The 57,671-nt window shown below is 34.6% G+C and carries 49 protein-coding genes (2 of these 49 cut by a window edge); 16 read left to right on the top strand and 33 right to left on the bottom strand.

Annotated elements, in window-relative coordinates; translation table 11 throughout:
* Positions 1–599: the end of a BCCT family transporter gene (locus NWE55_RS11915; protein WP_059051424.1), read on the top strand. Its footprint begins 1,417 nt before the window's first position; the window shows 599 of its 2,016 coding nt (coding positions 1,418–2,016); the start codon falls outside the window, past its left edge; it ends in the stop codon at positions 597–599.
* A gap of 373 nt (positions 600–972) precedes the next feature.
* Here the strand turns inward: NWE55_RS11915 and NWE55_RS11910 are convergent, their stop codons facing one another.
* From NWE55_RS11910 to NWE55_RS11875, 8 genes are all read right to left on the bottom strand, one after another.
* Complete coding sequence (locus NWE55_RS11910) at positions 973–2,295, bottom strand: DUF389 domain-containing protein (RefSeq protein WP_258204079.1); 1,323 nt, start codon at positions 2,293–2,295, stop codon at positions 973–975.
* Between the two features lie 8 nt (positions 2,296–2,303).
* The gene (gene nhaA / locus NWE55_RS11905) at positions 2,304–3,626 is read right to left on the bottom strand and encodes a Na+/H+ antiporter NhaA (protein ID WP_160339804.1); all 1,323 of its coding nucleotides are present in this window, start codon (positions 3,624–3,626) and stop codon (positions 2,304–2,306) included.
* A gap of 1,101 nt (positions 3,627–4,727) precedes the next feature.
* On the bottom strand, positions 4,728–6,044 hold the full coding sequence (locus NWE55_RS11900) for a DUF4374 domain-containing protein (RefSeq protein ID WP_155092706.1): 1,317 nt from the start codon (positions 6,042–6,044) through the stop codon (positions 4,728–4,730).
* 33 nt (positions 6,045–6,077) lie between these two features.
* Positions 6,078–8,423, bottom strand: coding sequence for a TonB-dependent receptor (locus tag NWE55_RS11895; protein ID WP_155092707.1), 2,346 nt, complete (start codon positions 8,421–8,423; stop codon positions 6,078–6,080).
* A gap of 237 nt (positions 8,424–8,660) precedes the next feature.
* Positions 8,661–9,569 carry a 23S rRNA pseudouridine(2604) synthase RluF gene (gene rluF, locus NWE55_RS11890; RefSeq protein WP_155092708.1) on the bottom strand — a complete coding sequence of 303 codons (909 nt, stop codon included), beginning with the start codon at positions 9,567–9,569 and terminating at the stop codon, positions 8,661–8,663.
* Positions 9,570–9,609: 40 nt separating this feature from the next.
* On the bottom strand, positions 9,610–10,440 hold the full coding sequence (locus NWE55_RS11885; protein ID WP_155092709.1) for an alpha/beta hydrolase: 831 nt from the start codon (positions 10,438–10,440) through the stop codon (positions 9,610–9,612).
* Positions 10,441–10,485: 45 nt separating this feature from the next.
* Positions 10,486–11,265, bottom strand: coding sequence for a zinc ribbon domain-containing protein (locus NWE55_RS11880; RefSeq protein WP_155092710.1), 780 nt, complete (start codon positions 11,263–11,265; stop codon positions 10,486–10,488).
* 2 nt (positions 11,266–11,267) lie between these two features.
* Positions 11,268–12,362, bottom strand: coding sequence for a Nif3-like dinuclear metal center hexameric protein (locus NWE55_RS11875; protein WP_155092711.1), 1,095 nt, complete (start codon positions 12,360–12,362; stop codon positions 11,268–11,270).
* Positions 12,363–12,434: 72 nt separating this feature from the next.
* On the opposite strand from NWE55_RS11875, the gene lpxK reads away from it, so the two are divergent.
* Complete coding sequence (gene lpxK, locus NWE55_RS11870; RefSeq protein ID WP_155092712.1) at positions 12,435–13,460, top strand: tetraacyldisaccharide 4'-kinase; 1,026 nt, start codon at positions 12,435–12,437, stop codon at positions 13,458–13,460.
* On the top strand, positions 13,432–14,244 hold the full coding sequence (locus tag NWE55_RS11865) for a purine-nucleoside phosphorylase (protein WP_155092713.1): 813 nt from the start codon (positions 13,432–13,434) through the stop codon (positions 14,242–14,244). Before lpxK ends, NWE55_RS11865 begins: the two co-directional genes overlap by 29 nt.
* Before the next feature lie 92 nt (positions 14,245–14,336).
* Here NWE55_RS11865 and NWE55_RS11860 read toward each other — a convergent pair whose 3' ends face one another.
* The 3 genes from NWE55_RS11860 to NWE55_RS11850 form a co-directional block, all read right to left on the bottom strand.
* On the bottom strand, positions 14,337–15,953 hold the full coding sequence (locus tag NWE55_RS11860) for an IS1182 family transposase (protein WP_258204053.1): 1,617 nt from the start codon (positions 15,951–15,953) through the stop codon (positions 14,337–14,339).
* Positions 15,954–16,034: 81 nt separating this feature from the next.
* On the bottom strand, positions 16,035–16,199 hold the full coding sequence (locus NWE55_RS11855) for a hypothetical protein (protein ID WP_160339246.1): 165 nt from the start codon (positions 16,197–16,199) through the stop codon (positions 16,035–16,037).
* A 199-nt stretch (positions 16,200–16,398) separates the two neighbouring features.
* The gene (locus NWE55_RS11850; RefSeq protein ID WP_258204078.1) at positions 16,399–18,174 is read right to left on the bottom strand and encodes a MutS-related protein; all 1,776 of its coding nucleotides are present in this window, start codon (positions 18,172–18,174) and stop codon (positions 16,399–16,401) included.
* Between the two features lie 208 nt (positions 18,175–18,382).
* On the opposite strand from NWE55_RS11850, the gene NWE55_RS11845 reads away from it, so the two are divergent.
* Positions 18,383–19,114 carry a phytanoyl-CoA dioxygenase family protein gene (locus tag NWE55_RS11845; protein WP_155092716.1) on the top strand — a complete coding sequence of 244 codons (732 nt, stop codon included), beginning with the start codon at positions 18,383–18,385 and terminating at the stop codon, positions 19,112–19,114.
* A gap of 172 nt (positions 19,115–19,286) precedes the next feature.
* Here the strand turns inward: NWE55_RS11845 and NWE55_RS11840 are convergent, their stop codons facing one another.
* The 5 genes from NWE55_RS11840 to ffh all read right to left on the bottom strand — a co-directional run bounded on the left by NWE55_RS11840 (position 19,287) and on the right by ffh (position 24,870).
* Positions 19,287–20,528, bottom strand: coding sequence for a YncE family protein (locus NWE55_RS11840; RefSeq protein WP_155092717.1), 1,242 nt, complete (start codon positions 20,526–20,528; stop codon positions 19,287–19,289).
* Between the two features lie 58 nt (positions 20,529–20,586).
* Entirely contained in the window at positions 20,587–21,027 is a 441-nt protein-coding gene (locus tag NWE55_RS11835; RefSeq protein WP_155092718.1) for a bleomycin resistance protein, read from the bottom strand.
* Positions 21,028–21,138: 111 nt separating this feature from the next.
* Positions 21,139–22,398, bottom strand: coding sequence for an NAD(P)/FAD-dependent oxidoreductase (locus NWE55_RS11830; RefSeq protein WP_155092719.1), 1,260 nt, complete (start codon positions 22,396–22,398; stop codon positions 21,139–21,141).
* 162 nt (positions 22,399–22,560) lie between these two features.
* Positions 22,561–23,448 (bottom strand): bifunctional 5,10-methylenetetrahydrofolate dehydrogenase/5,10-methenyltetrahydrofolate cyclohydrolase, encoded by an 888-nt coding sequence (locus NWE55_RS11825; RefSeq protein WP_155092720.1) that lies wholly within the window; start codon positions 23,446–23,448, stop codon positions 22,561–22,563.
* An 81-nt stretch (positions 23,449–23,529) separates the two neighbouring features.
* Positions 23,530–24,870: a signal recognition particle protein gene (ffh, locus tag NWE55_RS11820; RefSeq protein WP_155092721.1), complete on the bottom strand. Its 1,341-nt coding sequence runs from the start codon at positions 24,868–24,870 to the stop codon at positions 23,530–23,532.
* A 203-nt stretch (positions 24,871–25,073) separates the two neighbouring features.
* On the opposite strand from ffh, the gene NWE55_RS11815 reads away from it, so the two are divergent.
* From NWE55_RS11815 to NWE55_RS11805, 3 genes are all read left to right on the top strand, one after another.
* Entirely contained in the window at positions 25,074–26,165 is a 1,092-nt protein-coding gene (locus tag NWE55_RS11815) for a serine hydrolase domain-containing protein (RefSeq protein WP_155092722.1), read from the top strand.
* Positions 26,166–26,562: 397 nt separating this feature from the next.
* Complete coding sequence (locus NWE55_RS11810; RefSeq protein ID WP_155092723.1) at positions 26,563–28,245, top strand: RluA family pseudouridine synthase; 1,683 nt, start codon at positions 26,563–26,565, stop codon at positions 28,243–28,245.
* 44 nt (positions 28,246–28,289) lie between these two features.
* The gene (locus tag NWE55_RS11805) at positions 28,290–29,525 is read left to right on the top strand and encodes a DUF445 domain-containing protein (protein WP_155092734.1); all 1,236 of its coding nucleotides are present in this window, start codon (positions 28,290–28,292) and stop codon (positions 29,523–29,525) included.
* A gap of 300 nt (positions 29,526–29,825) precedes the next feature.
* Here NWE55_RS11805 and NWE55_RS11800 read toward each other — a convergent pair whose 3' ends face one another.
* The 4 genes from NWE55_RS11800 to hisS all read right to left on the bottom strand — a co-directional run bounded on the left by NWE55_RS11800 (position 29,826) and on the right by hisS (position 33,714).
* Positions 29,826–30,587 carry a hypothetical protein gene (locus NWE55_RS11800; RefSeq protein WP_155092724.1) on the bottom strand — a complete coding sequence of 254 codons (762 nt, stop codon included), beginning with the start codon at positions 30,585–30,587 and terminating at the stop codon, positions 29,826–29,828.
* A gap of 11 nt (positions 30,588–30,598) precedes the next feature.
* Entirely contained in the window at positions 30,599–31,084 is a 486-nt protein-coding gene (locus tag NWE55_RS11795; protein WP_160339396.1) for a hypothetical protein, read from the bottom strand.
* Positions 31,085–31,363: 279 nt separating this feature from the next.
* Positions 31,364–32,170: a DUF4261 domain-containing protein gene (locus NWE55_RS11790; protein WP_155092726.1), complete on the bottom strand. Its 807-nt coding sequence runs from the start codon at positions 32,168–32,170 to the stop codon at positions 31,364–31,366.
* Between the two features lie 173 nt (positions 32,171–32,343).
* A complete protein-coding gene (hisS, locus tag NWE55_RS11785; protein ID WP_155092727.1) occupies positions 32,344–33,714 on the bottom strand; it encodes a histidine--tRNA ligase in 1,371 nt (456 codons plus the stop codon).
* A gap of 177 nt (positions 33,715–33,891) precedes the next feature.
* Between hisS and NWE55_RS11780 the strand changes: the two genes are divergently transcribed.
* Both NWE55_RS11780 and NWE55_RS11775 read left to right on the top strand, forming a co-directional pair.
* Positions 33,892–35,133: an ABC transporter permease gene (locus NWE55_RS11780; RefSeq protein ID WP_155092728.1), complete on the top strand. Its 1,242-nt coding sequence runs from the start codon at positions 33,892–33,894 to the stop codon at positions 35,131–35,133.
* Between the two features lie 69 nt (positions 35,134–35,202).
* Positions 35,203–35,847 (top strand): hypothetical protein, encoded by a 645-nt coding sequence (locus tag NWE55_RS11775; RefSeq protein WP_155092729.1) that lies wholly within the window; start codon positions 35,203–35,205, stop codon positions 35,845–35,847.
* 56 nt (positions 35,848–35,903) lie between these two features.
* Here the strand turns inward: NWE55_RS11775 and NWE55_RS11770 are convergent, their stop codons facing one another.
* The 3 genes from NWE55_RS11770 to NWE55_RS11760 form a co-directional block, all read right to left on the bottom strand.
* Positions 35,904–36,599, bottom strand: coding sequence for a pseudouridine synthase (locus NWE55_RS11770; protein WP_155092730.1), 696 nt, complete (start codon positions 36,597–36,599; stop codon positions 35,904–35,906).
* A 145-nt stretch (positions 36,600–36,744) separates the two neighbouring features.
* Positions 36,745–37,683: a PorP/SprF family type IX secretion system membrane protein gene (locus NWE55_RS11765; RefSeq protein ID WP_373425583.1), complete on the bottom strand. Its 939-nt coding sequence runs from the start codon at positions 37,681–37,683 to the stop codon at positions 36,745–36,747.
* An 11-nt stretch (positions 37,684–37,694) separates the two neighbouring features.
* Positions 37,695–38,969: a T9SS type B sorting domain-containing protein gene (locus NWE55_RS11760; RefSeq protein WP_155092732.1), complete on the bottom strand. Its 1,275-nt coding sequence runs from the start codon at positions 38,967–38,969 to the stop codon at positions 37,695–37,697.
* A 459-nt stretch (positions 38,970–39,428) separates the two neighbouring features.
* Here NWE55_RS11760 and NWE55_RS11755 point away from each other — a divergent pair, with 459 nt between their 5' ends.
* Positions 39,429–40,853, top strand: a complete 1,425-nt coding sequence (locus tag NWE55_RS11755) for an MATE family efflux transporter (protein WP_155092733.1) — start codon at positions 39,429–39,431, stop codon at positions 40,851–40,853.
* Between the two features lie 59 nt (positions 40,854–40,912).
* Here NWE55_RS11755 and NWE55_RS11750 read toward each other — a convergent pair whose 3' ends face one another.
* The 8 genes from NWE55_RS11750 to NWE55_RS11715 form a co-directional block, all read right to left on the bottom strand.
* A complete protein-coding gene (locus NWE55_RS11750; RefSeq protein ID WP_155091709.1) occupies positions 40,913–41,380 on the bottom strand; it encodes a GNAT family N-acetyltransferase in 468 nt (155 codons plus the stop codon).
* Positions 41,381–41,488: 108 nt separating this feature from the next.
* Positions 41,489–42,211, bottom strand: coding sequence for a CPBP family glutamic-type intramembrane protease (locus NWE55_RS11745; RefSeq protein WP_155091710.1), 723 nt, complete (start codon positions 42,209–42,211; stop codon positions 41,489–41,491).
* Between the two features lie 81 nt (positions 42,212–42,292).
* Positions 42,293–44,683, bottom strand: coding sequence for a TonB-dependent receptor (locus tag NWE55_RS11740; protein ID WP_243731257.1), 2,391 nt, complete (start codon positions 44,681–44,683; stop codon positions 42,293–42,295).
* A gap of 75 nt (positions 44,684–44,758) precedes the next feature.
* A complete protein-coding gene (locus tag NWE55_RS11735; protein WP_155091711.1) occupies positions 44,759–46,015 on the bottom strand; it encodes a DUF4374 domain-containing protein in 1,257 nt (418 codons plus the stop codon).
* Positions 46,016–46,178: 163 nt separating this feature from the next.
* The gene (locus NWE55_RS11730) at positions 46,179–46,655 is read right to left on the bottom strand and encodes a hypothetical protein (protein WP_155091712.1); all 477 of its coding nucleotides are present in this window, start codon (positions 46,653–46,655) and stop codon (positions 46,179–46,181) included.
* A 33-nt stretch (positions 46,656–46,688) separates the two neighbouring features.
* On the bottom strand, positions 46,689–47,639 hold the full coding sequence (locus NWE55_RS11725; RefSeq protein WP_155091713.1) for an NAD(P)-dependent oxidoreductase: 951 nt from the start codon (positions 47,637–47,639) through the stop codon (positions 46,689–46,691).
* Positions 47,640–47,658: 19 nt separating this feature from the next.
* Positions 47,659–48,726 carry a 3-phosphoserine/phosphohydroxythreonine transaminase gene (serC, locus tag NWE55_RS11720; RefSeq protein WP_155091714.1) on the bottom strand — a complete coding sequence of 356 codons (1,068 nt, stop codon included), beginning with the start codon at positions 48,724–48,726 and terminating at the stop codon, positions 47,659–47,661.
* 1 nt (position 48,727) lies between these two features.
* A complete protein-coding gene (locus NWE55_RS11715) occupies positions 48,728–49,786 on the bottom strand; it encodes an acyl-CoA reductase (protein WP_155091715.1) in 1,059 nt (352 codons plus the stop codon).
* 74 nt (positions 49,787–49,860) lie between these two features.
* On the opposite strand from NWE55_RS11715, the gene NWE55_RS11710 reads away from it, so the two are divergent.
* Positions 49,861–50,211, top strand: coding sequence for a 4Fe-4S dicluster domain-containing protein (locus tag NWE55_RS11710; protein WP_155091716.1), 351 nt, complete (start codon positions 49,861–49,863; stop codon positions 50,209–50,211).
* Between the two features lie 79 nt (positions 50,212–50,290).
* On the opposite strand, the gene NWE55_RS11705 is transcribed toward NWE55_RS11710, so the two are convergent.
* The gene (locus tag NWE55_RS11705) at positions 50,291–51,088 is read right to left on the bottom strand and encodes a hypothetical protein (RefSeq protein ID WP_160339397.1); all 798 of its coding nucleotides are present in this window, start codon (positions 51,086–51,088) and stop codon (positions 50,291–50,293) included.
* Between the two features lie 655 nt (positions 51,089–51,743).
* Between NWE55_RS11705 and NWE55_RS11700 the strand changes: the two genes are divergently transcribed.
* Positions 51,744–51,974 carry a hypothetical protein gene (locus NWE55_RS11700; RefSeq protein ID WP_155091718.1) on the top strand — a complete coding sequence of 77 codons (231 nt, stop codon included), beginning with the start codon at positions 51,744–51,746 and terminating at the stop codon, positions 51,972–51,974.
* A gap of 30 nt (positions 51,975–52,004) precedes the next feature.
* Here the strand turns inward: NWE55_RS11700 and NWE55_RS11695 are convergent, their stop codons facing one another.
* Positions 52,005–53,498 (bottom strand): hypothetical protein, encoded by a 1,494-nt coding sequence (locus NWE55_RS11695; RefSeq protein WP_155091719.1) that lies wholly within the window; start codon positions 53,496–53,498, stop codon positions 52,005–52,007.
* A 148-nt stretch (positions 53,499–53,646) separates the two neighbouring features.
* On the opposite strand from NWE55_RS11695, the gene NWE55_RS11690 reads away from it, so the two are divergent.
* The 4 genes in view from NWE55_RS11690 to leuB are tightly spaced (at most 10 nt apart) and all read left to right on the top strand, a layout consistent with a single transcriptional unit that may run on beyond the window.
* The gene (locus NWE55_RS11690; protein WP_155091720.1) at positions 53,647–54,825 is read left to right on the top strand and encodes a 2-isopropylmalate synthase; all 1,179 of its coding nucleotides are present in this window, start codon (positions 53,647–53,649) and stop codon (positions 54,823–54,825) included.
* A gap of 10 nt (positions 54,826–54,835) precedes the next feature.
* Positions 54,836–56,239 carry a 3-isopropylmalate dehydratase large subunit gene (gene leuC, locus NWE55_RS11685; protein WP_155091721.1) on the top strand — a complete coding sequence of 468 codons (1,404 nt, stop codon included), beginning with the start codon at positions 54,836–54,838 and terminating at the stop codon, positions 56,237–56,239.
* Entirely contained in the window at positions 56,223–56,810 is a 588-nt protein-coding gene (gene leuD, locus NWE55_RS11680; RefSeq protein WP_155091722.1) for a 3-isopropylmalate dehydratase small subunit, read from the top strand. Before leuC ends, leuD begins: the two co-directional genes overlap by 17 nt.
* Positions 56,811–56,812: 2 nt before the next feature.
* Positions 56,813–57,671 carry the 5' portion of a 3-isopropylmalate dehydrogenase gene (gene leuB, locus NWE55_RS11675; RefSeq protein WP_155091723.1) on the top strand. 260 nt of this gene lie beyond the right edge of the window, so only the first 859 of its 1,119 coding nucleotides appear in the window; its start codon is at positions 56,813–56,815; its stop codon lies beyond the right edge, outside the window.

Genomic DNA, 57,671 nt, shown 5'->3' with positions numbered 1-57,671 from the left:
GCATGACCTTAATTACAGCTCTTCCATTCTCTATTATAATGCTATTATTTATCGTAAGCTTGATCAAAGCACTAGTTATCGATAAAAAATATTATGAAACTGACTTTTCTACTACAACGGTTACATGGTCAGGAGATTCATGGAAAGAGCGATTAAAACAAATTGTATCCTTTGACGATAAAGAATCTGTACACAAATTTATTGATACGACAGTCAAAGAAGCCTTTAAAGAGCTAGAAACCGAATTTGCTAAAAATAATATTGATGCTGTTATCAATACTTATGAAGGTCCTTATCGACTAGAAATTGAGATTAAACACGACTTGGTAAATAACTTTATTTACGGTGTCAAAACAGAGTCTAAAATGGTTTCTGATTACTTATTATCAGAAGAAAACTTACCTGATATTAACGATAATAAAACCTTTTATCCAAAAGCTTATTTTGGTGATTATAGACAAGGTTATGATGTTCACATCTTTACTAAAAATGAGCTAATTTCTGACGTATTAAAACACTATGAACGATTCCTTGAAATTATATCTGAAGAGAAAAATGAAATGTTTATCAGTAGTGATTCCAATCATCGTTTAAGATAATATATTACTAGTCAACTTATTCTAGTATCAAAAAAGAACCATATTAGCTTAAAGTTAATATGGTTCTTTTTATATATTACAAATCAATGAACTGAGTATTTGGATGAAAGCGTTTGCAAGAAAACCAATACTCATCAGACAGCCGGATGAGAACTAAATTCTGCTTTTTGTCTCCCGAGAGATACTTTCCATTCAAATCCCAACGTTGAAAACCATTAGCTGCTGTAATACATCTAGCTGATAAATCTAACGCTAAATCCTGCTTGTGATCCCTTCTAAAAACAATTACATTGTTTTGGTGAGCCACTAAAAAAAAAGCCCCCTACTCAAAAAAATAAGTAAGGAGCTCTTTGCGATGTTTTTAATTACTAAGCTACTCTTTAGTATATACAGCCGGCTGGTATGTATTCACTACTAAAACAGTATCTACTTGTAATCGAGCTTTTAACCAATTCGTGATACGTATCTTCTCCGAATTTATAGGTACAACACTATCTTTATACATTAACACCCAATCAACTTGACTAGTTGTATCGGTTAGATTTCGCTCTACTTTACCTAAAGATACTTGTTCGAGTGATGGGAACAATACTCCGATCTCTTTCACCAAACCAGGCTCGCTCACTTTGTACTTAGCTAACTCGCGCTTTAAATCATTAATAATAACGTCTTTCTCGGATAGGTTACTATTTTGTTTATTGATTTCCTTCATGATTTCAGACTTGATATCTTGCTCATCTTGCTTGAAGGTCAAAGCTACATTATCTATCCCTTTTTCCTGTAGAAGTCGGTTATACATCTCTATATTCTCTTTAGACAATTTCTTATCCAAAAAGGCTAACTCTACCTTACGTGGCGAGGTATTATAATTAATTTTTTTATAGATAACTGTTACCCCTCTAGCAGTAAACTCTGTATTGATAAACTCCTCAACAGTCTTGGTAAATTTCTTCTCATTGAATAAATTATAGGCCAAGTAAAAACTTGGTATAATCAACACTAAAATCAATAAACTAATACCGTATCGCATACGTTTCTCCTTTTTTGTATCTAGTGCAGTCGCTGTAGGATATTTCAAGTATTTAATTACTAAGAACGTCGCTATACAAATAAAGAAACAGTTAATCATATACAGATAAAATGCTCCTAAAAAATAACTAAAATTAAAAGTTGCTAAACCATATCCTGCAGTACATAAAGGAGGCATTAAGGCTGTAGCAATCGCTACTCCTGGAATAGGATTTCCTTTCTCTACTCGAGTAATTGAAATCACTCCCACTAATCCACCAAAAAAAGCAATCAACACATCATAAATCGTCGGTGCAGTACGAGCAAGTAATTCTGATTGTACATCTTTAAATGGGCTTAAATAAAAATAAACTGAAGATACAACCAAACTTACAATTGTAGCTATAACCAAGCTTTTAATAGAAATCTTCAGTAATAAAAAGTTATAGGTACCAAGTGCAAAACCAGCTCCTACAATTGGTCCCATCAATGGTGAGATCAACATAGCTCCAATTACCACCGCTGTAGAATTTACATTTAACCCTATCGACGCAATGATAATTGCACATGCCAAAATCCAAAGATTTGATCCTTTAAAAGCAATATTTGCTACTATATTTTCAAGGACTTTTTCGCCCTTCTCCTCACCTTTGTGAAGATTGATGTAATCAAAAAACTTACTAGTCATTTAAAACATTATTTCGTTGACTTACTCAATACCATATAGCCTAGCACACCACCAATGATGGATGCTACAAAAATACCTATCTTCGCTTGAGTCATGTACTCCTCATTAGTAAATGCTAACGAAGTTACAAACAAAGACATTGTGAATCCAATAGAAGCTAGCAAACCTAATCCTAATAGATTTTTCACATTCATTCCTTCAGGGAAAGGAGCTACTTTTAATTTCACTAAAAGCACTGTAAATCCAACTACTCCAACTACTTTCCCTACTAATAAGCCAAGAGCTACACCAAGAGCTACATTAGTACTAAACAAGTGATCCATATCAATATCTAAAGATACCCCAGCATTAGCTAAAGCGAATATAGGGATAATTAGATAGGTTACCATCGGATGCATCATATGTTCTAAACGTTGTAATGGAGGAGTAGCAGCACTACTTGTATGCTCAATCTCTTCTAAGATATGCAATTGTTCGTTTGTTAATGTCGGAATTTTATCATTGGGATCAATGCCTCTAAACCTATCTAACAAACCTTGCATCTTATCGCCATATACTTTCTCGCTAATTCTCACATTTGCAGGAATTGTAAAAGCAGCTAATACTGCTGCAATTGTCGCATGTACTCCTGAAAGCAAAAATGCTGTCCAAACTCCACCAATACCCAAGATTGCATAAAATATAATATTTCTAACTCCCATTTTATTTCCCAAATACATCACTAATAAAATAGCAGCACCAATGATTAAATGTAACATAGAAATCTCAGAGGTATAAAAGAATGCAATCACAAGTACCGCTCCTAAGTCATCTACAATTGCCAATGCAGTTAAGAAAACCTTTAATGTCAAGGGTATACGACTACCCAATAGATACAAGACTCCTAAGGCAAAAGCAATATCTGTTGCCATCGGAATTCCCCATCCATTAGACATCTCTCCACTTGGGTTTAGAAAAAAATAAATACCCGCAGGAACAATCATTCCTCCTAATGCAGCTCCAATAGGAAGCATTGCTTTACGTGGGTTTGATAGTTCTCCAGCTACAATCTCTCTTTTTAACTCTAGCCCTACAACAAAGAAAAAGATAGCCATTAACCCATCATTAATCCAGTGGTGAATACTATATTCAAAGAAGCTATTGCCTGCCCATTGAAAACCAAATTTATACTCTAATATGTGATGGTACTGTTCTTTAAATGATGTATTTGCTAATATTAACGCTATAATCACACTTATACCTAGAACGATCCCTCCAGATTTTTCTTGTTGCATAAATCGCTGTATCGGTGATACCATCCTCTCAATAGGTGTTTTGTCCAATTGCCTCATAAAAATAACTCTTCTTTTTTAATGTTATACATAGTTTACAAACTCAAAAATAGAAAATTAATTTTGTTAGCTACTATACGACAGTTATTTCTATGAATTCTTATCCTTATTTAACTTTTATAAGATTTTTACTACTTAGATTCAACTAATAAATGCAACAGCATTTATTAGTTGAATCTAAGATAGAATTAAAAATAGTTCAATCTTTTACTCCATAAAAATAGTTAACTAAAGCCAAATAGACACCCCGACAACCAAAAAACACCTTAACAAGTTTAGTATTCCATAACAAAATACATCAAATTAAATTAGTTAACTAATAATATAAAACAAATACAACAAAACACTGAAAAACAAAATAAAAATAAACAAAAGCTAAAACTAATATTTCTACTAAAATATTCGCTTCCATCAATCAAAAAAACAGATGATTATTTAACTTTTTAGTACTTTTTTAATACATTTAAAATCATTATATTTGATTTTAACCTAATTTGCTAAGGTGAGCTATTAGGTGAGTTGGTTTTTTACAAAAAAGACAATAGATTGATTTAAAGATATTTACGAGGAGTGGTTCGAATCCTGCCACCCCGACTACAAAAAAGAAAGCTCTAACATTTGTTAGAGCTTTTTTTGTATTATATCAAATCAAATACAAAATAATGCATTTTCAATAGTATTTACCTTTCATTTGGTTGAAATACAAAATCATTAATAGAGCTTACTTATTCAAACAAACTAATACTACCAGGTCAATAGCAGTGAAACACAAATACGATTTTTTTCATTAAAACTACAGCTTCTTCTTATTTTACCTATCACTTGAAAACGAAATTCATTTATTATACTATTTTACAATGAGTTACGCCAGCAAAACTCACATGGGAATTATCTATATGTATATATGAACTCATAGATGACAGCCAGATACTTCATACAGGTAAAACAAGAGCAACCGATTACATCTCAAGAAAAAAACTTTGTAAAACAAAACTAAGGACAGCTTAGCTCAACAGTAATTAAAAAGCAAAGAGGTCATATAAAAAATATATGACCTCTCTGACTATAAAACATCTAACTAACTAAAAACTATAATTCCAATTACTTATTGCTAATTTTCCCTATAGTACCAATACTTCCATCTCCAAGATCTTTAATTTCAAGACCTTTTGTAACTGTTGCCGTGTTTGGATCTAACACATACACATTAGACTTAGACTCTGCAGTAACAGGGATAAAAACTTCCTCGTTTTCAACAAAAGGAGTACCTGCTACAGCAATATTCTCTGCTTCTGGCAGACCTTCTACCCATTTAAAATCACCTGTAATTACATTGAAAACAGCCAATTTATTAGCAGGAGCTCTATTACTCGCATTTGATGGCTCTACAAACATATTCAACAAGAAGTTTTCACCACCTATAGCAAAAGCCTTATACACTTTCGTTCCAGAAATTGCCTCTAAATCATAGTAATACCCTGGATCAAAATCACCTTTTTTAGAATCAAATTTTATCACGGCACTTGGCTTAGACGAAAAAGGAACTCCTTTTGAATCAGTAGCATTTGGTGAGAATAAATACACATTTCCATCACCTGCTTTTCCTATAGTTGAAATACGACTTGAACGGTAACGCGCAACAGCAAAACTCATCTTATCACTCTTAACTACCTTTTCTAATACTACTTTATCATTTTCGTTCTCAGCATTCTCATTGAATTTAAAAATAGCTAACCATGCACTATCTCTATGATCAGAAGTAGTACTTTCACTGTTTAACTTCATTGGTTCAATGGCCATAACAAAGCGATTATTACCAATAGTTTCTAATCCTGCAAAGTTTGCATACTCGCCTTTTTCAGCAATCTCTTGTACATTGACATAAGATGTGAAAGCTACCTCTCCAGTAGCACCATCGATAAAGTTAAACGCTTGTGCCTTATTACTATTAGGATCTTCTCCATCAAGTGTCACACCTCCTGTTGTAGCAATCATATATTTACCCATACTTGCGATAAACTCTTCACGCGTTGGTAAATCTAATTTTGTATTCATAGTTAACTGTCCTTTATCGTTTAACAGCCAACTTTGCGAACCTGAAGGATCACCTTTTCTATACTCAAATACATAAGCTCGATTACCTCCGTGGGTATAAACAGTAGTTCCCAAAGCATTCACACCATTTCCGTTCACAGAAATACTTCCTTTTTTCAAATCTTGCACTGTTAATAGCAAACTTGTACTTGAAGCAGAAGCACCTATAACATAACGCTCTACTAATTCTTTATTAGGATCTCCTTCTCCACCACCTTCAGATGGTTCTTGAGTAGTTGAATTATCATCGCTTGAGCACGAAACAAATGTAAATACTGAAAATACAAGAGCAAGCAAAGCTCCTGAGAATAATCTTTTTTTCATTTTTAAAAGTGTTTATTATATTTAGTAATTATTTTAATATGAGTATCTTATCTTAAACATAAAATGGCGACCTGGCTTTTGAAAGCTGTAGTTGTCATAAGCCAATTTGTCAAACAAGTTGTTTGCCTCTACACTTAAGTGAATGCTGTTATTCATCAAACTGTATGAAGCATTTAAATCGTGAATAACTTGAGAAGGAATCCAGATAGGATTCATACCTATGCCTTTAAAATCATAACTATAATGATCGATATAACGCAAATTATATCCGATATTTAGATTGTTATTTTTCTTCCCAAGGTCTTTAAAAATTATCCCGGCATCAACTGAACCAAAGAAGTAAGGCTCATTTGGAATTCGCTCGTTGTAATACGGGTTCTTTACATTAAACCCACCAATTGTATACTTTTGTTTACTGCGAATATTCTGTGTAGTTAAGCTACCTCCCACTTGAATAAAATCGGCATAGATATAACGCGCTTCTAAATTTAGCCCTATACTCTCCACACCACCAATATTCACACTATTGGCTCTTGAACCAGAACCATAAGGATTCTTTCGAATGTAATCCTCCGTTTTTCTATACACAAATCCAACGTCTCCAAAGACAGAATGCACTTTATCGATAACTGATGAATAACTAAGATTCAAGTTAACATTCTTTCCTTGTTCTGGTTTTAAACTTGTATTTCCCCAAACTAAATCACCATCACCGAAAAGCTCAGAGTCAGTTGGCAATCTAAAGGTTCTCTCAAAAGAAGACTTCACCTGAAAATCATTCCACAAGTAAGTTGCAGCTATCCCGTAACCACTTTGATCTACACTGGTTGACTCACTTTGGTAAGTATGTTTGATGTGATAGTGTTTTCCAAAAATAGAAACATTCAAATTATCTAATATGTTATAACGGTAAGACAAGGCTGAAATATTCTTCATACTACGGCGTGTCAATTCGCTATTTTTCTCAGCCTCCGTTTCTTTTACAGCAAGAGGATCTTCTGTTTTTCTATTAAAGTAATACAAGACGCTATTAGCACTGAAAGCGTGTTTATCATTCAACTTATAAGACACATTCAACGAAGTCGAACCATTGTGATCGTAGAACTTAACCATTGAAGCTCCGCCACCAGATTCACCTTTCTTAAAAGTTTTGATTCGATCTCCAGCCCAGTTGTACTTGTAAGCACTTGTATCGATATTCTGATTGTATCCCGCATTGTAATTTGAAGTTAAACTAACATCTAATCCCTCAACAAACAGATTCTTCTTACTGTATTCCAAAGAAGGCATCACTGTAACAGAACGGCGTTTTTTCTGACCAAAAACTTTTTCCATAATTGTCCCAGTCTGCACGCCTTTTTTACCTTCACCATAAGTAAATCCTAAAAGTAATCGATCGGCATAAGGTTTGTCGACAACACCTACTTTAGCCACTACAGTAGCATTTTGAAAGCGATCATTAAATCGCTTTACCCATTGTTTCTCTTTTGAGTAAACTCCTGTTTTCAAATTGACCACAGGAACTAATACTTTATAGTTATTATCAGAATAGTTCTGAAACGCATTTACTTGAAAAGTCAATCCATTGTCAAAAACTTTACTTACGTTAACGTGACTTTTGTAGGTATTAAAAGACCCTGTCGTAAAAGAAGCATCAATCTTAGTTTCCTTTGACTTGTTAGTAATGATATTTACCGCACCACCCAAGGCATCCGAACCAAACTCTACGGGCACTACCCCTTTATATACTTCAATACGATCGACCATCGTGATAGGAATATTATTGATCTTAAAATCACTTCCAAACCCCTCCATAGGTACACCATCAATAAAAAATCGGATGTGACGTCCACTAAACCCATTCATTGAAAACGTATAATCAGAACCTTCCGCACCGTCTCGTCTAACTTTTACACCTGATACTCTATCCAAAGCACCTGACACATCTAAAGATGAATTGTAAAGCGGTTTGGCATCAATTGCAATTACGTTATAAGCAGATTCGCGAACTTTATCGATTGGTTTCTTGACATTTAAAACAACATTATCCAGATAAGAAGTATTCTCAGACAATGTAAAATCTTGTGTATAGGTTATAGCATCTGTAGCCTTTATCTTTACTTCCTGCGTTTGATAACTAACGTGTTGTACTACCAATGTATACTCCCCTGGAGTTCCCATTTTGAGTTTGTACTGTCCTTTGTCATTTGTCAAATCGTGATGTCTTTGACTCCCCTTTAAACTAACAGTAGCGTAGTCAACTACATTTCCCTTAGTGTCTTTAACTGTTCCTGTAATTACAATTGGCCTATCCTGAGAAAGGACATTTTGAGAAATTCCAATTATAAACAAAAACATTAGTAGTAAAGCTTTTTTCATTTGTTTAATGCTCTTTTATGTTTAACTTATTTAGATTAATTAAATTTAAAAGCAAATATAGAGAGTTTATAAACAAATAGCCTAATTATAAAGAATGATTTTAAATAAGACCAAATGAAAGACAAAAAAAGACATAATAATTTATTAAAAAAATAGATATATTTTTAACATATCAGCAGAAACTAATTTCGCATTATGTCAATCTATTTTTTAAAACAAAAAAAGAGAGAATTAAAATTAATTCTCTCTTCTCTTACTTAAACGCTCATTTTTGAGCTTAATACCTTTATTTTTACTATTATTCTTCTCGCGATCAAAGTTCTTTCTGGGTCTATTTTCTTGTGAAGATTCTCTTGAAGTGGTATTTTGCATTCTCTTTCGAATACTTTGTTGACTTTCTTGTTGCTCAACAAGGCTTGCCTCCTCCGTTTTTATAGAAGGTTCTATAAGACGATTGAGTTCATCTAACTCACTTTTGGTGATTTCTCTGTACTTCCCGACAGGTACATCTAAAGAAATATTAATGATTCGAATTCTCTTTAAAGCGACCACATCATAATCGAAATACTCACACATACGTCGAATCTGACGATTTAACCCCTGTGTTAGAAAAATACGGAAAACAAACTTACTCACAGGTTCCACTCTACACGGTTTAGTCACTGTGTCTAAAATAGGTACTCCTGCCCCCATTCGCTGTAAAAAACGATCCGTAATAGGTCTATTAACAGTAACTAAGTACTCCTTCTCATGGTTGTTCTTTTGACGCAATATCTTATTGACAATATCCCCATCATTAGTCATGATAATCAAGCCTTCACTGTCTTTGTCAAGTCTTCCTACAGGGAAAATCCTTTTAGGATAGTTAATATAGTCCACGATATTGCCTCTTACTTTTTGATTAGTAGTACATTCAATGCCAATGGGTTTATTAAATGCTAAGTAAATAGGGGTTTCGTTATTGTTTTGTATCAGACGTCCATTCACGCGTATTTCATCTTGTTCACTCACCTTTAGTCCCATTTCTGGCACTTCTCCATTAACAGTGATACGCCCTTCTTCTATAAGGCGATCTGCCTCACGTCGAGAACAAAAACCAACTTCTGACAAATATTTATTTAATCTTGTCTTACCAGAATTTTCCATATGGTATTATAAATAATTATAATTTTTAAAAATAAAAAAACTATTGAATAAAATCCTCAATAGCCTGATACACTTTAGCATCTTGCAAAGAATGTCCATAACCTTCAGTTAAAACCAAATGGCTATTTGCAACCTTGATTCTCTCGTGAAACAAATGACATTCCTCTAAGACCACCACATCATCAAGGCGATCGTGTATCAATAGGACAGGAAGATTGAACTTCTCAATATAATACTCAGCAGCGTAATCATCTAATGGCACGTCGATTAAAGTTTGAGCATAATCGTATATTCCATTTCTCAACTTACTGTTATAACTCATCATATCGCCGTAATTCACCAAAACATCTTTAAAGCGATTTGGACATCCTAACAAAACTACCTTTTCCAAAAAAGAATAGTAATGTCCCGCTAAGCTACTCAATAAAGCAAAAGATCCCAATGAATGTGACACTACTCTACTTGGTTCAAAGTGTAAGAGCATTTGTCTAATCAAATTAGAATAAGCTGGTACATTAAAGACCTTGCCACTACTCAACCCCATACCAAAAGCGTCAAAAGCAACAAATCGATAATTTTCTCGCCCTAAAAAAGCAACAAGCTGTTCCCATCTATTGCTATTGCTTTCCCAACCGTGTATAAGTAATACAAGAGGCTTAGAAACCAAATGAGCATTCCACTTATAACAATGTATCTGCTGTCCGTCGATAGAAATCGCATATTGCTCTGCTTGACTTAGGAAATCAGACAACTCTCTTGCTTTTAGTCTTCCCTTTCTCGGTGTAGAGAACAACTTAAAAGCTATAGATACAGCCTTAGGCAAACTAAAGTAGGACAAAAGATTCAGACAAGCACCAATACACTTTTTCATTATCAAGATAAAAAAAGCCTCTTTAAAAGAGGCTTTTCATTTTAATTATATTTTTGCGATGATTGCATCGATTTTCTCTCTTTCTTCTTCAGCTAAAGCGCTATCAACTAAAATACGTCCACTGTGCTCATCTGTAATAATCTTCTTACGAGCAGCAATTTCTACTTGAGTTTGTGGAGGAATAGTGAAATATGATCCAGCAGAAGCTCCACGTTCAATAGACACCACAGCTAATCCGTTCTTTACACCATTTCTAATACGAGAATACGCAGTTAAAAGACGCTCTTCAATACTTGCTTTAAACTCCTCAGATTTCTCTAACAATAGTTTCTCTTCTCGCTCAGTCTCAGACATGATGCTCTTTAACTCAGCCTCTTTGTGAGATAAGTGTTCTTTTCTCGAAGCAAGTTTTGTCTCAGTATCATTGATATTGTTTTTCTTGCTTTCGATACTTGCCTTCATCTCTTTGATATGCTTTTCTGCAAGTTCGATTTCAAGATTTTGAAACTCAATCTCTTTTTCAAGTGAATTGAATTCACGGTTGTTCTTTACTTGGTTTTGTTGTTCAGTATACTTTTTGATAGCATCTTTAAACTCTTCGATAGCACCTTTTTTATCTTTGATACCAGTTTCGATATTGCTTAAGTCTAAATGTAACTTTTCCAAGCGTTTGTTCAGTCCAGCAACCTCGTCTTGTAAATCTTCTACTTCAAGAGGTAACTCTCCTCTCATACTTCTAATTTCGTCAATTCTTGAGTCAATCAATTGCAAGTCGTATAAAGCTCTTAATTTCTCTTCAACGGTTAATTCTTTCTTGTTTGTCATCTTTATAAGTAGTTAACTGGATTCGTATTTACATTTGATAAAATAACTGCAAAAGTAGTCATTTTTTTCTTAAGATACTCAACAATATAATTTTTAATATATCTTTCACTTTCGAAATGTCCTATATCGGCCAAAACTATCTGGTTTTCAGCTTGATAAAATTCATGATATTTCAAATCTGCCGTGATATAAGCATCCGCTTTTTGAGCTAAGGCACTTTGAATCGCAAATGCTCCAGATCCTCCTAATACCGCAACTCGCTTAATCGGTTTTCCGAGAAAAGCACTGTGGCGAATACCTCCTGTTTGCGTTTTATCTTTAACCATTTGAAGAAACGCTACTTCATCCATAGCTACATCTAACTCCCCTATCATCCCCATTCCGACATTTTGCAACTTGTTCTCTAACTGATATACCTCATAGGCAACTTCTTCATAAGGATGACTGGCAAACAAACTTTTCAAAATACTTGCCTGTAGATGCTTTTCAAAAGTAACTTCAAGCTTGACTTCCTCTACTCTTTCTTCTACATTCTGCTGACCAATTACGGGATTACTCTTTTCATTTCCCTTAAAAGTACCTTGTCCTTTAGACATAAAACTACAGTTGTCATAGTTGCCTATTGCTCCTGCACCTGCTTTAAATAACGATTCACGCACAGATTCAACATCTTTAACTGGTACATAAGTAACTAATTTCTGAATATAGTTAGCCTTGGGAATTAAGATCTTAGGGTTTGAGATTCCCAAAGTATCACAGAAAATCTTATTGACACCTTCCTGGTGATTGTCTAAAGCAGTGTGAATAGCAAATATGGCAATATCGTTTTTAATGGCCTTAATCACAGCGCGCTCAACATAGTTCTTTCCTGTAATCTTCTTTAAACCAGAAAACAGTATGGGGTGAAAGCAAACAATTAGATTGCAGTGTTTCTCAATAGCTTCGTCAACAACTTCCTCTAAAGCGTCATGACAAACCAAAACACCACTAATTTCCTGTTCATAACTTCCGACAAGTAAACCTACATTGTCAAAATCTTCAGCATAGGATAACGGTGCTAACTCCTCCATTAATGGAATAAATTCTCTTATCTTCATTTTATCAATTTACTATGTAGGGACTAAAGTAATATATTTTCTCAAAAGATAAAAAAATGGTAATTTCGTACTATGCAAACATTACGATTTTTACTCTTTCCCTTTGCCATTTTATATGGGATAATTACAAGTATTCGCAACTGCTTATACACCATTGGCTTATTCAAAAGAACCTCTTTTGACATCCCTACTATAGCTGTCGGAAACCTCAGTGTGGGAGGTACAGGTAAAACTCCTATGGTAGAGTACATTATTCGCCTACTCAAAGATCAATACCAAATTACAACATTAAGCAGAGGATATAAAAGAAAAAGCGAAGGCTTTATCCTCGCGAATGACCACACGACTATGGAAGAAATAGGCGATGAGCCATTTCAATATCACAGCAAATTTGACAATATCAATGTTGCTGTCGATGCAAAAAGAGTGAATGGCATACACAGTATCCTTAAAAACAAACCCGATACGCAAGCTGTCATCCTCGATGATGCCTTTCAACATTTGGCCGCAAAAGCAGGGTTTTATATCCTACTGACGACCTATGACGAACCTTACTACTCAGACTATATGTTGCCGACAGGTAATTTAAGAGAATCAAGATCAGGTGCCAAAAGAGCAAATATTGTCATCGTCACAAAATGCCCAAAGAATTTAACTTTAGAAAATCAAAGAAATATTACTGAAAAATTAAATCTTAAAACAGGACAATTGTCTTTTTTTACGTATATTGAATTCAGTAAACTTGCATATACAAAATCACGTTCTGTAAGTCTTGAGTTATTGAAAAATGAGGACTATATTTTAGTGGCAGGAATCGCTAAACCACAAAGTTTTTTTGATCACCTAAAGAACGAAGAAACAGAATGCTTAACATTTCCCGATCACCATCATTTTTCCCCTTCAGACGTAGAGCTAATTTTGCAGAAAGCAGGAAACAAAAACATTATAACAACAGAAAAGGATTATGTTAGATTACAAAACTTAATCCCTTCTGAAAGATTGTATTATTTACCAATTCAAACGTCCTTCATTAACAATCATGAAGTGTTTGACAAAATTATTTTAGACTATGTGGGAACAAGTACAAGAAACAGTTAAGTATCTAAGTGAGAAAACAAACTTCAAACCTGAAATTGGTATTGTTTTAGGTTCAGGGTTAGGGAATTTAACAGCTGATATTAAAATTGAGCATGAAATTCCTTATTCAGAAATTCCAAACTTTCCAGTATCTACTGTGAAAGGACACAAAGGGGCTTTAATCTTCGGTACCATTGGAGGTAAAAAAGTTGTTGCTATGCAAGGGCGCTTCCATTACTACGAAGGATACGAAATGGCTAAAACAGTATTTCCTATCAGAGTGATGAAATATATGGGAGTTGAAACTCTTATTGTATCAAACGCTTCAGGAGGTGTGAACCCGTCATTTAAAGTTGGTGACATTATGATCATTACAGATCACATCAATGCTTTCCCTGACCATCCATTAAGAGGACACAACGACGAGCGCTTTGGACCTCGCTTTGTGAACATGAACGATGCCTATACAGGTACTTTAATTAAGAAAGCACAAGAAATAGCTAAAGCTAAGAACTTCGACATTAAACAAGGAGTTTACTACGGACTACAAGGCCCAACATTTGAAACGTTAGCTGAGTACAAAATGGTGCGAATTGTAGGAGCTGACTGTGTTGGTATGTCTACTGTACCAGAAGTTATCGTTGCACGTCACATGGATATGAAAGTATTCGGTATTTCTGTTATCTCAGATATGGGTAACGAAGAAGGAATTGTTGAAGCACATCACGAAGACGTACTTAAAGCTGTTGCAGCAGCAGAACCTATTGCACGTCAATTAATCAACGAGCTAATAAAAACTATGTAATTTTAGTTTTTTTATATAATGTAATTTTCAAGGAGGGTGTCCCAAAAGGTCACCCTCTTTTGTATTATATAAAACGTTACTTTTCTCTTAGATTAAAAGTTCTTGCAATTAAAACGAGTTTTAGACTTATAATTTGTCATTTTTCGTTTATCAGTCTCTTTTTTAGGATGAAAATTGTTGTTTAAAGTCGATTTTTCTCTATTCTTAGTAAGTTTTCTTAAATTATGTGCAAGAGCCATCAGTCCAAATTCAATTTCGACCATTTCTAATCCTCTTAGAGTAAACCTAGTAAATTTGTTGTTGCTTTTTAGTTGTCCAAAAACAGCTTCTACTTCTACAGGTCTTTTACTTCTATGATATTTACCGCGTTCAGAGTTGAGTAATTCTCTAATATGTTGTTTTATTTGAACCAATCTATGATTCATAGAGACTGTTCTGTTTTCTGCTGCTTTATTACATAGCTCTTTTAACGAGCATTTCAAGCAGTTAGAAGCTTGATACAGATGTATTTTTGACGCAAAACCAGTGGTGGTGTATTTAGTACTACTTCCAATATTAGGTAGCTTTTCTCCATTTGGACATAAGATGTAATCAAACAATTTATTGTAGTAAAGATTGTGTTGTAGAAAAGGGTTGTTCTTCCAAGCTCTTTTCTGTTCCATATGAAAATAATTAAATTTCACATAGGGCGTTATTTCTCTTTCAAGTAAATACAGATAATTCTCTTCGCTACCATACCCAGCATCTGCTACAACTTCTTTACTTTGTTGTGCATAGGTTTGTTCAAAAGTCTCTAGATGATTGATTAAGGTAGTGGTGTCAGTTGATTTTTGTGCAATAGTATAATGTGTAATAAATTGATTTTCAGTACTTATTTGAGTATTGTAGGCAGGTTTAAGTTGCCCGTTTTTCATGTGATCTTCTTTCATTCGCATAAAAGTAGCATCTGGATCTGTTTTACTATAACTATTTCGAGTACCTAAAGTTTCTAGTTGTTGTTCGTATTTTTGCAAGCGAGGTAAATGCTCGTCTTCTAACTGTTTGAGCTGTTTAGCTGTAGGTTTGGGTAGGTCTGCCCTATGTTTATTTAACTGAGTCACTTTTTCTTTAAGCTCTAAACTATCAATATTTTTGGAACAGTGTTCTTTTGCGAGTTCACTTTGATCCTGTTTGATTTGACCCTCTATTTCTGTGAGAACATCTTGAATTTTTGTTTCTAATTTAGCCTTGTTTTTCTCCACTGAACCACGCCATACAAAGGTGTATCGGTTAGAGCTAGATTCAATTTTTGTTCCATCAATATATTGAACTTGTAAACTAACATATTGTAATTCTTGTAACAGACGAACCACATCTGCAAAAAGCTGATGGATTTGACCTTTCAATCGCTTAGCGCGAAAATAATTAATCGTGCGATGATCAGGCAAGCTATTACCAGATAACCACATAAAATAAATGTTCTCCGTCAAAGCCCGTTCAATCTTACGCGATGAATAAATATTATTGAAATAGGCGTAGAATAAGACTTTTATCATCATACGGGGATGATAACTGGTGGTCCCTCCTCCTTTGTATTGACTTAAAATAGAACTAATATCTAACTCATCAACAACAGCATTGATAAGACGAACAGGATGGTCTAGAGGAATTTTAGAAAAAATATCTTCAGGAAATAGACTCGGCGATTTTAAACTTTCAGATTTGAACATTATATTTGTCTTTCTTATTGTTTGGTTGCACCTTGAAGATAATTATTTTTGAGGACAAACAATGAAAAAACCCCGCCTTTTTTAGACGGGGTTTTGTTTTTTAGGCTTTTTAGACAGCCTCCTTTTTTTTGGTACCTGTTTAGCTTCTTCATGTTGTATATCTTCCAAATACGATAAAGGATCTAAGCAGGTTCTTTTTGCAATATCCTTACTGATGATGCCATTGTGATAATCATTTGATCCCATAGTGGTCGCATTAAAAATAGGCAAAACAATGCGACCACTATGCCATCACTATGCGACCACTACCTGCCAAAGCTGTCTCGTCCTAATATAGTTGTACAGCAAACGCAGGCTAAATGCACTTTTAGCCCTTTGCTAATTTTCCATAATCCCACAAAAAAAGTCACTTCGGTGACTTTTTTGTATTTTCTATTGATAATAGTTAATCGATAATATTCATTTTTTTCATGATGAAAGTTGCATTCTTATTTTGACACACGCCATCTCTTATTTTATAGTCGAAATGCAAGTCATCTTGTTTAATCTCAACTTCAAAGCACTTGTTGATTAAGACTTCAGGATACTCAGCAGTAGTATTACACACTTCTAAATCATGGGTAGCAATAACACCATAAGTTTGCTCTCGAATCAACTTGTGAATTACGCCTATGGTTCCACTTTGTTTATCATCAGAATTTGTTCCTCTTAAAATCTCGTCTAACAAAACAAAACAAGGCTCTTTTTGAACTTGTTCTATAATCATTTTTAAGCGTTTCACCTCAGCGTAGAAATAAGATTCACTATCTTCTAAAGAATCAGTTAGGCGCATGGATACAAATAATGGCAACGGAAACACTGATGCATTTGACGCACAAATAGGGGCACCAATAGCAGCCAAGACAAGGTTAACTCCTACTGTTCGCAAGAAAGTACTCTTACCTGACATATTCGAACCAGTGAGAATGACGAATCGCTGATTGCTAAAGTCAATATCATTACACACCCTTTTGCTTTCATTGATGAGAGGATGTCCTAAATCTTTAAAAGACATCTCTCCATTCTCGCTAATCGTAGGGAAAGTATAAGATCGATTATTATATGAGTAATTTGCCAAAGAATTTAAAGCTTCTACTTGACCAATCACCTCAATTGCCGTAGGTACCAAATGAGCTTTCTCTTTCTTCCACTTTGAAAAGCGATTAAAGATATGCACATGGTATTGAATAAAGCCATTGAATACAATTAATACAAAAATATTCCCCACTGTCTCAAGCTGTTCGAATAAACGCGACAAAACTTTTAACTCTTTACTGGCTTGAAAAGAGTCCGCATTCAATTTGCTGATATAACCTTTCATCTTCTCTGTAGAAAAGGTTTCTCTTTCAATGCGCTTGATTATAGAGCTATAGCTATTAATCGTTTCGTGTACCTTATCCGCACCACCAAGTTCAGCTTGTATATACCTCGCTTTAGACAACGTACAAATAAGATTCAGTGAAAATAATAAAGATACAGCATACCCAAATACATAACTATCGATAAGGTAATATCCAATAATCGACAGCAACAATAAACAGGGCACAACATAACTCAAATACACGCTTACTTTGCTCAAACCAACCACATTGGATTGACTCCACTTTTGCAGTCGCTTATACGCTGTCTCATCTAAATTAGAGATTTGACTATAGGCATTAATTTCCTGTCTCCATTCTACCTTCTGAGAAAGTTCTTTGATCGCTTCTTGATTCATTACTATTTCATCCGAACTTAACCTTGATTTCAACAAATCTGCTAATTTCTGCTTGCCTATAAAAGAGGCCGTTCTATTCAAAAACTGAAACAGGGATTTGCTTCCAAAAATATCTAAATCAAAAGCATAAGGATGATCAGTAGTTTTAAACTCATCACCTGAGTCAAAAGGTCTCTCATCATTCTCTACAAAAGCCATCTCCTTTTTATTGATATCTAAAAGTGCTTGGATATATCGCATTCTCCACGAATAATTAGCATGTAGTTTTAACAAGCTTAAGAAAAGGACAATAACCGCTAATGTAACATAGAGGTAATTAGCATTTGCATTGGAGAGAGCTAAATAAAAGCAATAGATAATAGCGAAAAAAACAACTAAACGAGCTATACCAACCAGTTTATATTTTTTACGAATTGCACTATATTGTATTTGGAATAAGTGATATCTCTTAGTATAGATTTCCATGAGTATAATTGTTTTTTAGAGTTCTTTAAAAAAAGAAGTACCAACAAATATACACCATTAAAAATATCTTACCCGTTTAATTGCCCTATATTATTGAAAACTCAATGTAAAAAATGACGTATATTTCAGTCTAAAATTCCTTTTATACAAAGAGAGTTTTACGGACCGATATTCGAAATCGACTAATCAAATACAAATCAAATCATTAATGTATAATCACTTTCATCAAAATAGTTATCTCTATTTACCACTATTCTTCTCAGAAGGTGAATTAGCTATCATAGAGCCTATTCTTATTAACTTTCACGAAAAGTGGTTAAAGGATTATCAAGACGTCTACAAATCTCATCTAATCAATAGTCATAGCCTAACAGGAAGTTCTTCTATCTCTACGGCTGAACGCATGCAACTATTTAAATTCATAGCCAGTGAAAGATTGCTTGCTATTGTAGAAAACCTCTTTCCTGCTAAAGCTAAATTTTTAAATACTCAACTATTCTTTGATCCTTATAACAAGGAGCAAAAAAACTATTGGCATCGCGATATACAGTATACAGGACTTTCGATAGAAGAACAGCAAGAAAAGATTAAAACAGAAAATGTCATTCACTTCAGAATACCACTAACAGAAGAATCTGGAATAGAATTAATACCAGGGAGTCACCATCAATGGGACCTACCAATAGAAGAAGATACCAGACTATCTCAGCATGGTCGACAACCAAGTGATGCTCTTGAGCGAGGGCAAATAATTAGTCTAAACAGAGGTGATCTACTTATCTTCTCTGCGAATAGTATCCACAGAGGACTGTATGGCAACAATCGCTTCTCACTTGACATTATCTATTGTGATGACATTCCCGCTTTTAAAGTGTTTATAGATGAGCGAAATCAACCTACTGATGAGGAATTGAGTCAGCTCAACAACAATGTGTTTTAATCTCTTTTTAAAAAATAAAAAGTACTACGTAAATCAACTACTGCTTTAACACCCAGTCTACTATTTTTTGTTTAGGTTCTTGATGGATTTCATAACTTTCTCCATCAGCTTAGTATAAAAAAGCTACTTTAACATATCGTAAAGTAGCTTTATTCCTTATTATATCAAGTGATTACCACACTAATACGCTGTTCTCATTCTTCCAAACTAACAAACGGAAATCTTCATAAATATCGGCAGTACCTATAGTATGTGTATCTCTTACGGGTTTATTCAAAGTCAACTTGTGTAATATACCTGCATACGTACCAACATATAGTGTCTTATCATCCTCTGATAATACCATTCCACTAATGGTAGAACCTAAGAAGTGCTGCCATAGCTCTCTTCCGTCTTTATGTATTGCTCTGATATATCCATAAGCATCTCCTAAGATATAGTAGTCATTAAAAGCCACACCAGCATACACACGCATTCCCTCGTCTAAGTATGTGATATCTTCATGCTCTTCCCAGCCTGGGATATCAGCACCTACAAGTTTTACGGCAGCCACACCAATAGATATCCCATTATAAAAATGACAAGAGTTAACTAAAACTTGTGTATCATCTTTTGTAAACAAGCAGTAGTGTGGATAAGAGGACTGTGGTCCTACCACTCCTACTTTCTTCCCTTCATTGTCCAAAACAATGTGATCACTACACTGATCTCCTACTACAATATACTTGTTGTCGTGAGACAAAGTAGCGTGATCCATTGCTAATCCATTATTTTCTTCACCTTCTTCTAATATTGGAAACAACAGTTTCTCTTCTTTAGTATCTAATAAATAAATTCCCTCTGAAGAGATAAACAATACTTTCTGCCCATCATTAAAAGGAATAAGCCTTGTAATGCCTATATTCGCTAAAGTATCTAATGTAAACTCTGTTATAATTTCTCCTTCCCATCCTTGACGAGTCACTATCTTATCTGCGTATGCTATCGCATAAACAAGATTGCGCATAGACTGTCCGATGCTTTTAATCTCTTTGTCTAATGCAACTACTTCAGTTCCTTTTGCTATATATGCTTGTCTTTCTTCATAAGAAGTCCCTTGCATAAAAGCAACGCTAAATTCTGCTATATAACAAATATCTCCTATATAACTCCCTTTATCATCAAGAATAGATACGATGGGAGCGTGTGCAGGAGGAAACTCTTGTCTAAAAGTATCTACTGTACTATTAGTATTTGCCTCTCTTAATAACTCAATAACTGCTTCTGCAAGTTTACCTCTTGTATCCTCTGCTTCTTTACCATCCCAATTATCCCAACCATGTTCTGCACCAAAAGCAACCATCTCATTAATCTCCTTAGCATACTTCTCGCCTATCTTATACCATTTACTCTGTAGCTCTTCTCTTGTTTTCATTTTTTCTATTTTTATCACAGCACTAAAGTATTGACTTATGTCTTCTAATGCAATCACTTTATTCAGCTACTTTTCGTTCTCCTAAGTTCTCGATTAACCTCAATAAATAGCCATCTGGATCTTGTACTAAGAACTGCTTCTGACCGAACTCTACATCTTCTGCTCTATACCAACGATCTTCTACATCTATAAACACATTATAATTTGCCTCCTGAAGTCGTTTTAGAATAGGTGCTATAGCATTTACTTCTATCTGAAAGTTTATTCCTCTACCAAATGGCTTTTCCATAATGCCTGTCTCCCATTCTCTATCAGCAGGATTATATTGTTCTAACATTACTTGTGCTTCTCCCATACCTAAATAGACAAAGTACTCTTCCTTGCGATCATACATTACTTCAAAACCTATGTAATCACACCAAAACTGTAAGCTTTTAGCTAAATCAGATACTACAAATTCCGGCACTAAAGTTGCCCATTTTATATTGTCACTTCTCATAATGTTCTTTTAAATAAAAATATAACATTCCTACTCCACTAATTCTCTTGTTTATTATAATGAGTAGACTATTGTCTCTTTATCAATACAACATGCTCTATTAACCCCATTCTACACTTGCTCGCCTTTCATCATTTTGTTCCAATACAAATAAGGTAAGATGTATTTCTTCAGAGCCCATAAGCGCCAATGTTCCTTAGAGCTATCCTTAATCAACATTTGTTTTAGTTTCGGATCAGGGATAAATTCATTTTTATAATTAAACTCAGCCAATACCATCTTTCCATACCCTGTCACTAATGGGCAAGATGAATAACCTTCATAGTCGAAATTATCTGCTTCTTTACCCTTAATTAATTTGTACAGATTGTCAACTACAACGGGTACTTGCTTGCGCACAGCTGCCCCCGTTTTAGCAGTAGGCAAGCCCGCAACATCACCAAGGCCAAATACATTAGCAAAACTTTTATGTCGCATGCTGTGTAAGTCTACATCTAACCAACCATTATTATTGACTAAATTGGAATTCTTTATAAATAGTGGAGCTGTCTGTGGTGGAGCCAAATGCAGAAAGTCAAACTCCATCTCTACTATACCGTCTTCTAATTGACGAATATGATCTAAATCTGTAGTTACAAAACAGTGGTTATCTTGAGTATTTGTCAATTTAAAGTAAGCCTTTCTTTGATCTGCATCAATGCGAATTGGGTTGTGAAATGGCATAAAATCAATATCATGACGATGGATAACTTCCATTAGAGTTTCGGCAATAATCTTGACTCCAAAAATCACACTTCCCGGCATTGGAAAATAGACTTTAGTCTTTTTATCTATTCCTTTTTGTTTAAAATACTCGCAAGCCAAATACATTATCTTTTGTGGTGCACCACCACATTTAATAGGAGTATTGGGTTGGGTAAATATAGCTGTACCTCCCTTGAACTCTTGCAGAAGTTTCCAAGTATATTCAGGATCGATATAATTACTACATACCACCCCCTTATTCACAGCGTCTTCCAACCCTTCAATCAAAGATAAATCATTCACCAACCCAGGGCAGATCACCAAATAATCATAGGTAAATTCACCATAAGCCGCAGTCAAAAGGCTGTTTTGAGCAGCATTCACTGTGATTACTTCATCTTTAATCCAATCGACTCCACGAGGAATCAAGTCTTTTGTATAACGTATTGTTTTCTGCTTATCATATACACCTGCACCTACTAATGTAAAAGCAGGTTGGTAATAGTGTTTTTCAGAAGGATCTATTATTGCAATTTCTAATGAACTGTCTTTTTTTTTCAACTGAGCAGCAGTCATTATACCTGCTGTCCCCGCTCCAATAATGAGAATTTGATAATGAGTTTCCATATTTGTTGTCGTTTTGCTTTATACACTAAAATATCAATCCTTGACCGTATATATTGTAACAAATGTTACAATACTATGAGTGTCATACAAAATATAAAAAAAGGCATACGAAATCGTATGCCTTATATCTATTCGTATTTATATAACGAATTTATCTTCTTCTTATTCTCCTTTTTTAGCTCTTCTTGATCTCGCTAATAAAGTATTCTTTAATAACATTGCTATTGTCATTGGTCCTACACCACCTGGTACTGGAGTGATAAACGCAGCTTTCTTGCTTACCTCATCGAAGTCCACATCACCTGCGATCACATAACCTCGAGGATTAGTAGCATCTGGTACACGAGTAATACCTACATCTACGACAGTCACACCATCCTTCACCATATCCCCTTTTAAGAAATAAGGCACTCCCAATGCTGAAATGATAATATCTGCTTCTCTTGTAATCTCCTCTATATTCTTTGTACGGCTATGTGTCAGTGTTACTGTAGCATCTCCAGGATAACCTTTGCGACTTAACAAGATACTCATAGGACGACCTACAATGTGAGAACGCCCGATAACTACCACATTTTTACCTGCAGTTTCAACTTTATAACGCTCTAATAATTCCATGATTCCGTAAGGAGTAGCTGGTAAGAATGTCTCCATCTCTAACGCCATACGACCGAAGTTCGTCGGGTGAAACCCATCTACATCTTTATCTGCATCGATAGCTAATAAGATCTTTTGCTCATCAATGTGTTTGGGCAATGGCAATTGAACGATATACCCATCTATAGCAGGATCTGCATTCAATTCTTTGACTTTAGCTAAAAGCTCTTCTTCTGTCGTTTCTTCTGGCAAAGAAACTAATGTAGATTCAAAACCTACTTTCTCACAAGACTTAACTTTACTTCCTACGTAAGTTAAACTTGCTCCATTAGTTCCCACAATAACTGCTGCTAAATGTGGTACTTTTTCACCACGAGATTTCATCTGTTGTACTTCAACAGCAATCTCATTCTTGATATCTTCCGATACCTTTTTTCCGTCTAGTAGTTGCATTAAAAATAGTAATAAGTGTGTTGTTGTGTATAAATAAAGAAGGTTTAAACCTCATAACGAACCTTAAACCTTCTTCTAATGTTATCTTTGCATACCTTTCATCTGTCCCATCATGCGCATCAAATTCTTTCCTTTTGCTCCTTGCATCATCTTCATCATTTTGCTCATTTGGTCAAACTGTTTCAGCAGTTGATTCACTTGTTGTATATCCGTACCGGATCCCTTAGCAATACGCGCTTTTCTCTTTGCATCTAAAATAGAAGGAGTAGAACGCTCTTTTGGTGTCATTGAGTGAATAATCGCTTCGATGTGTTTAAAAGCATCATCTTCAATTTCCACATCTTTCAGTGCTTTCCCCATTCCTGGTAACATCCCTACTAAGTCTTTCATGCTACCCATATTCTTCACTTGTTGAATCTGAGATAAGAAATCATCAAAACCAAACTCGTTTTTCGCAATTTTCTTCTGGATTTTACGCGCTTCTTCTTCATCATACTGAGCTTGTGCACGCTCAACTAAAGAGATAACGTCTCCCATCCCTAAGATACGATCAGCCATACGCTCTGGGTAGAAGATGTCAATTGCATCCATTTTCTCACCAGTACCGATGAACTTAATAGGTTTATTTACAACAGATTTAATTGATATTGCAGCCCCTCCACGAGTATCCCCGTCTAATTTAGTAAGAACTACTCCGTCAAAATTCAATCTATCGTTGAAAGCTTTTGCAGTGTTTACAGCATCCTGTCCTGTCATAGAATCCACAACGAATAAAGTTTCGTGTGGCGTAATAGCCTTGTGAATATTAGCTATTTCATTCATCATCTCCTCGTCTACAGCCAAACGTCCAGCCGTATCGACAATCACAACGTTAAACCCGTTTGACTTAGCATGTTTAATTGCGTTCTCAGCAATCTGAACAGGATTGTTATTTCCTTCTTCTGAATAAACCTCAATACCCAATTGCTCACCAACTACGTGCAACTGATTAATAGCTGCAGGACGGTATACGTCACACGCTACTAATAAAGGTTTTTTATTCTTTTTCGTTTTTAAGAAGTTAGCCAATTTACCAGAAAAAGTCGTTTTACCAGACCCTTGTAAACCAGACATCAAAATAACAGAAGGAGTACCTGATAAGTTGACACCAGCAGCCTCACCACCCATTAATTGAGTTAGTTCGTCTTTAACCACCTTAACCATTAATTGACCTGGTTGTAATGTAGTTAATACATCTTGTCCTAAGGCTTTTTCTTTTACTTTATTGGTAAAATCTTTGGCAATCTTAAAGTTAACGTCGGCATCTAATAGGGCTCTACGAACCTCTTTTAGAGTATCTGCAACGTTCACTTCTGTAATCTTGCCATGTCCTTTAAGGATATGAAAGGCTTTATCTAATTTATCACTTAAATTATCAAACATATCGGTATTATTTTAATACTTTGAGGTGCCAAAGATAGTATTTAACTTGTTAAGTCACAAAAAGCAAAAGCAGTAAAACTTATTTTTTTTAAATATTCTATCTAATTAATGCAATTCTCCTTACTGATGCAGTACTATTTAATGCGGAAACTACTTTGTGTTGTTTATTACTGTACATTAGTTCTGTACATAAAATCAAAAACATGAAACAATTCACAATATACATTGCCACACTAACTTTGGGGTTGATTAATACAGTATACAGTCAAGATCTACACCACAAAATTGATAGTATCCGCAACTTGCACAATGTTCCTGAAGTCGCCTACGCTATCGTGACAAAAGACGAGATCTTAACTGTAGATATTACAGGATTTCACAAGTTTGCAGAGCAAACAACTGCTACAGCGGCAAATATCAAAGATTACTTCCACCTGGGATCAAATTCTAAAGCCATAACGGGTTTTATTGCTGCAAACTTGGTAGAGCAAGGTAAGCTGTCTTGGCAAACGACCTTCTTTGATCTTTTCCCTGAGTTGAAAGACTCATCAAATACAGCTTATCACAAGGCCACGCTACAGGATTACTTATCACATAGATCCAAAGTTCACGCTTTTACAAGTGGAACAGAGCGCCTGACTTTGCCAATCTTTAAGGGCAATAAACAAGAACAAAGACAAGCATTTGCCAAACACGTATTGACCATGGATCCCATAGAAACTCAAGATGGATATACCTATTCAAATGCTGGTTATAGTATTGCTGCAACTATGTTAGAGAAAGTAAGCCAAAAATCTTGGGAAGAATTAGCTAAAGAAATTCTAACAAAAAAACTGGGGATTTCATTTGTAATTGGTTGGCCTAATCGCAATTTGGAGAACCAACCTTGGGGACACGCTATGCAATACGATGTATTAGAATCCGTACCTCCCACTTATAACTATGCACTCACACTGATCGAACCAGCAGGTGACCTCAGTATGAATATAGAAAACTATATCAAATACATTCAACTCAATTTGCAAGGGCTTTCAGGTCAAAGCAATGTATTATCTGCTAAAACATACGATTACATATTCAATTATAAGGAACGATATGCCATCGGATGGAATACACTCAAGAACGATACAATAAGCGTCTATGATCATGCTGGTTCTGATGGTACATTCTTTACCTATACTCAAATAGACGGTATCACCAATACAGCCTATATCATCATGGCAAACAGCGGTACTGCCAACGCTCAACAGGCTGTAATGAAAATAGTGCAAGCAATGAAGGAGGCTAATAAATAGGTATCCCTAAGCGCTAAAGATTACTCCTAAAAGAATATTTCACACTACAAATAAACATCTTTTAGGAGTTGTCTTTTAGTTCCACATCACTCCAAAACACCTATCTCCATTTTTATCACGCAAGTGTCTCAGATTTAGTTGATACATGCCCTATTGTATTAATAAGAGATACTTATTATTATGCTCCTTCGTTATTTTCCATTACAACACTTTTAGAATACTCTTTTGCTAAAGTGACAAAATCAACATATTTTAAAAACCGAACTACAACTTTTGGAACAAGATCTAAAGTGCTCAATTACCCCCACATAAAATCAACTAACACAAAACATTACTTCCCACCTATATTTACTCTCATTAATTTTATCCTTAATTTTGCAGTCAAATAAACAATAATATGTCTCCATTAGACTCTGCATTTAGAAGATTTCAATCCGATATAAAAAACATAGAATTACCCAAAAAATTCACTTATCCCTTTTACTATGAACCTCATCCTATTGCAATCCAAGCAGCTGAGGAATTGCAAAGAGAGTTGCATTCACATAATTTAATTAGCCCATTATTTGATAAAGCTAACTCGCAGTGTTTACCAACTGGTAAGATGTTTGGAGTTCTAATTGTAAAAAATCAATTAGGCGAGCTTGGTTACTTGGCTGGTTTTTCTGGTAAGTTAGGAACCCATACTGCTATAGATTGTTTTGTACCCCCTGTTTTTGACCTGTGGAATAAGGATGGTTTTTTTGTAAAAGAAGAAACTACCTTAAACAAAATAAACAAACAGATTGATGTTCTTGAACAGGATCGAGTTTACCAAGATGCAAAAGCGTTACTTTTATCACAAGTTGCTGAAGAAAAACAAGCTATTACAGCCAAAAAAGAAAACCTCAAATCCTTAAAAACACAGCGTAAAAAGATACGAGATCAACAAAGTGCAATTTTATCGGAAAGCGACTTTCAGTTGCTAAATGAAGATTTAATCAAACAAAGTCTAAGGGACAAACACGAATTAAAAGTACTAATGCTCTATTGGCAAGAGCAAATTGATCAGACCAAAGATATTATTCAAAATTTTGAACAGACTATTAATGCCTTAAAAGAAGAACGCAAACAAAAGTCAAATGCCCTTCAAACAAAGTTATTTCACCAATATCGATTTTTGAATAACAACGGACAAGAACAGGATTTACTGGATATATTCAAACAGACAGCTCTACAACAACCACCCGCTGCAGCTGGTGATTGTGCTGCGCCAAAACTTCTGCAGTATGCTTATCTAAAAGGGTATACTCCTATCTGTATGGCGGAGTTTTGGTGGGGAGATTCACCCAAGTCAGAGATACGCAAACACCAACACTTTTACCCTGCGTGTCGAGGCAAGTGCGAACCTATCTTAGGTCATATGTTACAAGGGTTAGAAGTTGATGATAACCCGCTTTTAATCAATCAATCTTTAAGCGAACCCATAGAAGTAGTATTCGAAGATGACTACTTTGCAATCGTCAATAAACCTAATGAATTTCTATCTGTTCCAGGCATTTATATCCAAGACTCTGTCTATGAACGCATGAAATTGAGATATCCCAATGCTACAGGACCACTAATCGTACATCGATTAGATATGGCTACATCGGGAATATTAATCATTGCAAAAGACAAGGATTCTCACAAAGCACTTCAAAGTCAATTCATCAAAAAAACGGTAGAAAAACGCTATGTAGCGCTACTCGATGGTACAATAGAAGGAGATCAAGGAATCATTGACTTACCTTTGAGAGTCGATTTAGACGATAGACCCAGACAAATGGTTTGCTATGAATACGGCAAAACTGCAAAGACAAAATGGGAAGTAATCGAACGAAAAGAAGGCAAAACCAAAGTGTACTTTTACCCTATTACAGGTCGTACACATCAGTTGAGAGTTCACGCCTCACACCCAGAAGGACTAAATACGCCAATTGTAGGAGATGACCTGTATGGTACCAAAGCAAATCGCCTGTATTTACATGCTGAAAGCATCACTTTCAGACATCCAAAGACTTATGAAGTGATTAGCTTTCAAGTAAAAGAAAAGTTCTAAACGAGAAGTTTTTGTTAACTTTACTAATCAAATAATATACTATGATGTCTGATAAACAGTCCCAATTACGCAAACACAAACGCATCGCTACTGGATTATTCTTCTTAATGGCAATTACCTACATCGCTATGGTTTACACCTTGAAAAACAGTCCTGCAGATTGGATGGGGTATGTGAAAGCGTTTTCTGAAGCGGCCATGGTAGGTGCATTAGCAGATTGGTTTGCAGTCACTGCACTCTTTCGACATCCTATGGGATTAAAAATTCCACATACTAATCTAATTGTCAATAGCAAAAACAAAATAGGAGATAATCTTGGAGACTTTGTAACAGATAATTTTTTAACTGCAGAAAATATTCGCCCTTATGTTGAAAAATTAGACATTGCCACCTTACTGGTAAATTGGCTTAGACAAGAACACAATCAAAAGATTGTTGAAAAGGAATGTAGGATTCTTGCCAAAAACATAGTCAATGACATAGATGATCAAAGTGTAGTAAACTTTTTCAGTAGCAAAGCACAACAAGGAATAGAGTCAATCCGAGTACAAAGTTTTATTGCTCAAGGCTTAATGTACGCCATTGAGAAAAAAGAACATCAACGATTATTAGATGTTATTTTGCCAAAAGCACAAATCTATGTAGAAGAACACAGAGAAGAAATCTACAATGCCATTATAGAGAAAAAACCGCTACTAAGTTTAGTTGGAGGTAAGGCAGTAACCAATCAGTTAGTCAACGGTATTCACACTTTCTTAGAAGACATAAACTCAAACCCCAATCACAAACTTCGCGGAGAAATAACAACTCGATTAGAAGTACTCGCAGCTGAAATAGACAGTCAAGAAAAATGGAAAATCAAGTTCCAAGAAATCCTTTCTCAATTCATTACTCCTGAAAGAATAGAATCTTATGTACAAGACTTTTGGTCTTCAACAAAAAGTTCAATAATAGAGCAATTAGAAACTGAAGGTTCAACCCTACAAAACTATATAAGCACGGCAATTCACAACATCGCAACTGACTTAGAACAGAACCAAGAGATGCAGTTAAAAATCAATAATTGGATCAAACACACGATTTACAAATTAGCACTTAAAAACACAAAAGAAGTAGGAGAGCTAATTCGAAACACGGTGGATCGCTGGGATGGTAGAGAATTAAGTGACAAACTGGAGTTAGAAGTAGGAAAAGATTTACAGTTTATCCGCATTAACGGTACACTGGTAGGAGGGCTTGTTGGTCTTGGGATTTACATTATTACGCATTTATTACTATAAGTAAATAAATCATCGTTAAAATTATACAAATCAAACATATTTTGACTGCTATAAAATGTCAAAAATAGAATCGTATTCACTAAATTTGGTAATATACCGGATCAAAAAAGAATCCGTTTAGAAGAACTCATACTGAAATCAGTAAGCAATTCTATATTCTCTATAATTAATTCAGAATATACTTAAGATTATTGTTTTTGATAATTCAGAAGGTTCACTCTTATTAAAATACAAAATATAACCAAGTTTTATTATTACAGATTACCGCCAAAAAAAGGAGAATAGTAGTATTCTCCTTTTTTATTTTTTCATATATCCTTTGTCTACTCTTTCTATTCCCATTTGATCTCGATAAGTTATAGTTACAGCATTAGGTTGCTCCTCTTCCATATCATCAAGGTAAACAGTAACTTCTTCTCCCAAGAAATTCTTTGGAAAAACAACATATTGATTTGCCATAGATCCTTCAGTAAACAAAGTACCCTGTCCAATAATTTCTTCTGGCTTCTCACTCAAATTTTGATTTATATTCCAATAAGACATTCGATAACTGCTGTCTTTCAGTTCGTCTATGCGAATGATTTTTCCTACAGATATGATATAAGCAATTGGTTCTTTAAACTGTTGAACCGATGTATGCAATCTCTTTTTATCTTGCGCTATCAACTTTTGTCTCCAAGATTCTTCAAAAGCCAACGAGTGATTAATTACCCTTATCCTTCCGTCTTCTGTTAACCACAAAGCACCATTGTCAAACATTGTACCACGCCAGCCTACTGTAGACCATTGAGACAAATCTGACTCGGCAATTTGTGCCATGAAATCAGCATCAAAAACTTGATCAAATCGAACTAAAAACTCTTTCTCATTTTCAATACTTGGAATTGGATAATGACGTGCTAATGGATAATCTATCTTCATGGCTATAGCCTCTTTATCACTGGATTGAAACAAAGCAATCAAATCTTGGATTTGCAAGACAGTAGCTTGAGATAAATCGTTACTTTGGGCGTGAAGTGTTGTGGATAATCCCAGCAACAGAAATACAATAAACTTATTCACTATCAACAAATTTAGGCAGAGGTAATAAAGCGATTTCTCATTTGATCCGTTAGCAATTTAATCACTTGAGGATTATCTGAAGTAGTACGCAAATAATCAAAATAGGCAAGTAATTCTCTCTTTCTTTGCTCAGATAAACGGATATTTGCAGTGCTTAAATAAGTATCAAACGAAATATGTGCTGCGCATAGATAATCAAAAAGGTAATCACTTCCCCCTCTTTCTAATAATTCTTGCGCTAACAAATGGTAATTTTTATAAACACAAAAGTTTAATTTAGTAACCTGTCCTAAGGTGATAAACAATTCGCGCACAAGAGATAAATCTACTTTCTCTAACTGTGCACAAACAGCCTCTGCAATTTGCAAACGAAAAAAGTGATTCTCATCTTTGAACTTCGCTCCATACTTACCATTCCAATCCAAACTCAACCAATCGCTATCTGCTATAGTATAATTCAAAATAAACTCCTGAAAATCAACACTTGTCATTTGCATATCCATACTCTTTTTAAACTTTTTCTTCAGGTTTAAAAATACAATTAATAAACTGTATAGCCCCAGATAAACTACACTATTTAAAAACTAAAACTACTATTTCACTAATGATTAATTACTGCTAATTTATACACACATAAAGTGAAAACAACTGCCTTTTTTAACACTAATTCAATTATATCTATCAACTGTAGAAAATAACAATAGTTGGTTCACCTCAGCACCTACAACCGTAAATACTCATTAAGGTAAAACCAACTATATATGCCGCGTGTTAATCTAAACTACTTCGATATCGAGAACAGTGCGCTTCGGTTGTGTTTCAGACCATTTCTTTTGACAAAGCCATTTGCTGTCTTCTTCCAGGCCTTGTATTGTATGTCCATCTTCAATTACGTCACCTGCTTGCATAATATAATATGCATAGTCCCATAATCTACCAGCTATTGCATTAAGGTTTTCCTCCTCATCAAAGAAAATTTCGAAATCACTCATCCCTAAACTATGCAAGCCAATGGTATCCATCAAAAACTGCTTGTATTCAGGGTTTTCTATATTAAATAATCGAACATTTACAAGAAGGTCTAATCCGACGTAATTCGGATCTAAGCAATCATGAGCAAACACTTCAGGATCGATTAGCTTTTCTCCATGGATAGAAACCAATACTTCTGGTTTAGAAACCTTAATAAGCGCTAATAACATTTGTTGGATTAATACAATGCGCACTCTTGGTTCTAAACCTCTACTCATAAAATCACTGATTGACAAGGCATAATGACATTCACGCTCTACGGTGGCAGCTTCATTCCAATGCCAGTTTTGCTGAAAAAAAGTATCTTGTAATTCTGAGCGCTTGTCCTTTTCACCTTCCATGACAACACATTGTGCTGGCCCCTTCTTATCTTCAAACTCTACTTCAATTTCAGGAAAGATAAAAACATGTGCTCCTGGATCAAACTCAACTGAAGGGTAAACTTGCTGCAATGCAACTAAAACTGCCTGGTAATCTATATTTGGTTGTTCCTTATATAATAACTGAAACATTAACATTTTCGGGCTATTACCCAATTTCTTACTACCCATATCTATTAAATTTATTCGTTAACGTCTATTATTGTCTCTAAAGTCTAAAGTTACAGAATATCATTAGTAAAGGCATGGCAATATTCAATAATTTCATTCATTTTACTCCTACAATCAAAAAAAGGTATGTGTTATTTACACATACCTTTCTCTATAACTATTCGCTCTATTTGCTATTTCAATTTCGAAATCAGTTCATCTAATGACAATACAATTTGCTCACCAGAGGCTAATTCTTTTAATGCAAACTTCTTATCCATCATTTCTTGACTTCCTACTAATACAACAAATGGAATACCCTTCTTATCTGCAAACTGAAATTGTTTACCCATTTTTGCTTTATCAGGATACAACTCCGTTTTCACTCCAGCAGCTCTCAATGCCATAATAGCACTCATAGAATAACTCATCTCCTCTTCACCCATATTCAAGAACAATACTTTCGAAGCCGTACTAACTGTTTCTGGGAATAGATTCATTTCTTCCATTACAAGGTAAATTCGATCTAACCCGAAAGAAATACCAACGCCACTCATGTCTTTTAACCCAAATATTCCAGTAAGATCATCGTAGCGACCTCCTCCTCCTATAGATCCCATCTGAACAGATTCAGGCGCTCCAATCTCGAATATCGCACCAGTATAATAGTTTAATCCACGCGCCAATGTAACATCTAAGTTTAGGATAGCCGTTTGCAGGCCAACTTTTTCTACTTCTTTTCCGACAAAAGCAAGTTCTTCTACTCCCTTCAGTCCTTCTTCAGAAGTAGCTAACATCACTCTCAATTTATCCAATTTTTCTTCGAATGTTCCAGTGAAGTTAAATAGTGCCTGTACCTTTGCTATCGATTCTGCAGTGATTCCCTTTTCTATCATCTCTGCCTTTACACCATCTTCTCCTATTTTATCTAACTTATCTAGAGCAACAGTAAAATCGATCAACTTATCACTCGCATCTATTACTTCTGCAATACCTGCTAATATCTTGCGGTTATTAAGTTTGATAGTCACCCCATGTACTCCTAAAGCAGTAAACACATTGTCATATAACAATACAAACTCAACTTCTTGCCATAAAGACTTTGATCCAATAACGTCTGCATCACATTGATAAAACTCTCTAAATCTACCTTTTTGTGGACGGTCTGCACGCCATACTGGTTGCATTTGATAACGCTTAAATGGAAAGTCTATCTCATTTTGGTGCATGACCACATAACGAGCAAAAGGCACTGTCAAATCATAACGCAAAGCTTTCTCTGAAATTTGATTTGTCAATTTCAAACTGTTCTTACTCTCTAATACAGTTTCATCTACCTTGCTCAGATAATCACCTGAATTAAGTATCTTAAAAATTAATCGGTCACCCTCCTCACCATACTTACCTAATAAGGTATCAAGGTTCTCGAAAGAAGGAGTCTCGATGGGATGGAATCCAAATTTCTCAAATCCGTGTCGTATCGTTTGCATAATATATTGTCTTCTTGCTACTTCACTCGGAGAAAAGTCTCTCGTCCCTTTTGGAATCCCAGGTTTCTTTGCCATCTTTAATTAATTTTTAGTGATTTAATTTAACATCACAAAAGTACATCTTTTTTTAAAATGAAGTCAACTACTGATATCTTATCTTTCAATCGGCAGGAATTGATATAAAAGGAGCTGTTGATTGTGATTTTTTAGTTATTTTTACTAAAACCTTACAGCTGATAGTCAAGTAAAACTATGTGGAAAATAGCCTTAGAAAACACGAAAATTGCCATTATGAGTATTCGAAGTCAATTACTTCGTACCTGTATTACCGTTTTCATTATTGCTATTGGAATATGGGCTTTGGTGGGAATCTTATCTGTAGTATCAGCTTTGAGAAACACCATACTTGAAGACTTTAGCTCTATGGGAGCAAATACATTCTCTATCAGTCAGTACGACATGGCGGGAAAAATGGCTAAGAATAAATCAACTGCAAAGTCAAATCCCATCATTACTTATGATCAAGCAAGAAAATTTAAAGAAGAATATCAATATCCCTTCTCTGTAACCTCGCTTTCTTTTACGGCAGCCACCAATATTGAAGTTAAAAAAGATGAAGTAAAAACTGATCCAGAAATTTCAATTATTGGGTGCGATGAAAACTACTTACCCAATAGCGGATTAAAAGTAGAACAAGGAAGGAATTTAAGTTATACAGATATTAAAAACGACCATTATGTATGTGTTGTGGGTTCTGACTTCTCCAAAAAGATGTTCAAAGACTACAATCCTATAAATCAGATTATATCTATTCGCGGGTACAAGTTTAAGGTTATTGGCATTCTAAAAGAACAAGGAAGTACCTTCGGAAACAATGAAGATCAACGTGTATTTATTCCTATTCAGATTGCTCGTTCTATTTTCAATGCAGCTGATATAAACTATACCATAAAGGTTTCTATCATGCAAGAGGGACACTTAAATACTTCAATAGACCAAGCAATTATTGATTTTAGAAATATACGTCGACTCACTCCTGCTCATACCTCTGATTTTGGGATCGAGCGAAGTGATGATATGCTCCGCTCAATGATCAAACAAACAGAAATGCTCAATCTTGCTGCCTGGTTAATAGGACTAATCACTATTTTAGGTTCTTCGATTGCTTTGATGAATATTATGTTGGTATCTGTGACTGAACGCACACGCGAAATAGGTGTAAGAAAAGCATTGGGAGCTAAGCGAAAAACGATTGCCCAACAATTCTTTACAGAGACAGTCATTATAGGTCAACTTGGGGGAATACTTGGAACAGTGTTAGGTATTTTGACGGCTTATGGGTTGTCTTCCTTAATGCATTTTACCTTCACTATTCCGTGGAGTGCAATCTTGTCTGCATTCATTACAACCTTTATAGTGGCCGTTTTATCAGGTCTTTATCCTGCATTGAAAGCTTCCAAACTCGATCCTGTAGAAGCATTGAGATATGAATAAGCAGTTGACAATGTAGTATAAAGGCTTACAAATTGAATCCCTAAACTTAAACACTTAAAATAATACACTATGTTAACAGCAGATTTCAGTATTGTCTTGTTTATCAGTTGTGCTCTTTTCACCTTGTTCTTTGTATTTAAAAACTTTCTATCTACTGCTGGACTTGTATTTTTACTCTCGATAAGTACTGTTTTAATAGATAATCACGAAATTAGATTAGCATTACTAATATTTTTGAATACACTAAGTTTATATATGTGTAGAATTAAAGCAATGAAAATAGAATTAAAGTATGAAACAATTCTAAATTTCCCTGTAATACTGATTATCTTTTCACTTACTACTTTATTTACAGCAATAGATAACGATTTTACATTTAGTCTAATGGATATACTTACGGTTATTTTATTGGGAGCTACCTTCTCTTTCTTTTTAGTATTAATTATAATCTGTATATTTCAAGTAGGATACACAGTCTATATATGTAATAAATTCCCTATGCAATCGATTACTTCACTTGAGATTTCAAATTTAGAGCGAAGTGGAGGTGGTTCTTCTCCTCCCTTTTTCTACGCTAATTTTAAAATCAATAAAAAAGTTAAGATAGATTGTATAACTATAGATGGGATTAATTACAGTAAAGCAAAGCTTGGGCATAAGCTAAATATGACTAAGTATAAGACGGATGGGAAAGAAAACTTCGTCTTATTCTAATTTAAAATATTCCCTTTTCTGTATATTCTCTAATTAATTTACAGCCTTCAGCTAACCTAATAATACTGCTCTAAGTTAAACCCTAACACAGCATTATACTTTAGATACTGATCATCAATAGTCGCTCTAAGCTCTATCACTTCTTTCGTAATTGGATGGGTGAATTTTAATTCTAATGCGTGTAATAACATCGCCATTAGCCCATAGCGATCAAGCCACATCTTATTCTGCTTATTACATCCATGAGGACGACTACCTAAAATCGGATGAAAGATATGCTTGAAGTGCTTGCGCAATTGATGCTGTCTACCTGTCTCGGGATAAGCTTCAACCAATGAATAACGAGAAGTAAGGTGGTTGCCAAAAGGTATATCTACCTCAACTCTTTGTAGTGTTTTATAATACGTCTTTGCTTCTTGCTCTTGTCCTGCATCATTAGTTAAAGCATAATCGATCAGCTCTTCGTCTTTGGTATATCCACGTACAATGGCAATGTATTTCTTCTCAACTTTACGAGTAGCAAAATCATCATTGAGCTGCTTTAAAATCTCTTTATCCAAAGCAAATAACAAAACGCCTGATGTCTTTCTGTCTAAGCGGTGAACAGGATAAACGTATTGCCCTATCTGATCTCTCAATATCTGGATGGCGTATTCTTGAATATCACTTGCTATAAAAGATTTGTGTACCAGTAAATCTCTCGGTTTATTTATAGCTACAATATATTGGTCTTGGTAAAGTATTTCTAACATGGATGCAAAGATAAATAAGTTTAGTTACTGACGAGTAATTGTAAAAAAGGCAACCTATCAAAGATTGCCTTTTCCAAAAAAATTATTTAAGATATAAACATAGATTATATAAGAAATAACCTATACCATTTGCAGTTTTATACTATTAATAAAACCTTGTTGTTGTAACTTTCTGTGCTCTATTGTTAAATAGCTGGTATCTCATGAAGACTTCATGCGACCCTGAATTTGTTTTTCTCAAGGAAGTAGTGTCCGCATCGTAGCTGTATCCAATCATTAAATTGTTGTTGATTTGAAACCCTACTAATCCACTTATAGCTGCATCCCAGCGATATGCTGCTCCAAGAGTAAATCGATTAAAAAACAAAACATTAGCTGTTAAATCTACTTGCAATGGAGATCCTTGAACTCCTTTAATTAAAACTGCCGGTTTAACTCTAACCTCATCACTTACATCAAATATATATCCTCCTGTTAAATACAAATGCGTCTTTTTTCGCACTGTTGTAATTTCCTCGTTATCATCATAAACATAGGTAGATAGCAAGGTAGGTGCAGAAATACCAATATATGCCCTATCTGAATAAACCATAATACCGACACCAACATTAGGTCTAAACTTATTGTTGATATTACTCTGTAAAAGAGGATCCTCCGGTTTAAATGCTTTTAATTTAGTATAATCTACATTCAAAAAATTAGCTTGCCCCTTGATACCAAAAGCAAGGTTATACTGATAATCTAAAGCAATAGTATATCCGAAATCTAAGGAAATTGTATTTTCTTCCATCGCCCCTATTCTATCATTGACAAAATTAATCCCCCCAGATAGACCGTTGCTTCCCAAAGGGCTATTCAATGAAAAATTCGATGTTTTCGGAGCTCCTTCAAGTCCTACCCATTGCGATCTATACTGACCATAAATGGTTAAGTAATCGACAGTTCCAACATAAGCAGGGTTAATAACAGCGTGATTATACATATACTGCGTATACTGTGGGTCTTGTTGAGCAAACAATAGATTAGTTAAAAGGAAAAGATAAGCACTAAATAATATTTTTATAATTGACTTCATTGTATTGATGTATTGGATCCTTAATTACTTTCTAAGTGTAAATAGCCACTTTTCTTAATTACCTCACTACCAGTAGCAGTAGGTACCTCGTATTTCAGTAAGTAATAATATGTTCCTGAAGGCAAAGCTTCATTCTTGGAAGTTGTTCCTTTTCCTTCCGAATATCCTCTAAAGACATTATTATTGCTATCGTAATTGGTTGTACGATAAACTAAGCTTCCCCATCTATTAAAGATTTCCACAGTATTATTAGGAAACTTATTGATATTCAAAATTCTAAAATACTCGTTGTATTCCCCTCCACTATTAACAAAATTGTAGATGACAATATCTCCATCGTCCAATATTTCTTTCTTAATAGAAGCTAATGTAAAGAAGCCATAACCTTTTACTGTTGAAATTGTTGAAACCTCTTTAGAATCAAGGTCCACAATACCTCCTTCATCTACCCACATCTGTTTAGCAGTATCCCATCTCACAACGTGTAAAGTTTCTGCAGGATTCTCTAAGACTTTCTCCAATGTTGTATCTGCCCAACTAAGAGTTACTACAACGGAACTTTTGGTATTATCTATTGCTTCTACAAGCCAATACTCATTAGTATTAAGCGTTTCAATCACACTTGATTTCGCTGTTCTCGCTTTAAAGAATGCAGCGTCTTTTAATGTATAAGCACTTTGAAATACGTCTTTTAATCCCTGTGGTGCAGTAATTTTAGAATATCTAAACTTTCCTTTATTTCCCACAGGAAACACAAATTCTTCACGCCCTTCTTTCTCCACTCTTCCATCAATATAACTTTTATCTGAAGCATTGCTCCACTTACTTTTTTCCAAAAACGTAATACCACCGCCGTGTAGTGAATCAACCTTTACAATCCCACTTTTAAAGTCAACATTTCCCTGTATGCTAATATCGTTTAGTACAGCAAAAGCTTCTTTATTCGATTTAGGACTATCAAACACCACATCGTTAAACTCTATAACTCCATTTCCACTAATGAATTGTTTGTCCTTTTTAGTATCATTTGGTGTGAAAACAACTTTTGCAGTAGTTACATTAGGAGAAGAATAAAACAAATTATCATTGACAAAGTTACCTTGGTAGTAAATAGTTCCATCTGTTTTAAAGTTTGCTTCCTCTTTATTAAAAAAATCTCCCTCAACAGATACAACTTCATTGGAACTTACATGGAAGACCCCTTCATTTACAAAAGTTGCCTTTTCTTGAGCAAAAAGACTCTCTCCCCAAAATAACAAGAGCCCCATTAATATTGCAAAAACATTTTTTCTCATCTAATTATAATTGTTTTTGTAGAAAAACTTATCGGCAAAAAGAGAATAATTACAAGGTAAAATACTTGTTATCTTCTATTTTAATATAGCAGATATGTGAATTTCATAATTTATGTTAATCAACTTTTTCTGTATTAACAACTTTTGTGCCTAAATGAATGACTTTCAATTTTTTTATAGATAATTTAAGTTTAAGACTAAGCCAACACACTATGATAAACAATCATTAAAAGGCTTGCTATTTACCTTTAACGTTATATATACTTATTTAACTACCAATTCTCCCCAAAAGCCTTTCGCATAAAAAAATATTTACTTTCAACCTCTTTCCTAATTCTTGAGAATAAATAATATATTTTTGTTGCTTGCAAAGCAAACAGAAGTTCTTAGAGTACAAGTTACTTACCAGAGCTAACCTGCTGACTTAAAATTTTCAAACAATAGTTCACTTGATCACCTATGTCTGATAAAGCCTTGATATCTAAATCCAAAACCTCAATTATAGGTTTACTTAAACAATCTTTCTCGAATGAAAGCTTTGATTTGACAAATATGTCCATCAACAGAGCTGTTTTTTTACTGGCTATTCCGATGATGTTTGAAATGCTGATGGAATCGGTATTTGCCTTAGTCGACTTGTATTTTGTTGGCCATTTAGAACAAAGTGCTTACGCCATACAAAGTGTGGGACTTACGGAATCCTTACTCTCGATAATTTACGCGATATGTATTGGTATAAGTATGGCTGCAACGGCAATTGTAGCACGAAGAATTGGAGAAAAGGACAAAGTAAAAGCCTCGCAAAATGCTGCCCAAGCAATTAGTATTTCCATTGTAATAACAATTATTCTGAGCGTTTTAGGCTTTGTATACGCAAAAGAGTGGCTCTTGTGGATGGGAGCTTCGGAGGCCTCCGCAGAATACGGCTATGTATATACACGTATACTACTTGTCAGTAGTATCTCAATTATGTTGTTATTTTTAATCAACGGTATCTTCAGAGGAGCAGGAAATGCAGCTGTTGCGATGAAAAGCTTATGGTTTGGAAATATATTCAATATTATCTTGTGTCCTATTATGGTAAGAGGATGGTGGATATTTCCTGAAATGGGATTAGAAGGTGCAGCGTATTCAACAGCTATTGGTAGAAGTATGGGGGTGGCTTATCAAATCTATTACCTAACTCGAAAAGATTCTCTCATTCAGCTAAAATGGGTCTATTTTAAGGTACAATGGCAGATGATATGGAATATCATTAAAATAGCAGTTCCAGGTATGATTCAATATATGATATCCACTTGTAGTTGGGTTATTTTAGCGCGAATAGTTGCTCAAAGTGGTGGGGAGATAGGTTCTTCTGGATTCCTGACCTGTCTAAGGCTATTAGTGTTCTTTATCTTACCTGCATGGGGGTTGAGTAATGCCGCTTCAACTCTCGTTGGCCAAAACCTTGGAGATCTCAATCCTGATAAAGCTTATAAGTCGGTTATTGCTACCTTAAAATACAATATTATCTATATGGCTATTGTGACTGTTATCTTCTTTACTATGGCCGAATTATTAGCCTCTTTCTTTACGACTAATGAAGATATTAAAGCTGTGGCAAAACAAGCGATGTACATTGGCGCATCAGGTTTTATCGTATATGGTATAGGAATGACATTAATGAATGCCTTTAATGGTGCTGGAGATACTATTACCCCAACAATCATCAATATTATTGGCTTTTGGTTATTTCAAATTCCGTTAGCATATGCTCTAACTTACTACTTCAATATGGGACCCACAGGATCCTTTATAGCTATTCCCGCAGCAGAAATTCTTATCGCGATATTAGCTTTTGCTTTGTTTAAACGCGGCAAGTGGAAACTCAAAAAAGTATAAACACAAAATCCTCAATAAATAAGATATTTATTGAGGATTATTTTTATTGTATATTATTTCTAATTGCTGTATTCTGAAGCGCTGCGTATCATATCTACATGGGGGATATTATCTTCTAAATAGTCGTCAGAAGATGGTTTAAAACCAAATGACCCGTAGAATTTCTTTAAGTAACACTGAGCACCGATTTGAATATCCTGTTCACCAAACTCTTGAGCAATCTTTTCAATAGCAAGTTGCATTAAAACTCGACCATAACCGTCTTTTCTATAGTCTGGTGCAATAGCAACTCTGCCTATTGATATCTCAGGATAACTTAGTCCAGGAGGAACTATTCTTGCACAAGCGATTACCTTATCTTGATGTGTAGCATAAATGTGTAAACACTGTTTGTCCTTTCCGTCAATCTCTGGATAAGGGCAGTTCTGCTCTACAACAAAGATATCAGTTCGCAAACGCAAGATATCGTACAGTTCGTTGACTGTTAGTTCGTCAAACAATTTGGTGTGCCAGTGAATACTATTCATAACTAATACGTTTTAAATTCTACTGTTCAAAGTTATAATAATCCTTTTTTAATACAGAAAGATTAACAGTAAAAACACAATAATTTATATCCAATATAGAGTCTATTCTTAGAGCAACTCTGGAAAATAAGAACGTGCTATTAACAAAACCAAAACAGCAAATCCATTGTTGATCAAGTGAAATAAAAAGGAATACCAAAACCCGTAGCGAATGCGCACATATCCCATCATTATGCCTAATGCAAATTGAGGAAAGACTATCAAAGGAGATAAAATTAAAATCCTCGAGGTAATTTCTTCAAAATTAGTAATATGTATAAACCCAAAAATTAAAGTTAAAAGGTAGAATATGTAGGAAAAATAAGTGGTGTACAACTTCTTCAACACTTCTTTTTTCTTGCCTATAAGGTAAGTCAATACAACAAAAAGGCATAGTGTAACAATAGATAATCCATTTGCAACAGTTTCATTCAGTTTATCTACACTAAACAAAAAGTAAGCTGAAGTCAAAATAAACCCTATAAACAAGTAGCTCGGTTTAAATCGCATAGGCAATCGAAAACTTAATTCTTCAATAAATGGTCCTATTACAACAGCAAATAGAATAAAAGGAACCACGCCTAATTCATTTAAGACTAATTCTATTAAATCTGGTTCTGGAATATCCAATACCAAATCTAATATCTGTTGAAGAGCTACAATTGAAAAAAGACAAAGCCCCCACAGTTTGAGCGTATTGAATAGCTTATACTGAGGAGAAAGAACAACTCCTTGTAAGTTGGGCTTCTTTGCGAATAAAAAGAAATCTGTTAATAATTCTTTTAGTGTCATTAGTAAATTTATAAAGTTATAACCAAGTTATAAAAAAAGCAGTAATTATTATAATAATAATCACTGCTCTATTTTTACTTTCTAAAAGAAATACCTAAACTTACCTATAAAGCTCCTACCAGGCTTTTGTAAACTAAAGTTATCATACACTACTTTGTCAAACATATTTCTACATTCTAAGGTAAATTGAAACTTTTGCTCTTTTCCGAAGGTATAAGTCGCGACAAAATCATGGGTAATTTGATCAGGTATTGTAAATTTTCCATCAGACTTAGATCCTAATGATGGCCAATAGAGGTAAAACTCTTTGATATACATCATAGCATAACCTAAACTAAGATTATCTTCTTTAAATATTTTATTAAAAGTATAGTTAGCATCTACATTTCCATATAAGTAAGGAATGTTTGGCAATCGATCTTTGTAAAGATTACTTGCTAAATTAGCAATCGTCTTTGTTTTATTAATTAAATTCTGATAAGTACCATTGACTCCAATATTAAAATTGTTTTTAAAGTAATATCGAATTTCACCCTCAATTCCCGTGTTTTGACTTGATGCTAAATTACCATAGGTTTGGTGGGTCTTATGTGTTGATAGTTCAGGACGGATAAAGTCTTCCGAATCCCTAAAGAAACCATTTAAGTCAATAGATATCAAGTGATTTTTCCCTAATTGTGGGCTATAGTTCACTCCCAAATTATAGTTATTACTTACTTCAGGATTCAGTTTGTTATTACCCGCAATATTTACCTTATCTCCAAAAAGCTCTACTGAAGATGGCAATCGAATACTCTTTTCAAAGGAGCTTTTAATTTGCAAATTATCTAACACAAATATAGATCCTGTAATTCCGTAACCAAAGTAATTGTGATCTGCACTATACCCCTTATAAGCAGTATCCCCCCACTTACCAGTTGGATTATATGAATCTGTATAATTAATTCTTTGATAATAATACTTTCCAAATGCAGTAATACTCCATTTTGTATTTGGTGTAAATTGGTAGCTTAAACCGTTTATATTCTTTAAAACTTCCGAAGGTTTATTCTTTATAATATCATCGGGATTGAGTTCATCTTCTCCTTTGCGTTTAAAGAAATTAATTGTATTGCTAAAAGAAAAATTGTGTTTGTCTCCCAGTTTATAGTTAATCACTGTAGCTACCATCCCATTGTTGTTTTTAAACTTATACATTGTTCGGTTTCGCTCTCCTCCCTTTTTGCCGTACAACTCCTCATAATCTATATAATCTTGTACCCAATTGTATCTTCTATACACAGTGTCTATCACTTGATCACTTCCCAGATTATAATTTGCATTTAATCGAACATCAAGTCCTTCAATAAAAAGATTCTTCTTTTCATACATCAAAGTTGGCATGACTATATCTCCTCTTTGATGAAGATTTCCAAAGACAGATTCCATCCTCGCTCCAGTTTGAATCTCTTTATAGTTCTGTCCTAAAGTTATTCCTATTGCTATTCGATCTGCAAAAGATTTATTTACTAAACCAATCTGACCGACAAAGTTTTCATTGTGATATTTATCGTGAAAACGCTTTACTTTTTTATTTCTTCCGACAATTGTTCCCGTATGGATATCGTTGACATTCACACGAACTTTATAATCGTTATCTGAATAATTTTGATAGGCATTTAACTGTGTATAAAAACCAGTCTTCTCATCTACATAGACAAAGTTTACGTTACTTCGATGAGTATTGAAAGAACCGTAAGAATAAGACATGTCCAAAGAAGTCTTATCATAGGTATTAGTAATGATGTTAATTGCTCCACCTAAAGCGTCAGATCCTAAACCAACAGGGACAACTCCTTTGTAAATCTCAATGCGATTTGCCAAATTGATTGGTATGTTATTTAATTGAAAAGCCGAACCAAAATTATCCATGGGTATCCCATCTATAAAAAACTTTATCTGGTTTCCAGAATATCCATTCAAAGAGACATTCATCGTAGATCCTACACCTCCATCTTCTCTTACTCTTACTCCACTTGTTTTATCAATTGCATGACCTATATCCATTGCACGTGAATGCAGCTTGACAGCGTCCAAAACAGAAACATTATAGGCCTTCTCTTTTATTTGTTGGTTCTTACTTTTAGCTAAAATGTTGATCTCAGATAAATTGTAATTATCGGGAATCAAAGGGATATTCAAAATAGTATTATCGCTTACTTGAATTTCTTTCTGATAATCGCGATAACCAATATAACTAACGTACACAGTGTAAGCCTGCCCTTTCTTTAAGTGGGGAATCTCATAATTCCCCTTTGAATTGGTCTGTCCAAACTTATTATTTTCTTTGATAACGACAGAAGCACCAATAATAGGTTCTGATTCGCTACCTTGGACAATCCCCCTTAGTATAGCCGTTTCTTGAGCAAACGCAGTAGAGCTAATAAACAAGAAAAATACAGCTAAGTATTGAATTAAAATTCTCATCTTCATGACGAATATATTTATATAGTAAAAAGACAACCTTATAGATAGATTGTCTTTTTACACAGTGATCAATTACAATTATTATTTAGAAGATAATTTTGATATTGCAGTGATTGTACCACCTTCAAGTTTTATTCCTTTTGTAGCTGTAGCTGTCTCTGCATCCATTTTGTAAACAAAACTTCCTTGATCTGTAGTCACCCCCACATAAACAGTTTTTCCATCCATAAGAGATAAATTGCTTTTATCAGAAAAACCTAAGTCTTTAATAGTTTCAGGTAAACCTTCAATCCACTTATAAGTTTTAGTATATACGTCTAAAGAAGCGTATTTTATTACATTGCTACTGTTGTTTAACTTATCATTTTCAAGGCGAGCAATAAACTTTCCTTTACCAGCATAAACTAAACCGCTAACAAAATAACCACTTGTAGCTTTTTCAATGTCCCAAAAATACTTGTCATCAAACTCTAAAGTTTTACCGTCAATTTTTAAAATTCCCGAAGGATTAGTAGAGATTAATTCCCCTTTTCCACCTAATACATTCGCACTTGAGAAAGCATATCCATCCCCTTTTTCATCTTGAAATAAACCATTTTTAAAATAAGCACCTATATATGAACTCTTATCACTTGTGATGACTTTATCCAAATTCATACTTGGATAATCGTATACAGCCACCCAAGCAGTATTTGCAAATGAAGTTCCCCAAACATCACCCGAGATTCCTCTCATTGAGAAATATGGAGCTAATAATTTATTTCCTATTTGAGTTAACCCACTAAAGTGTGCACGCTCACCGTTATTTGCTAATTCAACTGTATTTATAATACCTTGACTTACGATGTGATCTGAATCAGTATTTACAATATACCAAGGAGCGATTTCTACACCGCTACGAGGAACTTTCCACATGACAAAGTCATTATTCATTGCTCCATATACTTGCACCGTCTCCGTGACAAAATCATTCCCCTTAACTAACTTCCCCTTATTGTTTAAAGTGTAAACTGTTACTGCACCAGGATTACCTTGTCCATATAACAAACTGTAAAACTTATTCTTTGTTGTTAAGTAATAACGATATGCTCCATCTTGCTCAATACCATTATTGCTCAAGTTTACACTTCCACTTTCGATATCCTCTACTGTTAAAAGATAGTCAGCTACACCCTCATGCTCTAAAGAAGAAGCTGCTATTACGTAGCGCTCTACGTTTTCTGTCTCATTACCTCCTGTATTGTTATCTCCATCAGAAGAACTATTATCATCGCTACTGCAAGCGATAAATCCTGTAGTTAAACTCAATACCAGTAAAGATTTAATTATTCTGCTCATACTTATATTTATTTAGATTTGTTTTAAATAAAAGCAAATATAAAGTAAAAGTTAACATAAAATCAAATTATGCGAATAATTATTTTTACTAAGTCTAAATTATACAAAAAAGGGAGGTATTCATAAGTTGAATACCTCCCTTTAATACTATTGTAAATTATTATTAAAATAACCCCTTCAAAGCGTTCATTGCCCCTCCAAGGCCTTCTTTTCCTCCTGTTAATGAATCAAGTAAGCCTTTTGAATCGCCACCTCCAAAACTACTAATTAAATCAGTAATTTGGAATCCTGACTCTCCACCTTTAGACTTGCTCACAAGGCTTTCGATAATACCAGGAATCACTGATCCAGCAAAATTCTTTGCTATTCCTTCTCCAAGACCTAACTTGCTAGTCAAACTTCCTACTAAATTTGTTATCATTCCCATAACCATAGGATTTGACATTAAATTAGATGTTCCTCCTCCCAATAGACTTGTCAATGCACCTAAATCTCCACCAGAAATACTATCCTTAAATCCATTAATAATACTATCTCCTGTTTCTTTTGTTACAGCACCTGCAAGATCTGTAGAGATACCCGCTTGGCTAATTTCTTTTGAACTTACTTGTTCAATCAATTTAGTAATCTGATCTATCATAACTTTTTTATTTGTTAAGCTAAAACTACTAAATTAATTTCTCAATAATTGCATTTTTTCAATTATTTCATCCCAGATTAACATTTTACTCACATCTGTCGAAGTATTTATATTTGGAGATAGAGAAAACGCAGGTTGCATTAAAACTTGTATAGCAGGTTTTGGCTCTTCTTCAAAACGGTCAACTCCCGCAAACAAAAGTCGTTCTTCATTTGCCATATCTACTAATGCTACCTCATTTACAGCTTCTGGATAGGCACAATTGATAACCCCCATAAGATGATGAGCTTGATCAAAAGATTCTTTATTTAATACATAACGTTCAAAGTGTCTTGTATGAACAGTCAAAAAGTGAGCATCATGAACTACTTTTTCAATTGGAGAACTATCCAATTCTACTCTAAACTGAACATTATTTGGCAATACATAATCAGCTCTCAAACTATCAATATCCTTATCACAGTACAAAACATGCATACCAAGAGCTAATGCCTTTTGAGCAACTAATTCACCTGCTTTGCTCATTCCTATTATACCCAATGTTTTCCCAGCTAATTCTATTCCAGTACTATAGGATTCTTGCAGTGATTTAAAACTGCTATCCCCTTCCAGAGGCATATTCCGATTAGACTCTTGCAACAACCTACATCCCGTAAACAAATGAGCAAAAACCATTTCAGCTGTAGCATTTGCCAAGGCTTCCTCTGCCCATACCACATGGATACCCTTTGATGAAATATAGTCAATTAATTCGAGCTCAATTGAAGTCCCTGCATACACAATCACTTTCAACTCTTTTAATTCATTTATCATTACTTTATTAAGCAAAGTACCGTTCTGCAAAAGCAATCCTTCTATTTTATTCTTATGGATGTAATTAAATAATTGTTCGTGAGCAACACGCACTTCTACAATCTCGTAACCAATTTTCTCAAGCGCTAATTTGACCTCTTGAGATATTCCATCATTAGCTAATATTTTCATCAATGACAATTAATAATAATTAGATTTTGTGTTTGACTTCCCGTAAAACCTCAACCAAAGCGGTAACGCTATTAAGAGGTAAAGCATTATACAGCGATGCCCTATATCCACCAAGAGTGCGGTGTCCACGTATATTTTTTATTCCTGCTTCAACGCACATTTCATCAAACAATTTGTCAATACTACTATGGACAAAATCAAAAGTTACATTCATTTTAGAACGAGAGTCACTTTCAGCAATACCTCGAACAAAATCAAGAGAATCAATTGCCTCATACAGAGTAGCTGCCTTCTTAATGTTGACCTTCTCAATTGCCTCTACCCCACCTAAACTTTTTAACCATCTTAAATTCAAAAGCGTAGTATAAATGGCGAATACATTTGCAGTGTGATACAAACTCCCTTTAGAAATGTGTTCTTGATAGTTTAACATATTGGGAATAAAACGAACCTTATTGTTAAGTACTCCTTTGCGAATAAAAACTACACTTAAACCAGCAGGTCCGATATTCTTCTGTGCACCAGCATAAATGACATCAATCTTGTTATAATCAAATACCCTTGAATAGATATCAGAACTCATATCGCAAACGATAGGACAATTAGCCTGTGGAACATAATCAAATTGTGTCCCATAAATAGTATTATTCGAAGTAAAGTGCAAATAATCTAAAGACGAAGTTTCTACAATACCCTTAGGAATACTCTTGAACTCATTGTTTTCAGAACTTGCTGTAATCTTGACTTGTCCAAACTGATGCGCTTGCTCAATAGCTTTAGAGGCCCATACACCAGTATTAATATAACCTGCCTTTGTGGAAAGCATATTATAAGGTATCCTCAAAAACTCCATACTTGCTCCGCCCTGTAAAAACAAGACATCATAATCCCCTTTATCCAAGCCCAAAAGATCCAAAGCTAAATGACTAACCTCATCTAATACAGCTAAAAAAGCTGAACTACGATGCGAAATAGACAAAATAGACATACCTGACCCGTCAAAGTCGATTAGAGCTTGCGCTGCTTGTTGATAAACAACTTCAGGAAGTAAACAAGGTCCAGCACAAAAGTTGTGTATTTGACTCATGTTATAAGTTTAGCAAAAATTCTAAAGTATCCACATTGTCAGCATAATCCCACAGATTAGGCTCTTGTGTCTTTCCAAAAGGAATACTTCCCTCTACTAATCCATTTGAAACTACGCACTGAATTTTTTCACTATCCTCTCTCAAACGAGATTGAACAGTATCCAAATCATCATAATATTCAAAAAACACAGAAGATATTGGCGAAGAATAACCTTTGTCCTCTTTCACAGTAAGAAAACCGTTATCTAATATTTTAAAATCGCTCATCAGAAAAACGGCTTTGTTATAATCGTAATTATTAGAATACTTTTCGTACTCAATCACATCCTTATACTCAAACATTCCTTGATAAAAACCATCAAAATTAAAACCTGTAGGAACAAACAACTTGGAAACATTACGACATCCAAGCCCATAATAAGTAAAAACGTCTTTACCTAAAGCAACCATATCCTCATGAGATTCACTACCATCTAAAACAGCAACTGAATTTCTATTCTTGCGGATTATATTGGGAACTTTGCTAAAGTAGTAATCAAAATATCTTGCTGTATTATTACTTCCTGTAGCAATAACAGCATCGAAATCCTCTAACTTACCTTCGTTAAACACAATTCTATCAGCAAAGTTTGGTTCGATAGCCATAATATACTTCACTAAAAGAGGTAAAAGTTTTTGGTCATTAGAAGATAACTTAACCACGGCAATATTACCACTCATTAAAACCGATAAGAAATCGTGAAATCCTACTAAAGGTATATTACCAGCCAAAATCAAGCCTACTTTCTTCATAGGTTCTAATGTAAAATCATACTTAGAACACCATTGATCAATATTTTCTTGCGTTAAAGCATCTGCCCATGAACGAATTGAAGTTAAAACTTGTTCTTCTGTAAACCATCCATTATAATTTACAGAACTATAAATTAATTGCTCAAATGCAGAAAAAAATTCGTCATTATGACAAACATCATTGTTTTTTATAAATTCATTTGTAGTAAATTGGCTTAAAAAAGCACCTAATTTAACAAATGTATTTTTTTTAACATCTAAATTCATATTGATTTGTTTGTGAATACTTTTGGGTGTAAATTTGCATACAAAGTTAATACATATAAAACAAAATATAAGCTATGGCAATCATTATAACAGACGAATGTATCAATTGCGGTGCATGTGAGCCAGAATGCCCTAACACAGCGATATACGAAGGAGCAGATGACTGGAGATACAAAGATGGTACAGCCCTTAATGGAAAAGTGGTCTTACCTGATGGAACAGAAGTAGACGCTGATGCGGCACAAGAACCTGTATCAGACGAATTCTACTATATCGTACCTTCAAAATGTACTGAATGTAAAGGATTTCACGAAGAACCACAATGTGCGGCAGTATGCCCAGTGGATTGTTGTATTCCAGATGACAACCACGTAGAAAGTGAAGAAACGTTATTACAACGTCAAGCCTTTTTACACAAACACTAAAATATTATTTGAGAAAAGCTGTTCCTTTCGAACAGCTTTTTTTATGTTCTTCTTACACTCCATTCTCAATTATAAAACACTAAATATTTTCTAATTGGATCGGAATCGAAATCGGATATTCGTAAAGATTACCATATAAATCTTCATCAAAATAAGTCTTGTCAATAGGCTCACTATTAACTACCTTAGATAAAGCGGCTATAATTTGATACTTGTTTTGCTCTGATAAATTGTACTTATCCAAGTCATTAAAATAAATATTCCACTTATTTGTCTTTGGGTCTGCAACAATCATCAACCTTATATTAACTTTCTCATCTTGCCCTAATTCCAAACTGGCCACTTTAAAAAGCTTGTGATACATATCACTATATAGCCTCTTAAACTTATGCTTAGGAAAATTCACTCTTGAATACTTCAGACATCCATTGTCATTGACAGTTTCTCCTTCTGAATTAAGACATTTTAGGCGAACAGAGTTTCCCTCTTTCTCCTTTTCCTCAATATATCCACCCTTGAGGAACTTTCTGCTAATCATTCTGCTGTTTCTGTAATTCTTATCTTTGAAAAAGAACACTTTTGTAGATACCAATATAGCCTCACTGTCAGCTTGACTCACTCCTCTCTTGTACTTTGACAACGTATACTGATAAACAGAGTCCTTTAGCTGAACTCCTTCATACGCTATTTTATGCTCCCATCCATCGACCGAATCCGTAGGATAAATAGCTTTAAAATAACGAGTAAATTGAGTATCCTTTTGCTGCTGAACTAATTCTTTAATCAAATCATGACCTGAGTAAACTTTATCTGTTTTATCAAACACGGCCTTTAAGCTCTGACCATACACTATGAACGAGCAAAAAATTAAGCTCATAGTAAATAAATATCTTTTCATTATAATTATTTAAACTAATTAAAAATAATAAACTTTTACAAAGATATAATTATTCGCATATTGAACAATTCAAAAATCAAACTATTCATAATAACTCTAAATAACAACCAAAGAATATTCAGACAATCTACAAGAGCTTGGTATACATCATTTACAATAAAAAAGAAAGATTGAAATGTAAATCCAACTGAAAGACCTTGATTTCACCTCAGGTAAATCTAATACGTTCATTAATCTCACTAACCTAATTTTAATGGATTAACACACCTTTATTCTCAAAAACACAAATACTATAGTAGAAATAAAATAAAAAGAATCTTATATAGTGCAAACTAAAATAAAGCAACTCTAAAACTCTATGGATATATCTGATTATAATTGATAGACTCCCCCATTTTAAACTATACTTATCAATAACTAATAAACTAATTGTACCACTATTCTACAAAATAAAGGGCTACACTTAAAAAGCAATGTTTCAAATACCTCAACCTAAAAGAACTAATTAACTATATTCATACATCAAAGAATCATTTAAAAAACTAAAACACCACTTAATTAGCTGTATATAATCCACTTAATAATAAAAAAAAACTAACTTTAAAAGAATTACAGAACTAAAAAAACGCGAATTATGAAAAATCTCAAAAGTTTATTACTCATTTTACTAACGCTAAGTAGCACATTAGCTTTTGCTTCATCTCCGACAATAAGACTATGGGGAGGTGGAATGTTTGGACTATCTATAGGTTCTATTCTTGCTGTATATCTATCGTGGAAACGCAATAAATCCATTTTATGGGCGATTATTCACTTCATCTTTGGATGGCTATATGTAATCTATAACCTATTGACAAAAAAATAAAAAAGGCGGTCCAGCATTAGGACCTCCTTTTTAATCTATTTTCATACGTGCCCAATTCAATACATCTATGTATAAGATACTGCGGCGGTAATATTTATTCTTAAAAAGATCTTGAGCTTCAACAACAAAAGAAGTAAATAGTTTTTTCTGTTGATCGGGATAAATATGTGATAACCCCTCAAATAACTTCATAAAAGAATCGTGAATAGGCGTGTGATTCTTCATCTTTAAAATAAGCAACTTATTTGCCTTCACATACTCGTCATACTTCTCATCATTTCCAGAGTCAAACTGAGCCATCAAGGATAAGATTCTCGTGTGAAACAACAAGTCCTCTTGTACAGCATGTCGGGTATTAAACAAAATCATATTGGTATACTTTAAGGAATCTTCATATTTCTTATAACCAAAATACAAAGCAGCTACTTTGAAATACAACACCAAAAAGTGATGCTCGTCTATCATATTCTTATACTCATTCAATCCTCTCTGCAATTGCTTAACGAACAACAAACTTCCATCATAAGTTTGTTTGATAAACTCAATATTCAATTTATTGCTAAACTGCAGTAAAAAAGCTTGTGAATCAATATTCTCCGATTGTGGAAAAGTGTCAACATTAAGTACGTTTTCCAATCTATTATTCCAATATAAATAGCGCTCCACAGATTTAAACATCAAAATCAATTTAAACAAATAGGAATTTCCCTTCAAGTACCAAATTGGGTGACTCTGTATCATCTTAGGGTGATTGTAAAACAAGTTAACCCACGACAGAGAATAGCGATAAGCCCCTCGATAATCTTGAATTAAAAAACACCTCCAGACATGAGCCTTGAAATACCACAGTTTTTCGCGAAAACTAAGAACGTCAAAGTTTATATCTAACAATTGATCTTTAAAATGAGAAATAATCCGTTGTTTATCCTCCTCGCTTTTCGCGTAACCAGAGGTGAGCATTTCACTGTAAAACTTAAGCGAGAGATTTGACAAACGAGTAGCATAGACATATTGTTTACTCAACCTGTCCGACTGTTCTATAAGTTCATCCGCACGCCCTGCAATACTACGGGTGATGTACTGTGACTCAATTACTTTTTCGAGTTCAATAATCTCCAGAGCTAACGTTTTTTCCTCTAAATCAAAAGCAAGTAATTTTGCTTTATCTAATATCTTCAAACTTTGTTTATGCAATCCCTTTTGATACAAAATAGTAGCAAAATCGAGCTGTTCACGAATCTGAATGCGCACGTTCTTCTTACTTGGGTTCATGCGCAAACTACTCAAAATAGAACGATACAAATTTGCTTTCAAATTTGAAAGTTGCTGTTTTGTCGTAATCCCCTGCTTTAAAATCAGTTGTTCATCGTAATATTCCATCTTATCTAAGGCATTAAACAACAAGATAAACTTTGCATCCGAATTGTTCTGAAGGCGATTTACGTATAGTGTAAACTGGCGTTTTTCAGAGCGATTAAGTGATTTTATCAAAACAAAAAGGGAGTCTTTACTATAATTTGGCATTGTAATTAATTATCTTATAATTCATTTGTTTTCAATAGTTTGGTTAAAAAAATAAATGATTAGGCATTGTATTTTAATTTACTTGACAATTTAGAAATAAATTCCAAATCTACACATTTGTTCAAAGTTATTTATAAAACCAATCATTATGAAAACGGAAAAAATAGAGATTTTTGACACTACACTACGAGATGGAGAGCAAGTACCTGGTTGTAAATTAGATAAGAACCAAAAACTATATATCGCTCAAAAACTCGACGAACTCGGTGTAGATGTCATAGAAGCTGGTTTTCCAATTTCAAGCCCAGGAGATTTTGATGCAGTACAAGCCATTTCTAAAATTGTAAAAAAAGCAAAAGTATGTGCCTTAACACGCGCTAATACAAAGGACATTGACAGTGCTGCACAAGCTTTACAATATGCACAAAAACCGAGAATACACACAGGAATAGGAACTTCAGAATCACATATTAAGTACAAGTTCAATACAAGCCAAGAAGATATTTTAAATAGAGCAGCAGAAGCAGTACACTATGCCAAAAAATATGTAGAAGATGTAGAGTTCTATGCCGAAGATGCAGGCCGTACAGATAATGCCTATTTGGCAAAGGTATGCGAAGCAGTTATTCAAGCAGGTGCTACAGTAATTAATATACCAGATACTACCGGATATTGCTTACCTGCAGATTATGGCGCAAAAATAAAGTATTTGAAAGAAAACGTAAAAGACATAGACAATGTCACCCTTTCTTGTCACTGCCACAATGATTTAGGAATGGCTACAGCAAATTCAATTGCAGGAATTATAAATGGGGCAAGGCAAATTGAATGTACGATTAATGGCATAGGTGAAAGAGCTGGTAATACGGCTTTGGAAGAAGTCGTCATGATTCTAAAGCAACATGAAAAATTGGGATTCTACACAGATATAAACAGCGTCATGTTGAATGAAATGAGTCAATTGACTTCGACAACAATGGGTATGTTGGTACAACCCAACAAAGCTATAGTAGGATCAAATGCCTTTGCACATAGCTCAGGGATACATCAAGATGGGGTGATCAAAAGACGAGATACTTACGAGATCATCGACCCAAGAGATGTTGGTATCAATGAATCAGCTATCATTCTTACTGCGAGAAGTGGACGTTCTGCTTTGGCATATAGATTTAAGAATATAGGCTATGACGTTACTAAAAAAGAACTCGACGTACTATATGACTATTTCTTAAAAGTGGCCGATGTCAAAAAAGAAGTAACAGAGAAAGATTTGTTTGCCATCATGCATACTTTTTCTCAAAATCATTTGATCAACCGTACAGCTTAAGTAAAGTAAAATGGGGAAAACAGCAAAAACACTATTTGACAAAGTATGGGATGCTCATGTAGTAGAACGCATAGAGAACGGTCCTGAAATCATATATATAGATAAACACTTAATACACGAAGTTACAAGTCCTCAAGCATTTAAGGAACTGGAAAAAAGGGGAATAGACATTTTCAGACCGAAACAAATCTTGGCTACTGTAGATCACAATGTTCCTACGCTTAATCAAGAGTTGCCTATAAAAGATGAATTGTCAAAACAGCAAGTTGAACAATTAGCTCACAATTGTCAAAAGAATGGGATTACCTACTATGATCTTGGACATCCTTATCAGGGAATTGTACATATCATCGCTCCTGAATTGGGAATTACTCAGCCGGGAATGAGTATGGTATGTGGAGATAGTCACACCTCTACGCATGGCGCTTTTGGAGCTATCGCTTTTGGGATAGGAACAAGTCAAGTTGCACAGGTATTTGCCAGTCAATGTGTACTTATGAACAAACCAAAGTCGATGAGAATAACAGTTTCAGGTAAACTATCACAGTATGTGCAACCCAAAGATGTCATTCTCTATATTATATCTCAAGTAGGTACAGACGCAGGTACAGGTTATTTCTGTGAATATGCTGGAGAGGTATTTGAACAAATGAGTATGGAAGGACGTATGACGATATGCAATATGAGTATTGAGATGGGTGCTCGCGGAGGTATGATCGCACCAGATCAAACGACATTTGACTATTTAAAAGACAAAGTATTTGCACCAAAAGCAGAAGAATGGACTAAAAAAGTTAATTATTGGAAGTCTCTGCCAAGTGATAAAGATGCAGTATTTGACAAAGAATACCACTTCAATGCAGAAGATATCCAACCAATGATTACTTATGGGACAAATCCAAGTATGGGAATTGCAGTAGATCAAACCATACCAGCTATCAAAACCAAATCTGAAGAAAGAGCGCTGACCTATATGGGGCTATCACAAGGGCAAAAATTAGATAGTATTGCGGTCAAACACATTTTTATAGGAAGTTGCACCAATGCGAGGATAGAAGACTTTAGAATAGCAGCATCTTACATCAATGGAAAACAAATTGCCAAAGACGTAAATGCTTTGATTGTTCCCGGATCCCAACAGGTAGTCCAACAAATTAAAGAGGAAGGATTAGACAGCGTATTTGAGCAAGCAGGCTTTATCATTAGGCAACCTGGTTGTTCTGCATGCCTGGCTATGAATGAAGACAAAATACCTGCAGGAGATTACTGTGTTTCTACTTCCAATAGAAACTTTGAAGGAAGACAAGGACAGGGCTCGCGCACTTTACTTGCAAGTCCACTGACAGCGGCAATTGTAGCTATTGAAGGAAAGATTTCGTACACTAAACTTTACGATTATGCAAGCGTTAATTAAATTAGAATCAACAGCTGTCCCTTTAGCGACAGAAAATATAGACACAGATCAAATCATTCCTGCTCGATTTCTAAAAAGTATTACTCGAGAAGGATTTGGAGAAAATTTATTCAAAGATTGGAGATATCATCAAGACAATACTCTCAAGGAGGACTTTGTCTTAAATGACAAAAAATATAAAGGAGAAATCCTAATTGCCGGAAACAACTTTGGTTGTGGGAGCAGCAGAGAACACGCTGCTTGGGCATTGACAGATTATGGTTTTAAAGTTGTTGTAAGTAGTTATTTTGCAGATATTTTTAAAGGGAATGCTTTAAATAATGGGTTATTACCAATCACTGTTAGTTCTGAATATCTGCACTACTTACTTCAAACAGTTCAACGAGAACCTTTGACCAAAATTAAAATTGATGTGGAGGCACAAACCATAGAAGTAAATGAACAAAAGCACAACTTTGAACTTGATCCTTATAAGAAGATATGTCTTCTACACGGATACGACGATATTGACTATTTACTAAGTCAAAAGAGCAAAATAGAAGCTTTCGAGCGCAACAACCAAAACAATTAATTATGACAAAAAGTTACCAAATCGCAGTACTTTCTGGAGATGGTATAGGCCCAGAAGTAGTAAAAGAAACTATAAAAGTATTAGACGCTGTCTCACAAACTTATGTTTTTGAGCTACATTACCACAATGCCTTAATTGGAGCAGTGGCAATAGACCAAGCAAATGAGCCCCTACCAGAGCATACTATAGCTGTATGCAAAAGAACAGATGCTGTGTTATTTGGTGCTATTGGCGACCCTAAGTATGACAATGATACCAATGCTGCAGTGAGACCGGAACAAGGTTTACTTGCCCTACGAAAGGAATTAGGGTTATTCGCCAATATTAGACCTGTCAAAGCTTACAACAAGCTAATTAACCAAAGTCCTTTAAAAGAAAATATTATTCAAAATACAGATCTAGTTATTTTTCGTGAATTAATTAGTGGGATATACTTTGGCCAAAAGAGTATATCCGCAGATGGGCGAGCTGCTTCAGACCTTTGCTCCTATTCACAAGATGAAATCGAAAACATTGCACACCTAGCTTTTCAAGCCGCAGATAAAAGAAACAAAAAACTTACCCTAATTGATAAAGCCAATGTTTTAGAAACATCGAGATTGTGGAGAAGAGTAGTGCAATCCTTAGCAGCTCAATACCCAACTGTAGAAGTTGAATATATGTTTGTAGACAATGCAGCAATGCAACTAATTTTGAACCCTAAACAATTCGACGTAATCTTAACAGAGAATATGTTTGGTGATATTATTTCAGACGAAGCCAGTGTAATCGGTGGATCTATTGGACTACTACCTTCTGCATCGATAGGAACGCACACAGCGCTATTTGAGCCTATTCACGGATCATATCCACAAGCAAAAG

Origin of the sequence: Myroides albus (genome assembly GCF_024722315.1) — a bacterium.
GTDB classification, from domain to species: Bacteria; Bacteroidota; Bacteroidia; order Flavobacteriales; family Flavobacteriaceae; genus Flavobacterium; species Flavobacterium album_A.
The sequence above is the reverse complement of the archived record's forward strand: the minus strand, read 5'-3'. Positions and strand labels throughout refer to the sequence as shown.

What these genes read in the sequence shown, in the direction of transcription:
- NWE55_RS11910 (WP_258204079.1), bottom strand. Translation starts at nt 2,295, where the DNA reads ATGACTAGTAAGTTTTTTGATTACATCAATCTTCACAAAGGTGAGGAG.
- nhaA (WP_160339804.1), bottom strand. Translation starts at nt 3,626, where the DNA reads ATGAGGCAATTGGACAAAACACCTATTGAGAGGATGGTATCACCGATA.
- NWE55_RS11900 (WP_155092706.1), bottom strand. Translation starts at nt 6,044, where the DNA reads ATGAAAAAAAGATTATTCTCAGGAGCTTTGCTTGCTCTTGTATTTTCA.
- NWE55_RS11895 (WP_155092707.1), bottom strand. Translation starts at nt 8,423, where the DNA reads ATGAAAAAAGCTTTACTACTAATGTTTTTGTTTATAATTGGAATTTCT.
- rluF (WP_155092708.1), bottom strand. Translation starts at nt 9,569, where the DNA reads ATGGAAAATTCTGGTAAGACAAGATTAAATAAATATTTGTCAGAAGTT.
- NWE55_RS11885 (WP_155092709.1), bottom strand. Translation starts at nt 10,440, where the DNA reads ATGAAAAAGTGTATTGGTGCTTGTCTGAATCTTTTGTCCTACTTTAGT.
- NWE55_RS11880 (WP_155092710.1), bottom strand. Translation starts at nt 11,265, where the DNA reads ATGACAAACAAGAAAGAATTAACCGTTGAAGAGAAATTAAGAGCTTTA.
- NWE55_RS11875 (WP_155092711.1), bottom strand. Translation starts at nt 12,362, where the DNA reads ATGAAGATAAGAGAATTTATTCCATTAATGGAGGAGTTAGCACCGTTA.
- lpxK (WP_155092712.1), top strand. Translation starts at nt 12,435, where the DNA reads ATGCAAACATTACGATTTTTACTCTTTCCCTTTGCCATTTTATATGGG.
- NWE55_RS11865 (WP_155092713.1), top strand. Translation starts at nt 13,432, where the DNA reads ATGTGGGAACAAGTACAAGAAACAGTTAAGTATCTAAGTGAGAAAACA.
- NWE55_RS11860 (WP_258204053.1), bottom strand. Translation starts at nt 15,953, where the DNA reads ATGTTCAAATCTGAAAGTTTAAAATCGCCGAGTCTATTTCCTGAAGAT.
- NWE55_RS11855 (WP_160339246.1), bottom strand. Translation starts at nt 16,199, where the DNA reads ATGGGATCAAATGATTATCACAATGGCATCATCAGTAAGGATATTGCA.
- NWE55_RS11850 (WP_258204078.1), bottom strand. Translation starts at nt 18,174, where the DNA reads ATGGAAATCTATACTAAGAGATATCACTTATTCCAAATACAATATAGT.
- NWE55_RS11845 (WP_155092716.1), top strand. Translation starts at nt 18,383, where the DNA reads ATGTATAATCACTTTCATCAAAATAGTTATCTCTATTTACCACTATTC.
- NWE55_RS11840 (WP_155092717.1), bottom strand. Translation starts at nt 20,528, where the DNA reads ATGAAAACAAGAGAAGAGCTACAGAGTAAATGGTATAAGATAGGCGAG.
- NWE55_RS11835 (WP_155092718.1), bottom strand. Translation starts at nt 21,027, where the DNA reads ATGAGAAGTGACAATATAAAATGGGCAACTTTAGTGCCGGAATTTGTA.
- NWE55_RS11830 (WP_155092719.1), bottom strand. Translation starts at nt 22,398, where the DNA reads ATGGAAACTCATTATCAAATTCTCATTATTGGAGCGGGGACAGCAGGT.
- NWE55_RS11825 (WP_155092720.1), bottom strand. Translation starts at nt 23,448, where the DNA reads ATGCAACTACTAGACGGAAAAAAGGTATCGGAAGATATCAAGAATGAG.
- ffh (WP_155092721.1), bottom strand. Translation starts at nt 24,870, where the DNA reads ATGTTTGATAATTTAAGTGATAAATTAGATAAAGCCTTTCATATCCTT.
- NWE55_RS11815 (WP_155092722.1), top strand. Translation starts at nt 25,074, where the DNA reads ATGAAACAATTCACAATATACATTGCCACACTAACTTTGGGGTTGATT.
- NWE55_RS11810 (WP_155092723.1), top strand. Translation starts at nt 26,563, where the DNA reads ATGTCTCCATTAGACTCTGCATTTAGAAGATTTCAATCCGATATAAAA.
- NWE55_RS11805 (WP_155092734.1), top strand. Translation starts at nt 28,290, where the DNA reads ATGTCTGATAAACAGTCCCAATTACGCAAACACAAACGCATCGCTACT.
- NWE55_RS11795 (WP_160339396.1), bottom strand. Translation starts at nt 31,084, where the DNA reads ATGCAAATGACAAGTGTTGATTTTCAGGAGTTTATTTTGAATTATACT.
- NWE55_RS11790 (WP_155092726.1), bottom strand. Translation starts at nt 32,170, where the DNA reads ATGGGTAGTAAGAAATTGGGTAATAGCCCGAAAATGTTAATGTTTCAG.
- hisS (WP_155092727.1), bottom strand. Translation starts at nt 33,714, where the DNA reads ATGGCAAAGAAACCTGGGATTCCAAAAGGGACGAGAGACTTTTCTCCG.
- NWE55_RS11780 (WP_155092728.1), top strand. Translation starts at nt 33,892, where the DNA reads ATGTGGAAAATAGCCTTAGAAAACACGAAAATTGCCATTATGAGTATT.
- NWE55_RS11775 (WP_155092729.1), top strand. Translation starts at nt 35,203, where the DNA reads ATGTTAACAGCAGATTTCAGTATTGTCTTGTTTATCAGTTGTGCTCTT.
- NWE55_RS11770 (WP_155092730.1), bottom strand. Translation starts at nt 36,599, where the DNA reads ATGTTAGAAATACTTTACCAAGACCAATATATTGTAGCTATAAATAAA.
- NWE55_RS11760 (WP_155092732.1), bottom strand. Translation starts at nt 38,969, where the DNA reads ATGAGAAAAAATGTTTTTGCAATATTAATGGGGCTCTTGTTATTTTGG.
- NWE55_RS11755 (WP_155092733.1), top strand. Translation starts at nt 39,429, where the DNA reads ATGTCTGATAAAGCCTTGATATCTAAATCCAAAACCTCAATTATAGGT.
- NWE55_RS11750 (WP_155091709.1), bottom strand. Translation starts at nt 41,380, where the DNA reads ATGAATAGTATTCACTGGCACACCAAATTGTTTGACGAACTAACAGTC.
- NWE55_RS11745 (WP_155091710.1), bottom strand. Translation starts at nt 42,211, where the DNA reads ATGACACTAAAAGAATTATTAACAGATTTCTTTTTATTCGCAAAGAAG.
- NWE55_RS11740 (WP_243731257.1), bottom strand. Translation starts at nt 44,683, where the DNA reads ATGAAGATGAGAATTTTAATTCAATACTTAGCTGTATTTTTCTTGTTT.
- NWE55_RS11735 (WP_155091711.1), bottom strand. Translation starts at nt 46,015, where the DNA reads ATGAGCAGAATAATTAAATCTTTACTGGTATTGAGTTTAACTACAGGA.
- NWE55_RS11730 (WP_155091712.1), bottom strand. Translation starts at nt 46,655, where the DNA reads ATGATAGATCAGATTACTAAATTGATTGAACAAGTAAGTTCAAAAGAA.
- NWE55_RS11725 (WP_155091713.1), bottom strand. Translation starts at nt 47,639, where the DNA reads ATGAAAATATTAGCTAATGATGGAATATCTCAAGAGGTCAAATTAGCG.
- serC (WP_155091714.1), bottom strand. Translation starts at nt 48,726, where the DNA reads ATGAGTCAAATACACAACTTTTGTGCTGGACCTTGTTTACTTCCTGAA.
- NWE55_RS11715 (WP_155091715.1), bottom strand. Translation starts at nt 49,786, where the DNA reads ATGAATTTAGATGTTAAAAAAAATACATTTGTTAAATTAGGTGCTTTT.
- NWE55_RS11710 (WP_155091716.1), top strand. Translation starts at nt 49,861, where the DNA reads ATGGCAATCATTATAACAGACGAATGTATCAATTGCGGTGCATGTGAG.
- NWE55_RS11705 (WP_160339397.1), bottom strand. Translation starts at nt 51,088, where the DNA reads ATGAGCTTAATTTTTTGCTCGTTCATAGTGTATGGTCAGAGCTTAAAG.
- NWE55_RS11700 (WP_155091718.1), top strand. Translation starts at nt 51,744, where the DNA reads ATGAAAAATCTCAAAAGTTTATTACTCATTTTACTAACGCTAAGTAGC.
- NWE55_RS11695 (WP_155091719.1), bottom strand. Translation starts at nt 53,498, where the DNA reads ATGCCAAATTATAGTAAAGACTCCCTTTTTGTTTTGATAAAATCACTT.
- NWE55_RS11690 (WP_155091720.1), top strand. Translation starts at nt 53,647, where the DNA reads ATGAAAACGGAAAAAATAGAGATTTTTGACACTACACTACGAGATGGA.
- leuC (WP_155091721.1), top strand. Translation starts at nt 54,836, where the DNA reads ATGGGGAAAACAGCAAAAACACTATTTGACAAAGTATGGGATGCTCAT.
- leuD (WP_155091722.1), top strand. Translation starts at nt 56,223, where the DNA reads ATGCAAGCGTTAATTAAATTAGAATCAACAGCTGTCCCTTTAGCGACA.